Genomic DNA, 56,629 nt, shown 5'->3' on the forward strand with positions numbered 1-56,629 from the left:
CAGTTTCCCAGGCTTATCCCAGAGTCAAGGGCAGGTTACTCACGTGTTACTCACCCGTTCGCCACTAATCCCCCCAGCAAGCTGGAGATCATCGTTCGACTTGCATGTGTTAAGCACGCCGCCAGCGTTCATCCTGAGCCAGGATCAAACTCTCCGTAAAAAAATACGAACACAACACAAGCCCCCCGGAAAAAGAAGAACCCATGCTGCACAAAATTCGAAACCAGCCAAAAAACCAGCCACCCCACACGGGAGCGGAATGACCAGCAAATCAACCAATCAAAAAACAATCGGTATCAACAAACATGGCACACTATTGAGTTCTCAAACAACAGAAGCAATTCACATACTTTGTAAATCTTTATTTACATTTCCGTGCTGCGTTGTTACTAAATCTAATTCATTCGAATTGTTTCTGTCAAATCGGCTTATTTGCCGGAATTCGACTTCGATAATTCGAATCCGCCCACCAGAAAATGCCTGGCATTGGACTTCTGCGCTCAGCGCACGTCCGAACCATTTGGTTTTAGGAGGGGGTTTGTCACCACTCAGCGGCGGCGACTCAGAAAACATTACACGGCCTTCCGGCACTGTGCAAATCTGTTCCTGCCCAGCCGGCAGCTAGCCGATTTCGACGGTCGCGAGCGTCCGCTTCCCACGCCGAAGGAGCAGGAAACGCCCGTGCAGAAGCTGCTCCGAACCGACGATCGTGTCCGGGTCGGCCACCTTCTGGTTGTTCACATAGGCACCTCCTTCGGCGACCGTCCGGCGCGCTGCCGAATTGCTGGGAGAAAGCCCACTCGCCACCAGAAGATCGATGATGCCGAGGGCACCGGCGTCGACCTTCGCCGTCGGCAGTTCAGCGGTCGCGGCAAGGAGCGTGTTTTCATCCAGTTCAGCGAGGTCGCCCTGGCCGAACAGCGCAGCCGAGGCAGCGATCACCTTTTCCGTGGCGTCAACGCCGTGAACCAGGGAAGTCACATCGAAGGCCAGCGCGCGCTGCGCCTCTCGCAGATGCGGCCGGCTCTCGACCGACTCCGCCAGCCGGTCGATGTCGACGCGGTTCCGGAAGGTGAAGACCTTGAGCCGGTCGACAACATCCGCATCAGTGGTGTTCAACCAGAACTGGTACATGGCGTACGGGGTGGTCATGGCCGGATCCAGCCAGACAGCATTGCCCTCGCTCTTGCCGAACTTGGTGCCGTCCGCATTGGTGATCAGCGGAGTTCCGATGGCGTGGACACTCTTGCCCTCGACCTTGCGGATGAGTTCGGTGCCGCTGGTGAGGTTGCCCCACTGATCCGAACCGCCGGTCTGCAGAACACACTGGTGGTCCCGGAAGAGCTGTAGGTAATCCATGCCCTGCAGCACCTGGTAGCTGAACTCGGCGTAGCTGATGCCTTCATCGGAGTTCAGCCGGGAGGCGACAACGTCCTTTTTCATCATGGTGCCGACACGGAAATGCTTTCCGACATCGCGCAGGAAATCGATGGCGCTCATCGGTGCGGTCCAGTCGAGGTTGTTGACCATCCGGGCAGCGTTGTCGCCCTCGAAACTCAGGAACCGCTCCACCTGACCCTGCAGGTACCCGACCCACTCAGCGACGGTTTCCTTGGTGTTCATGGTGCGCTCCGCTGAAGGCCGAGGGTCGCCCACCAGCCCGGTGGACCCGCCCACGAGGCCGATCGGCCTGTGCCCGGCGAGCTGGAGGCGCCGCATTGTCAGCAACTGGACCAGGTTTCCCAGGTGAAGGCTCGGTGCAGTGGGGTCGAAGCCGCAGTAGTACGTGATCGGTGCACCGGCGAGCAGCTTCTCCAGTTCCGCCTCGTCCGTGGACACGTGAATCAATCCGCGCCACTTCAGCTCCTGCCAGAGGTTCTCGAAGGAGCTGTCGTTCTGCTGTTCGGTCACGGGCGAGTGCGCCGTATCGGTAGGTTGTTGCACCGCTTCAAAATATCAGTCCTCAATGCCCTCAGGAATTTCACCCGTCGAGATGAGGCGAAGGCGCTGTGTGGGGCGCGTCATGGCGACATACAGGTCACCGACACGCACAGCCTCCTGCTTCAGCATCTCGGCCGGCTCAAGGACGACCACGCCGTCAAACTCAAGGCCCTTCACCTCGCGCGGAGTGGTGACGACAATGTCCTGTCCGGGCCCGCCCGCACCCTGTCCGACCCGGCTGCCGTAGACCGAGGTGACGGCAGCCCGGACCTGGTCGATGATCCGGGCCGGTGCGATGACCGCGAGGAGACCGTCGGCGATAGCCTCCAGTTCCTCCGGCAGTGCCGCGAGGAGCGCCGGTTCCAGATCCGGCACCCGGTCGATCACCGGGTCCCAGCGTCCGTCCCGGACCGCCTTGGGAGCTGAGACCACGAGCCCGGCCGCGTTGGCCATCCGCACGGCTGCCTCGGCAATCTGCGCCGGGGTCCGGTAGTTCACGGTCAGCTCCTCAAGCTGCCAGCGCTCCCCCACGAACGGCTCGAGCGCCTGCTGCCACGAGTGTGAACCGGCGATCGAGCTGGTCTGGGCGATGTCCCCGACGATGGTGAAGGACTTCAGGGGACACTTGCGCATCAGCAGCCGCCACTGCATCGGCGACAGTTCCTGTGCCTCATCCACCACCACGTGGCCGTACGCCCAGGTGCGGTCACCCGATGCACGCTCCGCCGCGGTGAGCCGGGTTTCCGTCACCACGTTGTGGTCCGCCAGGGCCTCGGCACTCAATACTCCGTCAACGCCCGCATCTTCAAGGGTGGCGCTCACGTTCTCCAGTGTGCGTTCAGCGTTCGCGATATCCCGGCGTCGTTCCTGTTCCTTTTCCGCCGCGTTCCGCCCGGCCGATGCATCAAGCTCACCCAGCAGTTCCGCTGCCTCGTCCAGCAAGGGGACGTCAGCCTCAGTCCAGGGTGCGTCCTCGGTACGGTGGAGAAGCTGCCGCTCGGCGTCGCTGAGGTGCGGTGCCGCCGCTTCAAGCTGCGCGGGCTTGGCGAACAGGTCCCGCAGGAGCTTTTCCGGAGTCATCGGCATCCAGGCGAGGTTCAGCGCGATCCGCACGTCCCGGGAGGTGCGGACGTCTTCGGTGAGGTAGGAGCGGTCGGCGGTGTTTCCGGCACCCGACGATTCTTCCAGCTGTTCGGTCAGCTGCTCCGTGAGTTCGCGCAGCATGATCTTCACGAAGGTTGTCCGTGCCTCGTTGTGCGGTTTGCCGGTAGCGCGGGCGCGGTCCCGGGCCCGGCGGACCTGCCGCGGCGTCAAGGTGAGAATGCTGCCTTCAACGTTGAGCTTCCGGTTCTCGGCCGGGATGCGCTGGCGGTTGGCGACGGCCTGCTTGACGACACCGGCCATGTCCAGGCGGCCCTTGAGTGCCGCGACCTCTTCCGAGGGCTCCTGGACGGTCTGGATGCCCGGCATCAGGCTGCCGATGCTTGCCATCACAACACCCGTTTCGCCCAGGGAGGGCAACACCCGCTCGATGTACTTCATGAATGCGTTGGTTGGGCCGACCAGCAGAACACCCGCTGACTTCAAGCGGTCCCGGTGCGTGTAGAGCAGGTAGGCGGCGCGGTGGAGCGCGACGGCGGTCTTGCCTGTACCCGGACCGCCCTGAACGACGACGACGCCGGGCAACGGCGCTCGGATGATGCGGTCCTGCTCGGACTGGATGGTTCCCACGATGTCCGACATCTGGCCGGTTCGCCGGGAGTTGAGGGCTGCCAGCAGCGCCCCCTCGCCCTGGAGAGAGTCAGCATCCGTGAGCATGGAGGCGTCGAGCACATCGTCTTCAACGGCAACGACGTCCCGCCTCGACAGAATGAGGTGGCGCCGGCGCCGGACGCCCATCCGCTCGAAGGCGGTCGCCTGGTAGAAGGTGCCTGCCTCCGGTGCCCGCCAGTCGACCATGAGCTGCTGCAGGTCCTCGGTGGAAAGACCGATCCGGCCGATGTAGCGCTCCTCTCCGCTGTCCAGGTCCAGGCGCCCGAACACCAGCCGGTCATCCACCGCGTTCAGCTGCGCGAGCCGGTCCTCATACATGGTCGCGAACGCGTCGCGTTCGGACCGGTTCTGGTGCGACCCGGATGAAGTGGTCCGGCGAACCTGATCGAGCTGGCGCTGCTTTTCGGCGCGCAGTTCATCAAGCCGCTGGTACAGACCGGCCACGTAGCGGCGCTCGTGCTCCAGCTCGTTCCGGGCTACTGACATTTCAGGCATTGCGCGTTTCCCTCTCGCCAAGGCGGACCGTCAATTCTATCCCGCTCAGTGCGAATTTCCATGAGCCTGCGCCGCGAACACGGCTAGATAGTTGCCAGCGCGTGAACAGAAGCCGGCACGGCAGCCCTGCCGCCGAGGCCGGCCAGTTCCAGGACGACGCCGGCTCCCACCACTTCGGCGCCGGCCCGCTCAAGGAGGCGGACTGCTGCCGCGAGGGTTCCTCCGGTGGCGAGGACGTCGTCCAGCAGAAGCACGCGGGTACCGGGTGGGAACTCGTCCCGGTGGATCTCCACCGCCGCAGTGCCGTACTCCAGGACGTAGCTTTCGCTGAGGACCTCCCGGGGAAGCTTGCCCGGCTTACGCACCGCCGTCATGCCCGTGCCGGAAGCGTAGGCTGCCGCCGCTGCAAGGATGAAGCCACGGGCTTCAATACCGGCTACGCGATCGAACCCACCCCTGAACGGCTCGATCAGTGCGGAAGTGACCGCCGCAAATGCGGTGGGGTCCGCGAACACCGGCGTGAGATCGCGGAAGGTCACCCCCGGTTTGGGGAAATCGGGCACGCTCGCGCAGGAGGACAGGATGAGGTCGCGGGTATTTGAGGGTGTCATGGCTTCCTGGTGTCTGAGGTCCTGGGGGTACCTGCGCTGCCCGGTGTGTCCCGGGCGAGCCGCGCGGTCCGCGGCCTGGCTGCCGGCCGGTACACCGAAACGCTGGCTTCCCCGGACAGCCAGTAACGCCAGGGATAGGCGGGTGACCCACCGGGACCGCTGACCCCGACGCGTGGTCCGGTCTGCAGGCGCAGCGGGTCCGCAGGGTGCTCGGGAAGTACGAGCTGGAGGCGGTCCGAGAATACGTCTGCGCCGTCCAGGTTCCGGTCGATTCCAAGCGCCTGGGCAAGACGGGCCGGTCCCCGTGCAAGGTCCCGGTCCGAGCGGGGATTACCGCGCCGGCGCCGCGCTGTCTCCAGTCCCCCAACAACCTCGCCGGCGCGCAGCAGCAGACCCGTTGCATGTCCGGGAACCCCGCAGACCACGTTGGCGCAGTAATGCATCCCGTACGTGAAGTACACGTAGAGGTGACCGGCCTCGCCGAACATCGTGGCATTGCGGGCGGTCTGCCCGCGGAAGGCGTGCGACCCTGGATCCTCCGATCCCATGTACGCCTCCACCTCCGTGATACGCACGGTGACCGGCTCCGATCCGTCGTCGTGCGTGAGGTGTGCACCAAGCAGCAGCGGCGCAACCTCGACGGCCGGATGCGCAAGGCGGGTGCGTTGCAGGGCTGGATCCACCAAAAGACCGTATCAATACCGCCGTGCATGCTGCGCACGGCCATGTCCGATTTCCGCTAGCAGCGCACCTTCCGGCCTGCGAGGATGGAGCAATGGACTTCTGGCAGCGGTACCGCGCGATCGAATCGCGGGACATCCGCTTCGATGGGCAGTTCGTCACTGCGGTGGCCACCACGAAGATCTACTGCCGCCCATCGTGCCCCGCCCGTACACCGAAACCGTCCAATGTCACCTTCTATCCCACCTCGGCGGCGGCACATCAAGCGGGCTACCGCGCCTGCAAACGGTGCCTTCCCGAGGCGGTCCCCGGCACACCCGCCTGGAATCTGCGCTCTGACACCGCTGCGCGGGCAATGCGGCTGATCTCCGACGGCGAGATCGACCGCACCGGCGTTCCGGGACTTGCGCTTCGCCTGGGCTACTCAACCAGGCAGCTTGGCCGCATCCTCTCCTCGGAACTGGGAGCCGGGCCGCTTGCCCTGGCGCGCGCCTCCCGTGCACAGACGGCGCGGACCCTGCTGACGGCAACAGACATGCCGCTCTCCGATGTGGCGTTCGCCTCCGGGTTCGCGAGCATCCGGCAGTTCAACCAAACGGTGCAGGAGGTTTACAGCCTCTCCCCCTCGCAGCTGCGGCATCGGAGCCGCGCACTGTCGCATTCCCCGGCGGCCGCGGGTGCCCCCACCTCACTCGGCCTGACGCTGCCGCTGCGGGAACCGTACGACGACGGCATTTTTGCCTTCCTGTCCGCGCGCGCAGTCGACGGGGTCGAGCGGGCAGACGAAGGCGGGTATGCCCGGCTCGTTCGCCTTCCCGGCGGTGAAGGCTGGTTCAGGGCCGCGCGGGGACGCGGCGGACTGGACGTTTCGGTGAGGGTGGAGCACCTGAAGGATCTGCCCGTCCTGCTGTCCCGTATCCGCAGGCTGTTCGACCTTGACGCGGACCCGACAGCCATCGACGGCGCACTGTCGGCAGAACCGGCAATGTCTGCGCGGGTGCAGCGGCATCCGGGTATCCGGCTGCCCGGGGCGGTGGACCCGCAGGAGATCCTCATCCGCGCCATGGTGGGTCAGCAGATCACCGTCGCCGCTGCGACCGGTGTCCTGAAGACCCTCAGCGTGCTCGGGGCTGCCTCCATGCTCGGCTGTCCCGGCCACAGCCGGCTTTTCCCCACGGCCGCCGAGATTGCCGAGGGAGCAGGGCCGCTGCTGAAGGGGCCCGCGCGCCGTCGGGCGGCCCTGCTCGGCGCCGCTGCGGCACTCGCCGACGGAAGCGTATCCATCGGCGTCGGAGACAGCCCGGCTGAACTTGAGGGGAAACTCCTTCCGCTGCCAGGGGTAGGGCCGTGGACGGTACGCTACGCTGCGATGCGGGTCCTCGGTGCCACGGACGTTTCGCTCGACGGCGACGCCGCGGTCCGAACCGGCCTGTCGAAGCTGTCCGGCCGGCCAGTCGACGCCCGCTCGGCCGCCGCCTGGCTGGAACAGTTCAGTCCCTGGCGTTCCTACGCCACCATGCATCTCTGGCGCGTGGCCGCTGACAAACATCCCGGAAGCCAGTCCATCCCGCCGGGCACCGTACGAAAGGCACTGTCATGACCACCCGCACCGCAACAATGTCCACACCGGACGGGCCGTTCACCGTCGTCGAACGGGACGGTGTGGTCCTCGCCTCCGGCTGGACGGCGGACCTGGCGGAAGTGACCGGCCAGATTCATCCCTCGCTGAGGGCGGAGAGCGTGCAGCAGGTGGCCGGACTTGGCGCGATCACCGACGCCGTCTGCGCATATTACGACGGCGACCTCGCCGCGATTGAGTCGGTGCCCGTGCGTCAGCTCTCGGGTCCCTTCCGCAACCATGCCTGGGAGGTGCTGCGGACGGTGGCTCCCGGCAGGCCGGTCACCTACTTGGAGTACGCACGGCTGGCCGGCCATCCCGCGGCGGTCCGTGCGGCTGCCGGCGCGTGCGCCTTTAACGCTGCAGCGCTCTTTGTACCCTGCCACCGGGTGATCCGGACAGACGGCAGCCTGGGTGGTTTCCGTTGGGGTCTGGAGGTCAAAACCAACCTCCTGGCACGGGAAAAAGCGGCGGCCAGTCCGGACGGTCAGTCCGAGAGAGTAGCCCGGTAGAAATCCTCGAGCGCATGAAGTTTGCGCATGCTCATGTGGGGTTGGTCCCCCTCCACCGATACCGCCACGGCATCCAGATGGGCGTGCCACTGGGCCAGCAGTGCCGGCGCGTCGGCCTGGTCATCCACGACGTGCCGGACGGTAAGCCGGGTCGCGCCCCCGTCTGCGGTCAGGTCGACTTCCGCCTGCTCCACCCTGGGCTGCTGTTCCGGATCGGCGGTGAGAGCGTCCCTGACCAGCGGGAGGGTGGAATTGAAGCGACGGTCGAAATGGACCATGGTGACGCCGTCGGACGTTTCCAACCAACCCATGGTGTTGGAGATGCTGAACTCCGCGGCGTAGGCATCCCGGAGCGACGCCCAGTCGCCGGACGGCGCAGGCTCCCTGCCGGCAGCGACATCGGCAAGGGCGGCGAGGATCTGCTGCCAGCCCGCGGCACCCTCGGTCAGGAAATCGGCCGTCTCCGAACGTGCGCGCAGCTGCAGGAGGGTGCCGCCGTCGCTGGACAGGACGCGCCATTCAAGGATTGATTCAAGACCGAGGGGATCCTCCCAGATGATCTGGAGGCTGGTGGGCGGGTTGAGTTGCAGGACGGTGCCTTCAACCGCTCCTCCCCCCATGTCAAGGGAGTATTCCTTTCCGAGCTCCCAGCCGCCGGCGAGTTCGCCCAACCAGAGGCGCACCTTGGCGGGATCGGTCAACAGGTCCCAGATATAGGCGCGGGGATAATCCAGCTGCCGGTCGAAGGCAAGGACATAGCCGTCGCTCAGCCGCTCAATGCGGCCAAGCGGCACCGCGGAATGAACTGCTGTGGAATCAACATCCGACGTCATCGCGTGTGCCTCTGCCCTGGCTGGTGCCTCGGTTCTCCTGCTCCGTGACTCCCAACTTAGCGCAGGAGCGGACCCCTGATAAGGGCGCGGACGGATGAGTCACCCGGTCACGGGCGCGGTGCCACCGCCGCCGGCCACGGCAGGAGCTCGGGCAGGGCCACCCCGTCGGCTGCCGCTGTCGCGTTCAGGCCGCCCAGCGGCTTGCGGCCTGCCAGCCACGCGGCGATGTCCTGCAGCAGCCCGGTGACCACGATGGTGCGCGCCGGGGTCCCCGGCCCATTGGAAAGCGTCCTCGGCTGTTCACCCAGCGGCTGGAGCTTGAGGGCGACGCCGTCCGGAACGCGGGCGGCGAGAAAACCGAAAAGGTAATGGCAGAAGGTGGTGTCCCAGTCGAGGGGGGTGCGTCCGAGGTCCAGGTCGGACGCATGGATGACCAGCTCCCGCCAGAGGGCGAGGGCGCCGTCGCGGACCGTTCCGTCACGGTACGCGATGCGCGCGTCCCACTCGCTGCCCGTGACTCCGGCGAAGACCGCCACTGCCCCGGTGACGGCGTCAGTCAGTCCCTCGAGCTGCTCCGCGGCGGGACGCTGTGCCCGCCGTTCGATGTCCCGGTTGCGGCCGTCGAAACCATCGTCATAGAACTCGATTTTTTCACCACGGGCGGCGTACTCGACCTGCCGTGTCATTGCCCGGGCCACACCCTCGACATGGGCGATCACGAAGGCGCGGTTCCAGCCCGGGAGGACCGACGGCGCCGCGTGGGTAGCCTCGTCGAGCGCTGCTGCCGCAGCCAACAGCTCCCGGCCGGCGTCGGCGAGCCGCTCCGGCAGGTTGTCGGGAAGGTTCTCGGGTGCTGCGGGCTGCGACGTGTTCACGGACATCCTCGGGGTAGGTAGCGGTTGACTTGTCCCGAGGATACCCGTAACACGGCTCTAGCTCTGTGCCGGTACCAGCGCTGACCGTGCTTCCTCCAGCTGCGCCGCGAGGGCGGTGAGCTGTCGGCGCACCGCGGCCGGCGCGGTGCCGCCCTGGGAGTCGCGGCTGTTGAGTGAACCTTCGACCGTGAGCACCTCGCGGACACCCGGGGTCAGATGCTCCGAAATCCCGGCGTAGTCCTCATCGGTGAGGTCCCATAGCTCGACGCCGCGGCTCTCGGCCAGCTTGACCGCGGCACCGGAGAGCTCATGGGCCTCACGGAACGGCACACCCTGGCGGACCAGCCATTCGGCAACGTCCGTGGCCAGCGCAAAACCGAGCGGCGCCAGGGAAGCCATGCGTTCCGTGTTGAACGTCAGCGTCGCGATCATGCCCGACACCGCCGGAAGGAGCACCTCGAGGGTGTCGACGGCGTCGAACACGGGTTCCTTGTCTTCCTGAAGGTCCCGGTTGTAGGCCAGCGGGAGGCCCTTGAGCGTCGCGAGCAGTCCGGTCAGGTTCCCGATGAGCCGTCCGGCCTTGCCGCGCGCAAGCTCGGCCACGTCCGGGTTCTTCTTCTGCGGCATGATCGAGGATCCCGTGGAGAAGGAATCATGGAGCGTGACGAAGGAGAACTCCTTCGTTGCCCAGATAATGACCTCTTCACTGATGCGCGACAGGTCGACGCCGATCATCGAAGTCACCCAGGCAAACTCCGCGTACACATCGCGCCCGGCGGTTCCGTCGATCGAGTTGTGCGTCGCCGAGTCGAATCCCAGCTCCGCCGCAACCGCCTCGGGGTCCAGCCCCAGTGACGAGCCGGCCAGCGCGCCGGAGCCGTACGGAGACACAGCAGCGCGGCGGTCCCAGTCCTGCAGGCGCTGGACATCACGCAGCAGCGCCCACGCGTGGGCCAGCAGGTGATGGCTCAACAGCACCGGCTGCGCGTGCTGCAGGTGGGTCCTGCCCGGCATCGGCACCTCAAGGTGCTGCTGTGCCTGCTCCACGAGGGCGTCAATGGTTGCCAGGACACCACCGGCGATGATCCGCGCGTGCTCGCGCAGGTACATCCGCCCGAGGGTTGCCACCTGGTCATTGCGTGACCGGCCGGCCCGGAGCTTTCCGCCAAGGGCAGGCCCCGCCCGCTCAATCAGGCCGCGCTCGAGGGATCCGTGCACGTCCTCGTCGGACTCAGCCGGCAGGTACGCGCCGGTCCGGACGTCGTCGTCGAGCGCGTCCAGGGCGGCCAGCATCCCGGCCAGCTCACCGTCGTCGAGCAGGCCGGCGCGGTGCAGGACGCGGGCGTGCGCCCGGGACCCGGCGATGTCATGACGGGCCAGCCGCCAGTCAAAATGCGTCGACTTGCTCAGCGCCGCGAGGGCATCCGCGGGGCCGCCGGAAAACCGGCCGCCCCACAGTGAGCCCTCATTGGTGCCGTGTGCCGCTGTGCTGTGTGCCTCGGTCACGGATTAGCTTCCCGCGCGCTGATCGCGGCCGGAGGCCACCTTGGAGGACAGGCCGAAGATTTCGATGAACCCGCGCGCCATGGACTGGTCGAAGGTGTCACCGGTGTCGTAGGTGGCCAGGTTGAAGTCATACAGCCCGACGTCGGAGCGGCGGCCTGTGACGGTGGCGCGTCCGCCGTGGAGTTCCATGCGGACCTCCCCGGTGACGTACCGCTGGGTGTCGTCGATGAAGGTTTCCAGTGAACGCTTCAGCGGCGAGAACCACTGGCCGTCATACACCAGCTCGGTCCAGCGCTGGTCCACGGTCTTCTTGAACCGGGCCTGCTCGCGCTCCACGGTGACGTTCTCCAGCTCGCGGTGGGCGGTGATCAGCGCCATGGCACCCGGTGCCTCGTAGATTTCGCGGCTCTTGATGCCCACCAGGCGGTCCTCGACGATGTCGATGCGGCCCACACCCTGTGCGCCGGCGCGGCGGTTCAGTTCCTCGATGGCCTGCAGCGGGGTGACGGCGTGCCCGTCGATGGCCACCGGGATGCCCTGCTTGAAGGTGATGACAACTTCATCGGGTGCCGGGGAGAATTCAGGGGAATCGGTGTAGTCGTAGACGTCCTTGGTGGGGCCGTTCCAGATGTCCTCGAGGAACCCGGTCTCGACGGCGCGTCCCCACACGTTCTGGTCGATGGAGAACGGGTTCTTCTTGGTGGTCTCGATAGGCAGTCCCTTTTCCTCGGCGAAGGCAATGGCCTTGTCGCGGGTGAGGGCCAGGTCGCGGACCGGGGCGATGCACTTCAGGTCCGGGCCGAGGGTCTGGATGCCGACCTCGAACCGGACCTGGTCGTTGCCCTTGCCGGTGCAGCCGTGGGCCACGGTGGTGGCGTTGAACTCGCGGGCCGCGGCGACGAGGTGCTTGACGATGACGGGGCGGGAGATCGCCGAGACCAGGGGGTAGGCGTCCATGTACAGCGCGTTGGCCCGCAGCGTGGGCATGCAGTATTCATTGGCGAACTCATCGCGGGCGTCAGCCACGTAGGCCTCGACGGCACCGCAGCCCAGTGCGCGCTGGCGGATGGTTTCGAGGGATTCACCGCCCTGTCCGACGTCGACGGCGACAGCCACCACTTCAGCTCCGGTTGCTTCGGCGATCCAGCCGATGGCCACCGACGTATCCAGTCCGCCTGAGTAGGCAAGGACAATGCGTTCAGTCACTTCTGTAGCTCCTCTGTGTTGTGGGATGTTCGGTGGTTGTGTGGAAGTTGTTTTTCTAGGTTGCTTCATGGGCGAACTGCAGGAACCGGGCGGCGACGTCCGCGCCGCCGGCCGGATCCCGGGTGACCAGCAGGATGGTGTCGTCACCGGCGATCGTACCGAGGACCGACGGCATGACCGAATGGTCGATTGCCAGGGCCAGGAAGTTCGCTGCTCCCGGCGGTGTCCGGAGCACCACCAGGTTGCCCGAGGCCTCCGCGGTGACCAGGAGCTCCCCGCACAGCCGGGACAGCCTGCTGTCGAGAATTTCCTGGGTGACGCCGCTCTGTGGAGCGCGCCCGCCGCCCTCGCCGGGCACCGCGTACACCAGCGCCCCGTCCTTGCCGCGGACGCGCACCGCCCCCAGTTCCACCAGGTCGCGGGAGAGCGTGGCCTGGGTGACCTGCAGCCCGTCGTCGGCCAGGAGATCAGCCAGTTCGGACTGCGACCGCACCGACTGCGCGGTGAGCAGTGCCGTGATCCGCGCCTGGCGTGCGGTCTTCGTGGTGGGCTGGCCGGTGGGCAGGACGGAAGGCTGGGGTGCGCCCTGCCCCGGAACGGACGGTGAGGTCACGAGCGCTCCATGAGCCACACCATGAGGGCCTTCTGGGCATGCAGCCGGTTTTCCGCCTCATCCCACACCACGGATTGGGGCCCGTCGATGACACCGGCCGAAATCTCATAGCCGCGGTAGGCGGGCAGGCAATGAAGGACGACGGCGCCGGCCGCCGCCTGCGCCAGCAGCGCCTCATCCACCGCGTACGGACGGAACAGCTCGAACCGGGCGCTCTTGGCCGCCTCGTCCTCGATTTCCTGTCCCATGGAGACCCACGTGTCCGTCGCGACGACGTCGGCACCGGCGGCTGCCTCCGCGGGGTCGGTGGTGATGAGGACCGAGCCGCCGGTCTCCACGGCACGCTTGTTCGCGGCGTCCACGATGCGCTGCTCGGGGAGGTAGCCTTCCGGACCGGCGATACGCACGTGCATCCCCGCGGTGACGCCCGCCAGGAGGTACGAGTTGGCCATGTTGTTGGCAGCGTCGCCGAAGTACGCCATGGTGAGCCCGGCGAGCTTGCCCTTGTGCTCCCGGATGGTGAGGAGATCGGCGAGCAGCTGGCACGGATGGTAATCGTCGGACAGCGCGTTGATCACCGGAACGGAGGACGCCGCCGCCATTTCTTCCAGGCCTGCCTGTGCGTAGGTGCGCCAGACGATGGTGGAGACCATCCGTTCGAGGACCCTGGCGGTGTCGGTGATGGATTCCTTGTGGCCGAGCTGCGACTCTCCCGAGCCGATGATGAGCGGCACCCCGCCCAGGTCCGCGATACCGGTGGCGAAGGACACGCGGGTGCGGGTGGAGGTCTTGTCAAAGATCACCGCGACGGTCCTGCGTCCGGCGCCTTCTCCGGCGTAGGTGGAGTCCGAGTAGGGCGCCTTCTTCAGCTGGAGCGCCAGGTCGAGGACCTCGTTCTGTTCTGACTGGCTCAGGTCCGTGTCGACCAGGAAGTGGCGGGTCATGCGGGGGCCTCCGTGCTCTGGGCAGCGTGTGTGCGTGCATTGGCGGTGCGTGCGGTGTCGAGGATTCCGGGCAAGGCGTCGAGAAACCCCTGTGCTTCGGCACGGGTCAGGATCAGCGGCGGCGCGAGCCTGAGGGTGTGCGGAGTCGGCGCGTTGATGATGAAGCCCTGCTCGAGCGCTTCCCTGACGGCTTCGGCTGCGAAGTCGCCGTCGAGGTCGAAGCCGATCAGTAGGCCCTCCCCGCGGACCTCGTCCACTCCGGGCACAGCGGTGAGGCTGCTGCGGAGGAAATTGCCGACGTCGTCCGCGTTCTGCAGCACCGCGCCCGCTTCCAGCGCGTGCAACGTGGCGAGCGCAGCAGCCGTTGCGACGGGGTTGCCGCCGAAGGTGCTTCCATGCTGGCCGGCCGTGAGCAGCGCGGAGGCCCTGGGCCCGAAGGTCACCAGCGCTCCGATCGGGAAACCGCCGCCGAGTCCCTTGGCGAGGGTCATGGCGTCGGGGGTGATGCCGCTGGACTGATGGGCAAACCAGCGCCCCGTCCTACCGACCCCGGTCTGCACCTCGTCCAGGATCAGCAGTGCTCCGGCTGCGCGGGTCAGTTCCCGGGCGCGCTGCAGGTAGCCGGTACTGAGCGGACGGACACCCGCCTCACCCTGGATGGGCTCCAGAACGACGGCGGCGACGGACTCATCCAGCGCGGCCTCCAGCGCCTGAAGGTCGTCAAACGGCAGGTGCTCGACGCCGCCTGGCAGCGGCTCGAACGGCTCGCGGTAGGCCTGCTTCGCGGTCAGCGCGAGCGCTCCCATGGTGCGGCCGTGGAAGCCGCCCTCAAGGGCAAGGATGCGGGTGCGGGGTTTCCCGTCCGGGGCAGCTGCGCTGTTCCGGCGGGCCAGTTTGAATGCCGCCTCGACGGCCTCCGTGCCGGAGTTGGCGAAGAATACCTTCGACTCCACGGGCGCTCCGGAGAGTGCCAGCAGCTTTTCGGCGAGCGCAACCTGGGTGGGGCTGGTGAAGAAGTTCGAGACATGGCCGAGCGTCGCCAGCTGCGAGGAGATCACCGAGGTGACGAAGGGGTGCGCGTGGCCCAGCGCGTTCACGGCAATGCCGCCGAGCAGGTCGAGGTACTGCTTGCCGTCGGCGTCCCAGACCAGGCAGCCGGCGCCGCGCACCAGGACCCGCTGCGGGGTGCCGAACACACCGAGCACTGAATCCGCGTACCGCTGCAGCCACTCCTGGCCCTTCGCCGGGTCAACCAGGGCTGACGCGGGAGCACTTTCGACTGACGATTCCTTGCCGTTCATGCCGCATCGTCCTCGTCCGGCACTACCTGCGTGCCTATTCCGGCTGTGGTGAAGATTTCGAGCAGCATCGAGTGCGGCAGCCGCCCGTCGACAATGTGGGCACGCTCCACTCCCCCGTCCACGGCCTTGAGGCAGGCGGTCATCTTCGGGATCATCCCCGATTCGAGGGCGGGCAGGAGTCCGCGCAGCTCGGTGGCCGTCAGCGAGGAGATGAGGCTCGTGCGGTCGGGCCAGTTCGAGTAGAGGCCTTCGACGTCGGTCAGGATGACGAGCTTCGATGCTCCGAGCGCCTCGGCAAGCGAGGCGGCGGCGGTGTCGGCGTTGACGTTGAGGACCTGCCCGGTGCCGTTGCCGGCGTCATCGATCTCGGGGGCGACCGTGGAAATGACGGGGATGCGTCCGGCTTCGAGGATGTCAAGGATGGCGGCCGGGTTCACGCCGACCACCTCACCGACCAGGCCGAGGTCCACTTCCTCGCCGTCCACGACGGTGCCTGTCCGGATAGCCCGGAGCAGCGCGCCGTCTTCACCGGAAAGACCGACGGCGTACGGACCGTGTGAATTGATCAGGCCGACGAGTTCCCTGCCCACCTGCCCGGTGAGGACCATCCGCACCACGTCCATCGCCTCCGGGGTGGTGACCCGCAGCCCGCCCTTGAACTCGGATGTGATCCCGAGCCGGTCAAGCATGCTATTGATCTGCGGACCGCCGCCGTGGACCACAACGGGATGGATTCCGGCGTGGTGGAGGAAGACGATGTCCTCGGCGAAGGCGCGGCGGAGGTCATCATTGACCATGGCGTTGCCGCCGTACTTGATCACCATGGTGGTGCCGGCGAACTGCTGGATCCAGGGCAGCGCCTCGATCAGGGTTGCCGCCTTGTCCTGCGCGGCGTTGAGAGTGTTCATGGTGTCCTTCGACGCGGTGTTCCGGGCAGGAGCGTCAGCTCGAGTAGGCCGAATTTTCGTGCACGTATTCGTGGGTGAGGTCATTGGTCCAGATGGTCGCTGCCTCGGACCCGGCGTTGAGGTTGATCTCGACGGTGACGAGCCGGCCTGTGAGGTCCACCAGTTCGCGGGGCTCCCCGATGCCGCCGTCGCGGCAGATCTGCACGCCGTTCATGGCCACGTCGAGGCGGTCGGGTTCGAAGGCAGCGCTGGTAGTGCCCACCGCCGCCAGCACCCGGCCCCAGTTGGGGTCGGCGCCGAAGATGGCGGCCTTGAAGAGGTTGGAGCGGGCCACCGCGCGTCCCACCATCTCGGCGTCATCCTCGGTGGCTGCGTTGAACGTCCGGATGGCGATGGTGTGGCTGGCGCCCTCGGCATCCTCGATGAGCTGGTGGGCCAGTGAGGCGCAGACGCCGGTGAGTGCCTCGGCGAACTGCACCGGATCCGGCCGGACGCCGCTCGCCCCCGAGGCGAGCAGCACCACGGTGTCATTGGTGGACATGCAGCCGTCCGAGTCCGCGCGGTCGAAGGTGACCCGGGTGGCGGCGCGCAGTGCCGTATCGAGCACGGCAGGGTCGAGGACGGCGTCAGTGGTGAGAACCACGAGCATGGTCGCGAGTCCGGGCGCGAGCATTCCCGCTCCCTTCGCCATGCCTCCGATGGTGTAGCCCTCGCTCGCATCATCCTGCGTGGCCGGATAGGACGCGGTCTTGGACACCGAGTCGGTGGTCATGATCGCTTCCGCCGCCGCCCGCCCACCGCCGTCCGAGAGGAGATCCACGGCGCGGCGTACACCGGGCAGCAGCTTGTCCATCGGCAGCTGCTCCCCGATGAGGCCGGTGGAACAGACAAAGACGTCCGTGGCGGACACGCCGAGCGCCTCCGCTGCGAACTCGGCGGTCTGATGCGTGTTCTGGAAACCCTGCGGCCCGGTGCAGGCATTCGCTCCGCCGGAATTGAGGACAACGGCGTCCACCCGCCCGTCGGACACCACCTGGCGTGACCAGTGAACCGGGGCGGCTGCCACCCGGTTGGAAGTGAAGACCGCTGCCGCGTGGCGGTGCGGGCCGTCATTGACGACGACGGCGACATCACGTGCGCCCGTCGACTTCAGTCCTGCGGCGACGCCTGCGGCGCGGAATCCCCTCGGTTCGGTAACGCTCACGGAGCAACTCCTGATCCGGTCAGGCCCGTGGTCTCCGGGAGACCGAGGGCGATATTCATGGACTGGACCGCTCCGCCTGCGGTTCCCTTGGTGAGGTTGTCTATTGCGCAGCTGATGATGACGCGGCCCGCGTGCTCGTCGAAGGCCAACTGGAGCTGCGCCGTGTTCGACCCGAGGACCGATTTGGTGGCGGGCCACTGGCCATCGGGCAGCAGCGTGACGAAGGGTTCGTCGTCGTACGCGGCTTCCCAGGCCTCACGCAGCTGCGCTGCGGTAGTGCCCGCAATAACGCGCGCCGTTGCCGTCGTGAGAATTCCGCGGGCCATGGGAGCGAGCGTGGGCGTGAAGGACACCGTGACCGGTGTTCCGGCTGCCCAGCCGAGCCCCTGCTCGATCTCCGGGGTATGCCGGTGCCCGCCGCCCACTCCGTACGGGCTCATGCCGCCCATCATCTCGGACCCGAGGAGATGGGTTTTCTGTGCCTTGCCCGCTCCGGAGGCACCGGACGCGGACACGATGACGACGTCGTCGGGCTGGAGCAGCCCGGCGGTGAATCCGGGGGTGAGTGCCAACAGAGCGCTGGTGGGGTAACAGCCCGGCACGGCGATGCGGCGTGCGCCGCGCAGCGCCTCGCGGGCGCCGGGAAGTTCGGGGAGCCCGTAGGGCCAGGTTCCGGCATGCGCCGAACCGTAGAAGCGCTGCCAGGTATCGGCGTCTTCGAGCCGGTGGTCGGCGCCGGCATCGATGACCAGCACATCGTCCGGCAGTTGCGCAGCCACCTCGGCGCTGGCCCCGTGCGGCAGCGCCAGGAAGACGACGTCATGTCCGGTGAGGTTGTCGGTGCTGGTTTCCTCAATGATGCGGTCGGCCAGCGAGTGGAGGTGCGGTTGGACCTCGCCCAACCGGCTGCCGGCGCTGCTGTGCGCGGCGATGGCGCCGATGGTCACGTCCGGATGGGTGGAGAGCAGGCGCAAAACCTCGCCGCCGGCGTAGCCGCTTGCTCCTGATACCGCCACGGAAATACTCATGCGTTCCATCGTACAGTAAACCTATTCATACCGACACATATTTATGCATCCATTTGCCGGGCGGGAATGAGTATCCTGCAGGTCCGGTTGGTTCGAGATACGAGCATACGCAACGAGAAGGAGCGCACACCATGCCCATTGCCATCGCCGCTGAACAGGCCGGAGGGCCGGAGGTCCTGAAACCCGTCACCCTGGACCGCCCCACACCGACCGGCACGCAGTTGCTCGTGAAGGTGGCGGCCGTGGGGGTGAACTTCATCGAAACCTACCAGCGGTCCGGGATCTACCAGGTCGAGTACCCGTTCATTCCGGGCGGGGAAGCCGCGGGCGAGGTTATTGAAGTGGGGAGCAAAGCGGAGGGGTTCGCCGTGGGGGACCGCGTTGCCTTCGCCGAAGGAGCGCGCTCCTATGCCGAATACACCCTCGTGGAGGCGGAGAAGGCCCTGCCGGTGCCCGACGGCGTGGATCTGGAGACGGCCGCGGCGGTTCCCCTTCAGGGTATGACGGCGCACTACCTCGTCAACTCCACCTACCCTGTCCAGGCCGGCGAGACGGTGCTCACGCACGCCGGCGCCGGGGGCACCGGGCTTCTGCTGACCCAACTGCTCAAGGCCAAGGGGGCCCGGGTCATCACCACCGTCTCCACGGATGAAAAGGAAGCGCTCGCGCGGGAGGCAGGAGCCGACGTCGTACTCCGCTATGAAGGCTTTCCGGAACGGGTGCGGGAACTGACCAACGGGGCCGGTGTGGACGTGGTCTATGACGGCGTCGGCAAGGCGACCTTCGACGGCTCGCTGGAGTCCCTGAAGGTGCGCGGCATGCTGGTGCTGTTCGGGGCGGCATCCGGTCCGGTGCCCGATTTCAACCTGCAGCGGCTGAACAGCTCCGGCGCCCTGTACGTGACCCGCCCCAGCCTGGCGTTCTACCTGCGGTCTGCCGAGGAACGCCGCTGGCGTTCAGGCGAGGTGTTCGGGGCGGTGGCGGACGGTTCCCTGAAGGTGCGGATCGGCGCCCGCTACGCTCTCAGCGAGGCGGCCCAGGCTCATGAGGACCTTCAGGCACGCAGGACCACCGGGAAGATCCTCCTCGTCCCCTGAGGCGCCTGGCCCTTCCGCCCGGCGTTGAGTTGTCAGGACACACCCCTTTTGAGGTTCCTTTAACGGCGTGTCCTGCCAACTCAACGCGGGGTGGGTCAGCGCTGGACGGCTCCGTGGCGTTCGGCCGCCAGGTGCACGGCCTGGTCGCGGGCAGCGCTGGCCTCATCGGCTGTCAGGGTGCGGTCGGTGGCCCGGAATCGCAGCCCGAACGCGAGCGACTTCTTCCCCTCGCCGATCCCCTGCCCGGAGTAGACGTCGAACAGGTGTACCTCTTCGAGCAGCTCGCCGGCGCCCTCGCGCAGGGTCGCGAGGACCGTGTCCGCGGGCAGTGCGGCGTCCACCACGAGGGCAACGTCCTGGGTGGTGGCCGGGAATGTTGACAGGTGCCGTGCCACGATCACATCGGGTGCGGCCTCGAACAGCAGGTCGGCGTTGATTTCCAGTGCGACGGTGCGCGGCGGGAGGTCCTGGGCCGCGAGGAGTTTAGGATGCAGTTCGCCCGCATAACCGAGCACCTCGCCGCTGCGCAGGCTGACGCGGGCCGTACGGCCGGGGTGGAACGCCCGGTGCTCACCCTGGTCAACCACGAGGTCCACACCGACCACGTCCGCCATGAGACGGATGGTGTCCAGCGCATCCGCCCAGTCCCAGGCGCGCGGGGTGTGGCCGGCGGCCGCCGGTGAGTCCTTGCCGAGGAACACCGCAGCGATGGTCAGCGGCTGCAGGGGCAGCCCGCCATACAGGTTCTCCAGCGTCTCCTCGTCAGGCAGCGCGCCGAGCGGCGGGATAGATTCGGTGCCGAGTCTCTCCTGCGGGAGGAAGACCAGCCCGGCCTCGAAGAGTGCCAGGTCCCGGAAACCACGGGAGGAGTTGCGCTTGGCCACCTCGATCAGGCCCGGGAGGATTGACCGCCGCAGGTAGCTGAACTCGGCGCTCAGCGGATTGGCCAGCTTCACAGCTGGCCCGGTTCCTTCGGCCGCGCCGAACGTGTCATTGGCGTCCTGCGACACGAAGGGGTAGGACAGCACCTCGGTGAGGCCGGAGTCCGCGAGCGCGGCGAGAACACGGCGCCGCTGCTGCTGGGTGCGGGTCAGGCCACGGCCGGGAGGCGCCACCGGAAGGCGCGACGGAATCTGGTCGTAGCCGACCAGCCGCGCGATTTCCTCGGCGAGGTCGTCCTTGATGGTGAGGTCCTGACGCCAGCTTGGCGCTGTGACCCGCCAACCGCCGTCGTACTTCATCACCTCGGCACCAAGGTCCGTAAGTGCACCTTCAACCTGCTCGGGCTCGAAGTCAATGCCGATGCGCTCGGAGGCGTAGCCGGCGGGCAGCTCGATCAGGACCGGTTCCGGCGCCGCACCGACGTCGGTGGCCGAGGCATCGGCCGTGCCGCCGGCGAGCTTCACCAGCAGGTCAACCACCCGCTGCGCCGCGACGTCCGCCACATGCCAGTCAACGCCGCGCTCAAAGCGCTTGGACGCCTCGGAGGGCAGCTTGTGGCGGCGGCGGGCCCGTGCGATGGATACCTCGTCGAAGTGCGCCGATTCCACCAGGACATCCGTGGTGGCATCCGAGACCTCGGTGGCGGCGCCGCCCATCACGCCCGCAATGCCTATGGCACCGGAGCCGTCGGTGATCAGGAGGTCTTCGGGATGCAGCTTGCGCTTGCGGTCATCGAGAGTCACGATCAGCTCGCCGGGGTTCGCCCGGCGCACCACGATGTCTCCGGTCAGCTTGGCGACGTCATAGCAGTGCGTGGGCTGCCCGAGCTCAAGCATGACGTAGTTGGAGATGTCCACCGGCAGGGAGATCGAACGGATTCCGGCCAGCCGCAGCCGGGACACCATCCACTGCGGCGTCGGCCGCGTGGCATCCACGCCGCGCACCACGCGCGCCACGAAACGGTCGCAGCCGTCATTTCCGTAGATAGGCGCCTGATCCTCCAGTCGCACCGGGTAGCCTGCGCCGTCTGCGGAATCAACGACGACGGCGGCAGCCGGGTCGGTGAATGCGGAACCGGTGGCGTGGGCATACTCGCGCGCGATCCCGCGAATGGAGAAGCAGTAGCTGCGGTCGGGAGTCACGTTGATCTCGGCGGCCTGATCATAGAGACCGAGCAGCTCCATGGCATCGGAACCCACCTCGGGATCCAGGCCCAGGGTGGACAGCACCAGGATCCCGTCGTGGTCGTCTCCGATACCGAGCTCACGGACGGAGGCGATCATGCCGGCGGAAACATGGCCATAGGTCTTGCGGGCCGCGATGCGGAAGTCTCCTGGAAGCACAGCTCCCGGAAGGGTGACCACCACCTTGTCCCCCTCGGCGAAGTTGTGCGCACCGCACACAATTCCCTGAACGCCCGAGGGGTCGATGCCGTCAGCGGTGAGGGTCTGCTCAGCGCCTTCGGGGACCACGCGGACCTGGCACCAGTTGATGGTCTTGCCGTTGCTCTGCGGTTCCTTCTCGATGGAGAGAACCTGGCCGACGACGATGGGCCCGGAGAGTGCGTCGGTGGGACGGTGGACGGCCTCTTCCTCCAGGCCCACCTTCACGAGTTCGGCCATGACGTCTTCGGCCGTCGATTCGGCAGGAACCTGGGCGTACTCACGCAGCCAGGACAGTGGAATTCGCATGGTCAGATCTCCATCCCGAAGTGCTCGCTGAAACGTACGTCGCCCTCGATCATGTCCCGCATATCCGAGACCTCGTTGCGGAACATGAGCGTGCGCTCAATGCCCATGCCGAAGGCGAATCCCGAGTACACCTCGGGGTCGATGCCGGCGGCGCGCAGCACATTGGGGTGCACCATGCCGCAGCCTCCCCACTCGATCCACTGCGGGCCGCCCTTGGCGCCGGGGTGCCAGATATCAAGCTCCGCGGAGGGCTCTGTGAAGGGGAAGTAGTTCGGGCGGAGGCGGATGCCGGCGTCGTCGCCGAACATGAGCCGGGCGAAGTGCTCAAGGGTCCCGCGCAGGTCGGCCATGCTCAGGCCCTTGTCGATGGCCAGGCCCTCGAACTGGTGGAACACGGGGGTGTGGGTGGCGTCCAGCTCGTCGGTGCGGAAAACCTTTCCGGGGCACAGGACGTAGATCGGGACCTCCCGCTCCAGCATGGCGCGAACCTGCACCGGCGAGGTGTGGGTCCTCATGAGCAGGTGAGCCTCGGGCGGCTCGATGAAGAAGGTGTCCTGCATTTCGCGTGCCGGGTGGTCCGGCTTGAAGTTCAGTGCGTCGAAGTTGAACCACTCGGACTCGACCTCGGGCCCCTCCGCAATCTCCCAGCCCATGCCGACGAAGATGTCGCTCACGCGCTCCTGCAGGATTGAGAGCGGGTGCCGTGCGCCGGCACGACGACGGCGCGGAGCCGCCGTGACGTCGACGGCCTCCTCGACGAGGATGCGGGCGTCGCGCTCAGCCTCGAGCTCCGTGGTGCGGGCGGCGAGCGCCTGGTTGATGCGCCCGCGGGCGGGGCCGATGTTCTTCCCCGCAGCTGCCTTCTGGTCCTTCGCCAGCGACCCGATCAGCCGGTTCGCGAGGCTCATCGGCGACTTCTCACCCGTGTGGGCGAGGCGCACCGACTTGAGCTGGTCGAGGTCGGCGGCGGCCGCGATGTCGCTCATGGCGCGGTCAACGGCGGCAGCGATCGCTTCGGCGTCCAGGGGATCCGGGGCAACAGCGGGAGTGGACACAGCCGGATAAGCCTCTGGGGCATCCGAGGGCTTGGTGGGTTCAGACATGAGTGTGCTTTTACCTTGGTGTCGTGAGCGCAGTGGGTGCCGGCAGCGGTGGTGCAACAGGTTTCCGGCGGCCCTGTAAGTCTAAGGGACCGCGGGCCGGTATTACTCATAGACTGGCGCCATGAACAGCCGCGACCGACTGCGCTCCGCACTCAACTGGGTGAACGGGTCAACGCTGCTCGGGCTGGCACTCGCGAAGCTGGCGGGCTGTGAGATCCGGCCGGCGCCCCGCGGCCTTCTCTTTGCACACGGCTACTCCCCCGGTCTTCCGAAGGCTTCCGCGTTCACGGTGGGTAACGTTGTGCTGTTCCGTGCGGGGCATGCCGAGGTTGCCCGGCGACCCAGCCTGGTGGCGCACGAGGCACGGCACAGCGCCCAGTACGCCCTGTGTTTCGGCGTGCCGTTCTTCCCCGCCTATTTCTTCTTCGCCGGGTTGTCCTGGCTCCTCACGGGCGACCCCGCTTCACGGAATCCCTTCGAGCGTGCCGCCGGGCTGCAGGCGGGCGGCTACACCGAACGCCCGGTGCGGCCGGCGCTCCGCCGGGTGCTACGGCGCAGGGTCCTGCGACGCGTTAGTGTTCCGCGCCGCATTAGTGTTCCGCACCGGCCGGCACCCGGGCGTCAGCCCCGGCCACCGCGCTTGCCCGGGCAATGATCACCAGCGCCGCGGCCATCTCCCCGACCGGCAGCCCGGGCGCCTGGTGGGCCTCAGCCTGCGGAGTCGAGAAGGGCACGTGGATGAACCCGCCGCGGGCCGCAGAGCCGGCGCGCGCCAACAGGTCCATCAGCCCGTAGAACACGTGATTGCACACGTAGGTCCCGGCGGTCTGGGAGACGGCAGCCGGCAGGCCCGCGTCGGCGAGCGCCTGGAGGCTCCGTTTGAGCGGAAGGGTGCTGAAGTACGCGGCGGGCCCGCCGGCGCGCACCGGTTCATCGACGGGCTGGTTCCCGGCGTTGTCCGGAATGCGGGCATCGTCAACGTTGATCGCGACCCGCTCCAGCGAGATCGCCGGGCGTCCGCCTGCCTGGCCGACGCAGAGCACCAGGGAAGGATTGTGGGCGCGGACCGCCTCGGCCAGGACCTGCAGGCTGTCGCCGAAGACGCAGGGCAGCTGGACGGCTGCCGCCGGTTCCCCGTCAGCCGTCAGCCGGGCTGCGGCCAGCTGCGCCGCCTCCCACGATGGATTGACGGTTTCGCCGCCGAAAGGCTCGAACCCGGTGAGCAGAATCATTCCCCCAGATTAGCGGTGCGCCGTCACGGACAGTGAATGGGAACACATGTTCTAATAAATACATGCGGTGGGACGGACAAAAGATGACGACGACGGCACGCACCCTGAGTGAACCGGAGCCGCTGGTACCCCTTGCCGGGCTGGTGCGGTCCGTCCAAACACCCGACTTCGCGGGGATCACATTCCACGAGGTACTGGCCAAGTCGGCGCTCAACCGGGTTCCGAAAACCTCCGGGATGCCGTTCTCCTGGACGGTGAATCCGTACCGGGGATGCTCACACGCGTGCGTGTACTGCTTCGCCCGGAAGACGCACAGCTACCTGAACCTCGACACCGGGCTGGACTTCGATTCGCAGGTGGTCGTGAAGACCAACGTCGGTGACGTACTCGGGCGTGAAGTGTCCAAGGCGTCCTGGGCCAGGGAACACGTGGCCATGGGCACCAACACCGACCCGTACCAGCGGGCCGAGGGCAGGTACCGGCTGATGCCGGACATCATCCGCGCACTGGCTGACAGCGGAACACCGTTTTCCATCCTCACCAAGGGAACGCTTCTCAGCCGGGACATTCCGCTGCTCAAGCGGGCAGGCACGCAGGTCAGTGTCGGCATGGGCATCTCGCTTGCCGTCCTGGACCCGGATCTGGCACACGCGGTGGAACCCGGCACACCGACTCCCCGTGCACGCGTGGACCTCATTACGCGGTTGCGGAACGCCGGGTTGCCCTGCGGGGTGATGGCAATGCCCATCCTGCCGTGGCTGACTGACAGTGATGAAGCGCTGGATGCGCTTTTCGGTGCTCTCGCCGCCGCCGGGGCAACGGGCGTGTCCGCCGGAGCGCTGCACCTGCGGCCCGGTGCCCGTGAGTGGTACCTGGAGTGGCTCGCGAAGACGCACCCCACGCTCATTGGCCGCTACCGGCGTCTCTATCGCGGCGGCACGTACGCCTCGTCCGAGTACCGCGCGTGGCTGTCGGAGCGTGTGCGGGTGCACCGGCGTCGTCATGGGTTGTCCGCAGGCGCACGCTTCTTCAGGGAGGATGCGGGCGCTCCCGGAACCGCACGCCCGGATCAGCGGACCGTTCCGGAAGCGGTCACCGAGCCCACACTCTTTTAGTCCCTCGCCTCGGAGAGGTCCCCGACCGGGACGATCATCTCGAGCAGCGCATCCACGATCGGGCGGTCCGCGGGAATCCAGGGCAGCTCCGTCAGCTCGCCGGTGTCCTTGAGATCCACCCAGCGAAGTTCATCATGATCCTGCAGCGCGGCAGGCACGCCCGCGGTGATGACGGCCAGCCAGACCCGCATGACGGCAGAATCATTGAGCGGCCAGCCCTCCGGGTCCGGCCCCTCAAGCTCAGCGCCTACCTGCACGTCCACGCCCAGTTCCTCGCGAACTTCACGCTGGAGCGCCTCGATGTCGTCCTCGTCGGGCTCCACCTTGCCGCCAGGAAACTCCCATTGCCCCGCGAACTGTTCGGGAGCGGTGCGCCGGGCAGCGAGCAGCCTGGCGGGTGCGGCGAGGGAATCCACAATGGCGGCGCCGACAATCTGTTTGCGCTGGGTATCGGTCATCCCGCCAGTCTAGGTGCCGCGCAGCGCCTGGTCAGAAGATCGCATTGATGCCGTTCCAGCCGGTGCCGAGCGGTGAACGCGGGAGCCAGCCCGAGCGGCCGTTGCCGGGATAAAGCCACAGTGCGCCGCCGGTGTCCCGCGCGGCGATATCGGGGATCCGGTCGCCATTGAGGTCCCCCGCGCCGACGATAGCCGTCATGGAGTTCCAGCCGTGTCCGGCACGGACCCTCGGCAGCCAGCCGCCCGTACCGTTGCCCGGGTACACCCACAGGATTCCTGCGGCGTCCCGGGCAAGAACGTCGCTCGTGCGGTCACCATTGAGGTCACCCGGAGCAACGATACGGCTGAACGCGTTCCAACCGCTCCCCACCCGGAGCCTCGGCAGCCAGCCGCCCGAACCGTTACCCCGGTACAGCCACAGAACCCCTGCGGCATCCCGCGCGAGCAGGTCCACCCGCTCATCACCGTTGAAGTCCCCCGGAGCGACGATGCTGGTGAAACCGCTCCAGCCGTGACCGACGCGGAGTGGTGACAGCCAGCCGCCGGTTCCGTTGCCCCGGTACAGCCAGAGCACACCGGCGCCGTCCCGGGCAATCACGTCGGACGGACCGTCACCGTTGAAGTCCCCGAGGGTCTCCAGGGCGTTGAAGATGCCCCAGCCGTTGCCGATCTGGACTCCCGGGTTCAATCCGCCGGCACCGTTGCCCGCATACAGCCGCAGCGCGCCGGTCGAGCCGACGCGCGCCAGGATGTCGTTGCGCCAGTCACCGTTGAATTCGGCGGTTGAACCGCTCAGCGTCGATGCGGGGATCGGCAGCGGTGTGAAGGCGTACGGTTCGCACGTGCGGTCGTAGTCCCGCACGTCGTCATACCACTGCGAGATGTAGACCCGCCCGGCGGAGAAACTGGGCGGGAAACACCGGTCCAGCGCCTCGGTCGGATAATCCAGCCGCCCCGCGGTTGCCCAGACGGGAACACCGGTCAACCGCCAGGGACCAACGATCTCCTGCCAGCCGGCCGCGTAGGAGTAGAACCCGTAGGAGAAGCCTGCGTCCCGGAGTCCGCGCATCAGACCCTCAATGACGTACCGGTTGTCCAGGCGTTGGGCCACGGTGGCAGACGGCCAGGGCTGGGCCGGGCGGGGTTCGACGTCGATCCACACCACCGGCGGACGGAAGCCGATCCGGCTCATGCTCTGGATGGCGAAGCGGGCCTCGGAGTAGCCGACGTTGGAAAGCCTGCCTGCGTGCGTGGTGGAGGACCAGGGTCCCTGGCCGCCGTAGGTGGCGAGCTGCGCCGCCGTCGGATAGGTTCCCATCGCGTAGCCATGCGCCGGCTTGCCGTTGGTGCGCGCCCAGGCTGCCTGGTCAGCGAGGCAGGGATTCTCGGTGAAGGCAAGACCGCGGGTCAGCCCGATGATCACGAACCGGGATTCCGGCGGAGGTAGCGGCAGCCCGAAGCCGCCCTGCGCCGTCGGGCATTGCGGCCACGAGATGTCGTGGCCGAACAGGGGTGCCGCGTGGGCAGCGGGCAGGGTGCCGCCCAGCATCCCCAGGATGAGGCTCACCGACAGCAGGCAGACAGCGGCGGCCCGGCGGAGGAAGGACGGCGGCGCGGGGGACATCCAATCGTGCCGTACCCTCGATGGTTCCCGGAACAATCCGGAGATATTCAACGACTGTGGGGATGTCTCATGCATGGCTCCGCGCTCCTCGTGCCGGTCCAATCTTAGAGCCGATGAATGCCCTGCAAAGGGTGCGGCTTGGGATCGTTTTGGCATCGATCCGGTCTCGGACCCGTAAACTGGTCAGATACCCAGGTCATCCAATCCCTGCTCAACGATGCGCGGCCAAGATACCGGCGCCGGCCAGGCGCTTTCCGTCGTCGAAACGAGCCCCGTGCCAGCACTGCCTGCCCAGAAATCAACCGCCAACCTTGTCCTGGCCATCCTCGCGCTGGCCGTCGGAGGGTTCGGAATCGGCACCACGGAGTTCGCCATCATGGGCCTGCTGCCGTTCATGGTGGCTGATCTGGGCGTTGACATCCCCGCCGGCGGGCACGTCATCTCCGCCTACGCCCTCGGTGTGGTGGTCGGCGCCCCGCTGCTGTCAACGCTCGGCGCACGGTTGCCGCACAAACGGGTCGCGCTGGCGCTGATGCTGCTGTTCACGCTGGGGAACCTCTCGTCCTACATCGCCACCGACTACGGCTGGCTCCTGCTTTCCCGCTTCATCTCCGGGCTTCCCCATGGCGCCTTTTTCGGGGTCGCAGCGGTGATCGCGGCTTCCCTGTCCGCGCCGACCAGACGTGCACGTGCGGTGGCGATGGTGATGATGGGGTTGAGCGTGGCCAACGTGGTCGGCGTGCCGTTTGCCACCTGGCTCGGGCAGCAGTTCGGCTGGCGGACAATGTTTCTCCTCGTGGGCCTCATCGGAATCCTGACGCTTGGGATGATCACGCGCTTTGTGCCCCACCAGGACGTGCGTGACGGCGCGAGCATCACCGGCGAGCTCGGCGCCCTGAAGCGCGGGCAGGTCTGGATGACGCTGCTCATCGGCACTGTGGGTTTCGGCGGCTTCTTCGCGGTGTACACCTACATTGCGCCGACCATGACAGAGGTAGCCGGTGTCTCCGAGAACCTGCTCCCGGTCGTCGTCGCGCTCTATGGGCTGGGCATGGTGGCAGGCAACATCGTGGGCGGGCGTCTGGCGGATATCTCGGTACTGGGAACCATCTACTGGGTGATGGGCAGCATCTCGGTGTGTTTGCTGGTTTTCGCCTTCGCCGTGCAGTGGGCGCCCACGGCGCTGCTTTTCGTCTTCCTCGTCGGCGCGATCGGATCATCGTTGATTCCCTCACTGCAGGTACGCCTGATGGACGTCTCCCCCGATGCGCCGTCACTCGCGTCCTCCATGAATCATGCGGCGCTCAACACGGCCAATGCGCTGGGCGCCTTCCTGGGCGGTGCCGTGATCGCCTTCGGCTGGGGTTACACGGCCCCTGCGCTGGTGGGTGCCGTCCTGGCGGCTTTCGGTCTCGGCGTGGCGCTGCTCAGCGGCCGGATGGACCGGAACCGGCCGTCCGTGGACCCGGTTCCGGTCCCCGCAGCCCGCTGACCCTCCGGCCAGCTGAGCTAGCGTCCTTCGAGGCGCTGGGCGCGGGCGGACGCGTACAGGCAGACCGTCGCTGCCGTTCCCACGTTCAGGCTCTCGGCGCTTCCGTAGATTGGCACCGAGACCCTGTAGTCGGCCGCCTGCAGCACGTCCTGGCCCAGCCCCTGCGCCTCGTTTCCGAAGAGCCACGCGGTGGGAGCTTCCAGGAATGGGCCGCCCGCATCGGGGCTGTCCGTGCTGCCGATTGACGGGGCGAGGCGCCGGGCGGCGCTGGCGTCCTGGAGTCGGTCCAGGTTCCACGTTCCGTACCCGTCGGCAGCGAGCAGGGTGACCGCACGATCCGACAGCTCCCTGAGCAGCGTGCCGGGGTCGATGCCGACGACGACGGGCAGGTGAAAGAGGGAACCGACGGTGGAACGCACTGCCTTGGGATTGTAGATGTCCACGCTTCCACTGGTGAGGACCACGGCGTCGGCGCCTGCCGAGTCAGCAGCACGCAGGATGGTTCCCGCGTTTCCCGGATCCCGTACCTCCACGAGGACGGCGATCAGCCGGGGACGCCGCTGAAGAACCACCGTTAGCGGGGAATCAATGAACCGGCACACGGCCACAGCCCCCTGCGGCGTGACGGTCGAGCTCATCTCCGCGAGGACTTCCGGGGTCACCATGCGCGGCGGCACTACAGAACCGAACTCCGGATAACGCTCCAGGGTTTCGGCCGTCAGGTACACCTCGTCGACGACGGCGGCCTCACCCGCCGTGCGCCGCGTCTGGTGGAGACGCAGAGCCTCCCTCACCGCCTGCGGGCCCTCGGCAAGAAATCGCTTCTGCCTTAAACGCGCCGAACGCCCCGCAAGCTTCGCTACTTCCCTCACCCGATCGGCTCGGGGATTTGTCAGTAGCGGCGCCTGGGGGCGTTCGGAAGCATTCATGAATTAATCAACCGGTTCGCAGGAGCCGGCTGGGTGTGCAGGTTAGGCCCGCACCGGTGCCGAGGTGTCAGCCGGCAGCGAATCCTTGGCGATCTGCACCAGAGCCGCGAACGCGTTGGCGTCAGTCACGGCGAGGTCGGCCAGCATACGGCGGTCCACCTCAACGCCGGCGGCCTTCAGGCCTTGGATCAGGCGGTTGTAGGTCAGGCCGTTGGCGCGGGATGCAGCGTTGATGCGCTGGATCCAGAGACGGCGGAAATCGCCCTTGCGCTTGCGGCGGTCGCCGTAGCTGTAGACGAACGAGTGGAGCAGCTGCTCCTTTGCCTTGCGGTACAGGCGCGAACGCTGACCGCGGTAGCCTTTGGCGCGCTCAAGAATAACCCGACGCTTTTTGTGGGCATTGACCGCCCGCTTCACACGTGCCACGTGCGTACTCCTTCGATTGATCGTCCGGGCGTTCCATCCCTGCGGCGTGAGTGCCGTATTCAGGGTGCCCGGAAGTGGTGGGTGTGCTTGTTAGACGCCGAGCATCTTCTTGATGACCTTGGTGTCAGCCTTGGACACGATCTGGTCACTGGCCAGACGGCGCGTCAGCGTGGAGGGCTTGTGCTCCAGGTAGTGGCGGCGGTTGGCCTGCTGGCGCTTGAGCTTGCCGCTGCCGGTCAGCTTGAAGCGCTTCTTGGCGCCACTGTGGGTCTTCATCTTCGGCATGGAAACCGATCTCCTTTGGTTTCCGCCGGCACTTTGCCGGCGGCTCTTGCGGTATCCGCAGCGGACTGCGGTGCTTACGTGTTGCCTCGCTGCCTGGACGGCAGCCGGCTCCTAGTTGGAACCCGAGGGCTTCGGACGGTTCGGCGAGCCCTTGGCTGGGGCTGCCTTTCCGGTTGGTTTGGGTGCAGCGGCGGGCCTTGGCTTCGGCGTTGCGGGCTTCGGAGTTGCCGTCGGCTTTGCAGGGGCAGCCGAGGCGGGCTTCGGTGCAGCTGCCGCGGGCTTGGGTGCAGCGGCTTCCTTGGGCGCGGCAGCCTTCGGCGCAGCGGCCTTGGGAGCAGCTTCTTCCTTGGGCGCCGCAGCCTTCGGCGCAGCGGCCTTGGGAGCAGCTTCTTCCTTCGGAGCAGCAGCCTTCGGAGCAGCTTCTTCCTTCGGAGCAGCAGCCTTGGGAGCAGCTTCTTCCTTCGGAGCAGCAGCCTTCGGAGCAGCTTCTTCCTTCGCAGCGGCAGGCGCCTCGGTAACCGGCGTTTCCACGGAGGGAGCCTCAGCCCCCGGCGCGGATGCGCTGCCGGCTGAACGAACCTCCTCGGGCAACAGGTCCCCGATGCTCTGGGTCATCGGCGCGGAGGAAGAGGTGTCCACCTTGTCCTTCGGGGACTGGTTGGAGGCCTTCGACTCGGCACGCTGTGCAGCGCGGCGCGCCTCGGCCTTCGCCTCCGCCTTGTTCTTGACCGGTCCGATCACCATGACCATGTTTCGGCCGTCGATCCGCGGCGTCGATTCGACAACCCCGACCTCGGCCACATCTTCAGCGAAGCGCTGCAGGAGACGGATTCCCATCTCGGGGCGCTGCTGCTCGCGGCCGCGGAACTGGATCATCGCCTTGACCTTGTCTCCCGCTCCGAGGAAGCGGATGGCGTGGCCGCGCTTGGTCTCGTAGTCGTGGGTATCGATCTTCAGCCGGAAACGAATTTCCTTCAGCACGGTGTTGGTCTGGTTCTTGCGCGCCTCACGCGCCTTCACCGCCGCCTCGTACTTGTACTTACCAAAATCCATGAGCTTGGCTACCGGGGGCTTCGCCTGCGGTGCAACCTCAACAAGATCAAGGTCGGACTCAGCGGCGAGTCGGAGGGCGTCTTCAATGCGGACGATTCCAACCTGTTCACCCGCAGGCCCTACCAACCGCACCTCTGGGACGCGGATACGATCATTGATTCTTGGCTCGCTAATGTGCTGCTCCTGATGTCCGTCGAAAACTGTGACCACATACAAAGGAGAAGGCCCCCAACTGCATGCGCAATCGAAGGCCTCGGATATCAGTGCGTCCGCGGCAAACCCTCCAGGGGCTGCCCGAGCACCGACCTGAACCCGGCTGCCTGTAGTTGCCTCGGGGGCAACGGCGGCAATCGCGGGTGGGAGAGGACTCCGCTTGCATATTGGTGATCTTTTTCATGCCGTTCCAGGCCACAAAAAATAACGACCCCCAATCGGTCTGTGACAAGCTTACCAGCATGAGCACAGCAGACAGTAATTCCGATGCCACCCGCCACACCTTCGAGTCGGCGGAGGAGACTCGCGCAGCCTCCGGCGCCGCGTCGGATCACGTTCGAGACATCGCCGAGGTTCCGGCCGTGGAGGTCATTACGACGTCGGCAGTCCACCTGATGAGCGCTGCAGCCGTCAAGTGCGGCCTCGCCGAAGGAACCGACGCCGAGACGTACAAGGACCTCGACGAGGCCCGGAAGCTGATCACAGCGCTGGCGGGATTCATCACTGCGGCCGCTCCGGAGATCGGCAGCCAGCACGCCGGCCCCCTGCGCGACGGGCTGCGGTCGCTGCAGCTCGCCTTCCGCGAGGCCTCGCTCATCCCGGATGCACCGGGCCAGGGGCCCGGCGAGAAGTTCACCGGACCGGTCAACTAGCGGCCCAGCGTTACAGGGAGCGCCGTCGTCGTGCCTGCTGCGCTCCCAGGCCCAGCAGGCTCAGGGCGGCGGTAGCTGCTCCCACCGCAACGAAACCGCCCCACGGTCCCACCGAATCGATCATCAGGCCGGCCGCCGGCGCTCCGAGCGCCACGCCGGAGGTCAGCGCCGAGCCGTACCAGCCCATGGCCTCTCCCCTGCGTTCCTCCGCAACGAGGTGCGCAATCCTCTCCGAGGCGGCGGAGAGGACGGGGGCGCAGAGCAGACCCGGCGCGATGGACAGCAAGGCCAGCACGAAAGTGCTGTCGGCGAAGCCCATGGGGATGGTGAGCACGCTCATCAGCAGGAGCAGAACCAGCGGCGAGATGGGCCGGTGCATCGCGCCGTAGACCAGGCCGCCCACCACGGAAGCCGAACACCAGGCGAGGAAGACCCACCCGAGCTCGAAGGCGCGGCCGTCGTCCTCGAGCACGGCGATGATCCCGACGTCGGTGCCAGCAAGAACCATTCCCGCGCCCGCAGCGACTACCAGCACCACTGCCACCGGCAGGGTGAGCCACGCGAAGCTGTGCGCCACCCGCGCCCGGGCACGGGTAGCCCGTGCCGGCCGGGCTCCGGGCACCAGCTCGGCCGATGCCTCCCACACATGCGCCGGCGCGGCCGCAACCATCACCTCGACAGCTGCGGCATCATCCTGCGCCGCCGTCGGCGCAGCGGCAACGGCTCCCGGCTGGGCGCTTCGCGTAGGCGGGTTGAACCACATGAGGAACAGCCCGGCCACGGCGGTGGAAAGCCCGACGACGGTCAGGCCCAGCACGGTCGAGACCTGGGTGGCCAGTACGGCTCCCAGCGCCGGCCCGCCCATGAAGATCACTTCGGTTGCGACGGCGTCGAGGGTAAAAGCGGTACGCCGAGAGTCACCGCTGACGAGGACGCCGAGTGACTGGCGGACCACTGAAAACACGGGAAGGGTGAAGACCCCGCCGACGAGGGCAGCGAGGAGCAGCCATTCGTAGGTCAGGTGGGGTGCCACCGACCAGATCACGGCCTCTGCGATCACTGACGGGATCAGCGCGACCCTCAGCCCGGCCAGGTCCACGCGCCGGCCACGCCAGGGGGCGCCGACGGCGATTCCGATGGTCATCACAGCCGCCACGGCTCCGGCCTCGGCGTAGCCCCGGTCAAGCGTCTGGACAACGTGCAGGGTCAGCAGCACCCCTGCGGCGGAGTGCGGGAAACGCGCGATCATGCCCACCAGCAGAAGACGGCGGACAGGGACAATCCTCAGGAGTTCCCGGTAGACAGCAAAGTTCAACGTTCATCATCTTTCACGCGGGCTCGGCCGCGGAAAGGATCAGCGGGTGAGCCGGATTTCGAGCGAGTCCACCCGCTCGACAAAGTCCTGCAGATTCTGGAGACGGTCCTGGAGTTCGCGAGTCAATGAGCGGACGTCTTCCTGCGCGAGGCCTGCCTCCAGCACGAGCGTCAGGCACAATTCCGGGCCGGGGCCACCGCCTCCGATTACTTTACCGGCAGCCGTGCGGCTTGGAACGCCGCTGCCGGGGGTCAGCTCCACCCTGCGGATACGGCCGTCTTCAGGGACTGCCCCGCCGACAAGCTGTGCCAGTTCCGGATCCGCGTACGACGGCGTCCACTCCTTTTGCTGTGCTAGCGCCCAGAGCGCCGGACGGCGGACCACGAAGGTCGCTTCCCCGCCGGGATCGACGACCATGAGTTCCGCGTTCTCTGCAGCTGCGGCCAGTGCCGCCCGGGCGGCAAACACCGCAACGGGCCGCGCATCGGAATGCCACCGCTCCAGCCCCGCGGTGGATGTGAAGACGGGCAGGGCGCTGCGTCCGTCCGGGGCCTTGATGGTGACAAGGGCCATGTCGGCCTCCTTGTCCCCCTCGGCGTGCCTTTCCCCTTGGGAATGCGGGGAATGCGCCTGCGCGCCGGCCTGCTCCTCATCACCGAGTTGGGCGATGACGGGCACAAAGACCCGGACCCCGGCCAGCGCGCGCACGACCGCCGCTTCACCGTCGGCACCGTTGAGCAACGCCTCGAGCGCGGCCGCGTACGGCGCAGGCACCGCGCCGTCGTCCTTGTCGAACGTGTGCAGCGGATTGCCGTCGCCGGAGAGGTCCCTGCCCTGCCAGGGGCGGCCGGCGGAGTCGGCGACATTGCCCTGGAGCGGCGCCGTCCCGTTGAGCGCCGCCTCGATATGGGCGGGGAGCCTACGCTCGGGCATGCCTAGCGTTCCGGATGTCCTGCAACATCCAGCGCCTGGGGAAGCGTGAAGGCACCCGCGTAGAGCGCCTTGCCCACAATGGCGCCTTCCAGTCCGTCGGGAACGAGCTGGCGCAGGGCGGCGAGGTCCTCAAGGCTGGAGATGCCCCCTGACGCCACGACGGGACGCGCGGTCTTTTCCAGGACGTCCCGCAGGAGCTGCAGGTTCGGCCCGCGCAGGGTCCCGTCCTTCGTCACATCGGTGACGACGTACCGGGCACAGCCGGCCTCGTCCAGGCGTGCAAGAACCTCCCAGAGGTCGCCGCCCTCCTCGGTCCAGCCGCGGGCTGCCAGCGTGGTGCCACGGACGTCAAGGCCGACGGCGATGGCGTCCCCGTAGCGCGCAATGGCGCTGGCCGTCCACACCGGGTTCTCCAGCGCCGCGGTACCGAGGTTGACGCGCTCCGCACCGAGCTCAAGTGCGCGGTCCAGTGAGGCATCGTCGCGGATGCCGCCGGAGAGCTCCACCTTGATGTCGAGCTCCTTGACCACCCTGGCCAGCAGGTCGCTGTTGGATCCGCGTCCGAAGGCGGCGTCGAGGTCCACCAGATGGACCCATTCAGCGCCGTCATTCTGCCACTGCAGTGCTGCATCCAGCGGGTCGCCGTAGCTTGTCTCGCTCCCGGCAGCGCCCTGGACCAGCCGGACTGCCTGCCCGTCGGCGACGTCCACGGCAGGGAGCAGTTCAAGGATGGGCGATTCAGTGAAGGGGCTCATGCACTTCCTTTGTTCAGGGTTTCGCGCCGCCGCAGGTGGACGGCTGGCAGTGTCAGCAGCGTGTTGGGGCTCAGCGAAGGCTGCTGATCCAGTTGCGGAGCAGTTGGGCTCCGGCGTCGCCGGACTTTTCGGGGTGGAACTGGGTGGCGGAGAGCGGGCCGTTTTCGACCGCGGCGATGAAGGGGCCGCCGTGCGTGGACCAGGTGACCAGCGGCGGACGCATGGCCGGCTGGGTCACGTCGAAGTTCCACTCCTGCACCCCGTATGAATGCACAAAGTAAAAACGCTCGTCGGCAATGCCTTCAAAAAGCACCGATCCCTCCGGCGGGTCAACCGTGTTCCAGCCCATGTGCGGCACCACGTCGGCTTTGAGCCTCTCGACCGTGCCGGGCCACTCACCCATGCCCTGAGTGCGGACGCCGTGTTCCACGCCCTCCTCGAACAGGACCTGGAGCCCGACACAGATCCCCAGGACCGGACGTCCACCGGCAACCCGGCGTCCGATCATACGGAGTGCATCCACGTCCTTCAGGCCCTGCATGACGGCGGCGAAGGCACCGACGCCGGGGACCACGAGGCCGTCAGCGTTGAGTACATCGTCGGCAGCGGCGCTCAGGGTGACTTCGGCGCCTACGTGCTCAAGCGCGCGCACCGCTGACCGGATGTTCCCCGATCCATAGTCGAGAACCGTGACCCGGGGGGCGTTCACAGTGCGCCCTTGGTCGATGGGATGCCGGTCACGCGAGGGTCCGGTTCCACCGCGGCGCGGAGGGCGCGTGCGAACGCCTTGAACTGCGCCTCGACAATGTGGTGGGGATCCCTGCCGCCCAGGACTTTCATGTGCAGGCAGATCTGGGCGTGAAGGGTGATGGCCTCAAAGACGTGCCGGGTGAGGGAACCCGTGAAGTGCCCGCCGATCAGGTGGTATTCCTGGCCTGCAGGCTCACCGGCGTGAACCAGGTACGGACGGCCCGAAATGTCGACGACGGCGTTCGCCAGAGCCTCATCAAGCGGCACTGTCGCTTCACCGAACCGGCGGATACCCGCTTTGTCGCCGAGGGCCTCCCGCAGCACCTCACCGAGCGTGATTGCGACATCTTCCACGGTGTGGTGGACATCGATGTGGGTGTCTCCGGTGGCCCGGACCGTGAGGTCGATCAGCGAGTGCTTGGCCAGCGCCGTCAACATGTGGTCATAGAAGGGTACGGACGTGCTGATCTCGGAGCGCCCGGTGCCGTCGAGGTCGAGTTCGACGAAAACTGACGATTCACTCGTGGTTCGCTCACGTCGCGCAGCGCGTCGGGCAGTGGCTTCCGCGGTCATGGGGAGAGTCCTAACAGTTGTAACAGCGACAGGCGGGCGAAACGCCCGTACATGCATCCGGCGTCCAGTTTATGAGACGGAGGGCCGGATCAGAGATTCGAGGGTTTCGAGGAAGATCCTGGTTTCCTCTTCCGTTCCGGCGGTGACCCGTAGATGGCCTGGTATACCGACGTCCCGGATAAGCACTCCTGCGTCCAGCAGTCCCTGCCATACGGCCCGCGGATCCTCGAGCCCGCCGAAGAGGACGAAGTTGGAATCCGACGGCGCTACGGGAAGCCCGAGGCCGGTGAGCGCGGACACGATGCGGTCCCTCTGCCTTTTGATCTCGTCAACGTTGGCGAGCAGTTTCGCTGAGTGGGTCAGCGCCGCTATTGCAGTGGCCTGGGTGATTGCTGAGAGGTGGTACGGAAGACGAACGAGTCGGAGGGCGTCGGAAATCTCCGGCGCCGCGGCCAGGTATCCAACCCGGGCCCCGGCGAGGGCGAAAGCCTTGCTCATGGTGCGCGAGACGATGAGCCGTTCCCGTCCCGGCAGCAGTTCCAGGGCACTCGGAGTGCCGGTGTGGGAGAACTCGGCGTAGGCCTCGTCGACGATGATGATCGCCCTGGCCGCTTCTCCTGCCTCGTACGCCGCGGCGACAACGTCCAGGGACAAGGCCGTGCCCGTTGGGTTGTTCGGGCTGCACAGGAACACGATGTTGGCACCTGTTTCCGCGACCTGCTCGGCCGTCGCTCCGGCATCGAGGTCGAAGTTGTCCGCTCTCGTGCCGGCCAGGTAGGAGGTCCCGGTGGACCCTGCAAGGAGGGGGTACATCGAATAGGTGGGCGGGAATCCAAGGGCGGTGCGGCCGGGCCCGCCGAAGGCGAGGAGAATATGCTGCAGCACCTCGTTTGACCCGTTGGCGGCCCAGATGTTGTCTGCGGTGAGACCGTGGCCGAGATAACCGGCGAGGTGCTCACGAAGCAGGGTGAACTCCCGGTCAGGGTAGCGGTTGAGCCCGGCCACTGCGTCCTGCACCGCTTCGACAATCGCCCTGCGCACGTCCCCGGGGACGCCGTGGGTGTTCTCATTGACATTCAGCAGGATGGGAACATCGATCTGGGGAGCTCCGTAGGGGCGCAGGCCCCTGAGGTTGTCCCTGATCGGCAGACGGCTGAGGCGTTCAAGCTGATCGGTCACCACCAGAGTTTAAGGCCGCGGGATCCACAATGCAGAATCGCATTGCGCCCAGGGACACTGTGACACCGATTCTGTAGAGCCCTGTTATGGGTTGCCGACGGGGATATGAAGCGACTGCCCGGCCTGCACCGTTGAGGAGGCCAGCGCATTCAGTTCCACGATTTCCTCAACGACGGCGCGTGGGTCCCGTTCCGGGGCGTACTCGGCCGCGAGTGCCCACAGCGTTTCTCCTGACGTCACGCTTACGCGCACCGTCTCCGTAACGGCAGTCCCGCTTGCCGCAGCCTGTGCCTGCGAGGAGAAGAACGCACTGACGATGAGCAGAGCGGCTGCGAGCAGGGCAAGGGGTGCCGCTACCAGCACGATCCAGCCCCGCCGCGTCAGATGCAGGCGAGGGGCCCGCCCGGCCGCACGGCTTCCCCGGATGTCCAGCTGGAATGAGGGTGCGGTTCCTGCGATATGGAGCGTCGACATGGCGTCACCTTTCTTGATGATGTGGATGTCCGACAGCTTTATTCGAAGCTGTGTTCTATTCCTCTGTGTTTATTCTTAGCACCTGTGAACTAATATTGTCGAGACTCGCTCGAACAAATGTTTGAAAAGGCGTTCGCTGTCCCCTAGCGTTGCTGGTGAGGGTGACGGTCCGGCCGCTTCGAAAACCAGCTCATCACCCACCACTGACAAAACAGGTTGGAGGGCCGGCTGGCCCGGGTCCGGCCCAGGGAAAGGGATGCATACTGGTGGCAGATCTCAGTGCGGCAGGGGACATGGCAGAGGCGTCGGCTTCCGGTGGAAAGCGGGGGCGCGGGCGTCCGCGTGGCCGGGCTATTCCCAAGGGGATGACGCCCCGGCAGAAGAAAATCCTCGAAACCATCCAGCGCAGTGTGGCAGCGCACGGCTATCCGCCGTCCATGCGTGAGATCGGTGACACGGTGGGACTGGCCAGCCTGTCTAGCGTGACGCACCAGCTCGCCCAGCTGGAGCGGATGGGTTACATCCGCCGCGATCCCAAGCGTCCGCGGGCAATGGAGATCCTGCTTCCCCTCACCTTCGGTGAGGAGGCGCCGCGGGCCCTACCGTCCTCCGAGGAGGAGCCTGCTCCGGTGTCAGCGGTCGATGCGGCGATGGTTCCGCTCGTGGGCCGCATTGCGGCGGGCGGTCCTATCCTGGCGGATCAGGTCGTGGAGGATGTCATGCCGCTTCCGCGCCAGCTTGTCGGCCATGGGGACCTCTTCATGCTGCGGGTATCCGGTGACTCGATGATCGACGCAGCTATCTGCGACGGTGACTGGGTGGTGGTCCGCCAGCAGAGCACGGCGGAAAACGGCGATGTTGTGGCTGCCCTGCTTGACGACGAGGCCACCGTGAAGACATTGCGGCAGCGGGACGGCCACACCTGGCTCCTGCCGCAGAACACCAGTTATGAACCCATCCTCGGCGACCATGCCACGATCATGGGCAAGGTTGTATCGGTGATGCGCGCCCTCTGAGGTCGCTGCGGCGCCCGAGGGCAGCATCTGTCCCGGTTGCGGAAGCGTCGGTTACGCCGGCTGCGCGGCGGCCAGCCGTGACAGGATGCCCAGAGCGGTAGCCCGGTCGGTGGTCGGCCAGAACGGGGGCAGCGCTGCCCGGAGGAAACCGCCGTAGCCGGCGGTAGCCAGCCGCGAATCCAGGATGGCCACCATCCCCTTGTCGTCCTGGGCGCGGATGAGGCGCCCCGCTCCCTGCGCAAGCCGGACGGCGGCGTGGGTGGCCGAGACACTGATGAAGCCGTTTCCACCGGCCTTCGCCACAGCGCGGGTGCGCGCGGTCATCAGCGGGTCGTCGGGGCGCGGAAAGGGTATCCGGTCGATGGTCACGAGCCGGCAGGCGTTCCCCGGCACATCGACGCCCTGCCAGAGTGACATGGTGCCGAACAGGCAGGTGTCGGGCTCCTCCGCGAACTGTTTGACCAACGCGGACATGGAGGACTCGCCCTGGCAGAGGATTTCGACGTCGACCCTCTGCCGCAGGGCGTCAGCGGCCTCTTCAGCGGCGCGCCGCGAGGAGAACAGGCCCAGCGCTCCTCCGCGGGAGGCCTTGATGAGGGCCTCCAGCTCGTCCAGCTGTTCCTCCGACGTTCCCCTGCCGGGTTTCGGCAGGTCCTTGGCGACATACAGCACGCCTTGCCGCGGGTAGTCGAACGGGCTTCCGACGTCGACTCCTGTCCAGGACGGTGCGCCCTCCCCTGTCAGTCCGAGCGAACCCGCGACTGGTCCGAACTCCGACCCGATCGCCAGGGTTGCCGACGTAAGCACAACAGTATGGTCCTCGAACAGTCCGCGCCTGAGCCGTCCCGCCACCGACAGGGGCGCAATGCTGATCGTTGCCGGCGAGGATTCGTCTGCAGCCGAGTATCCGGAACCGGGGGTGAACGTGCTCGGCCGGCTGGACCACAGCACTTCCCCGGCGCCACCGGCCGCGACCATCCGTTCAGCGAATTCGAGCAGCACCAGCAGGCGTGAGCGGGCCATCTGGCGGCCGCCGTCCACCGACTGGGCGGAACCGTCCGAACTCGACTCGGACAGCGCCAGGCGGCAGGCTTCGCGCAACTGCACCAAGGCAAGCTCCTGCTGCTCGCTCAGTCCCGCTGCCATCAGGCCGGAGGGCTGGGCGTCGAAAGCGTGCTCAAAGGCGGTCTGGGCCGCCTGGAGTGTATCGGTGTTGGCGCCCAGATGACGTCTCGCTGCAGCTGCCGCGGCTCCGATCAACGCTCCGGACAGCTGTCCCGATACGGCGGAGGTAACGCGGTCGTGAAGTTCATGCGCCTCATCGATCACCACCACGTCGTGTTCGGGCAGCACCGCGAGCCCCTCGAAAGCGTTGATGGCCAGCAGCGCGTGATTGGTGATCACGATGTCCGCCTGGCCTGCCTTTTCACGTGCGCGTTCGCTGAAGCACTCGTCGGCCACGGGGCACCTCTGCGCACCGAGGCATTCCATGCTGGACACCGAGACCTGCCGCCAGGCCCTGTCACTGACCCCGGGCAGCAGCTCATCCCGGTCGCCGGTTTCTGTTTCCTCGGCCCACTCCCGCAGGCGGACGATCTCCCGTCCGAGCGGAGTGGACGGTCCCGCAGACGGATGCGGGGTTGCCGGCTCGCCGTCCAGCGCGAACAGGGCTCCGGAGTCATCCTCGTCCGGGAACCCGCCGCCTGTCTTGTGCCTGCAGACGTAATTCCCGCGGCCCTTGAGCAGCGCGACATTCACGGGCCGCGGCAGCGAACCCTTCAGGGTCTCGAGCAGCCGGGGCAGGTCGCGGTTGACGATCTGCGCCTGCAGCGCAAGCGTGGCGGTGGAGACAACGGAGGTCGTGTCGCTCTTCACCGCGTGGGTGATCAGGGGCAGCAGGTACGCCAGGGACTTTCCGGTGCCGGTTCCGGCCTGCACCAGCAGGTGGGTGCCGCTGTCGATCGCTTCCTCGACCTGGCGCACCATTTCATGCTGCCCGCTGCGCTGCTGACCACCCATCGCTTCCACGACGTCGTCGAGCAGTTGGAGGGGACTTACCTTCCCCTCAGCCATGCCTGACGAACGGCTCCAGTTCCGCGGCCAGGCCTTCCCGGACCATTACCTCGACTTCGGTACCCTTTTCGACGTGTTCGAGCCGAAGGATCTCCGCGTCCGGCTGGTGCAGGCGCGATACGACGTCCCCGCGCTGGTAGGGCACCAACAGCGTCAGCCTGACGCTCGGCCGTGGAATGGCCTGGCTGATCAGTTCAAGCAGCTCCGGAATCCCCTGGCCGGTGCGGGCGGAGACGATTGCGTGGCGCGGTTCCTTCTGCCGGAGCCGTTCGAGGACAAAGGGATCTGCCGCATCCGCCTTGTTCAGGACGATGATCTCGGGCACCTTGCGCGCGTCCACCTCCGTCAGGACATCCCGTACGGCGGCGATCTGTCCCTCAGGGTCAGGGTGCGAGGCATCCACGACGTGCAGGATCAGGTCAGCGTCCGCTACTTCCTCAAGGGTGGACCGGAACGCTTCAACCAGCTGGGTGGGCAGGGACCGGACAAACCCGACGGTATCCGCGAGGGTGAACTCCAGCCCGTCCGGCGTCTGGGCCCGACGGATGGTCGGATCCAGCGTGGCGAACAGTGCGTTCTCCACCAGGACCCCGGCATCCGTCAGCCGGTTCAGGAGGGACGACTTCCCGGCGTTCGTGTAGCCGGCGATCGCTACGGACGGGACCTCATGACGACGGCGGTTGGCCCGCTTGGTTTCACGGGCGGGCTTCATTCCTGCGATCTCCCGGCGGAGCTTCGCCATCCGGGTGCGGATTTTCCGGCGGTCCAGTTCGATCTTGGTCTCGCCGGGGCCACGCGAACCCATGCCTGCACCGGCACCACCGACCTGGCCGCCGGCCTGGCGGGACATGGACTCGCCCCAGCCGCGCAGCCGCGGAAGCAGATATTCGAGCTGTGCCAGCTCGACCTGCGCCTTTCCTTCACGCGACTTGGCGTGCTGGGCGAAGATGTCGAGGATGAGAGCGGTTCGGTCAATGACCTTGACCTTGACGATGTCTTCAAGCCCGCGGCGCTGCGAGGGGGCAAGCTCGCTGTCGACGATGACCGTGTCCGCTCCCGTAGCCATCACGATGTTCTTCAGTTCCTCGGCTTTGCCGGCCCCCAGGAAGGTGCCCGGATCCGGCTTCAGGCGGCGCTGAATGATGCCGTCCAGGACTTCGGATCCGGCTGTTTCTGCGAGGGCGGCGAGTTCACGCAGCGAATTCTCCGCGTCCGCCACGGTTCCTTCGCCCCAGATGCCGGCCAGCACCACGCGTTCAAGGCGCAGCTGTCGGTATTCGACCTCGCTGACGTCCTCAAGCTCCGTCGAGAGCCCGGCCACACGCCGCAGTGCGCGCCGCTCTTCACGGTCCTGCTGGTCGCCGTCGTACTCCGATGGTTCCCCGTCGAGTTCCGACAAGGCCTGCGCTCGTTCGCGCTGCCCGTTGCCGAAACGGCGGGCGGCGCCGGCGGTTGTTGCGGGGTCTTTGGCAAGAATCCGGTCGATGACGGCCTGGATTTCATCGGGGCCCATTTCCGGCTCGGGCGTTGCCGACGCTCCGTGATGAGTGGTCATACTCTCCCTTGGTATCTGTCTTTCCATGGTAGTCCGTCGGCCCGGCGGCGTGGGCGGGATTCTCTCAGCGCGAAGCGCGGACCACTAGGCTGGAACATTATGGATTCGCAGCACTACTTCAGCACCGCTCCCTCCGGGCCGGACCGGCGCCGCCCACTCCGGGTGTCACTGGCAGGCAGGGAACGGGACCTCGTGACCTCCGGCGGCATTTTCAGCCCGGACGGTGTGGACAAAGGCACCGCGATCCTGCTGTCGGAGGTGCCGCCGCCCGGCGGGTCCAACCTGCTCGATATCGGCTGCGGATGGGGCCCGCTCGCCCTCACCATGGCGCTCCAGGCGCCCGGGGCCGCCGTCGTCGCCATCGACGTCAATGAGCGTTCGCTGGAACTGACCCGGGAAAATGCCCGGCGGCTGGATCTCGCCAACGTGACCGCAGTGCTGCCCGACGACGTCAGGAACGACATCCTGTTCGACACCATCTGGTCCAACCCCCCGATCCGCATCGGCAAGGAAGCCCTCCACGAGCTACTGCTGCGCTGGCTCCCCCGGCTTGCCCCGGGCGGGACAGCGTGGCTGGTGGTGCAGAAAAACCTGGGCGCCGATTCACTGCAGCGGTGGCTGGCAGCGGAACTTCCGGCCAATTACGACGTCGGCCGCGCTTCCACCGCAAAATCCTTCCGTATCCTGCGGGTGACCCGGCAGGGCTAGGCGAAGGTACCGCTGGCCACCAGGACGGCCGGACCGCTCAGATGGACGTGTTCGTCGCCCCCGGCGCCCAGCCGGAAGCGCACGCCGACAACACCGCCGGGCACGGTGACGCTCCAGACGTCAGGGGCGTCCTCCCCCGCCCAGAAGCGGGTGGCGACCGCCGCAGCGCAGGCGCCTGTCCCGCAGGAGAGGGTTTCTCCCACTCCACGTTCGTGGACACGCATGCTCACCTGGCCCACGCCGTCGTGCATCAGCGGATCGTGCGGCACAACAAACTCCACGTTGGTTCCGTTCGGCGGCAGCGGGTCCACGGACGGCGCATCGAACAGGCGTGTTGCACGCAGTTCCGCGATCTCTGCCAGGGCCACGACCGTGTGCGGATTGCCCATGCTGACCGAAAGTCCGGGCCGCGCGACCTGCAGCCCGTCTGCCTCCACCAGCGAATCCGTGGCGCGCGCGGCCGCGGCGTCCGGATAGATGAACTCCCACGGCCCCATGTCCACCGAGTAGCCGTCCGCGGAGCGCTCGACAATCTTGACTCCGCCGCGGGTACCGACGGCAACGGTGGCTCCCTCGGCGAGGTCGATCAGTCCGTGGCTGACCAGGAAGTGCACAAACACGCGGACCCCGTTGCCGCACATTTCCGACACCGAACCGTCGCCGTTCCGGTAGTCCATGAACCACTCGGCGTCCGGCGCCTGCTGCAGAAGTGCCCTGCCCTCCGGGAGGAACGACGACGGCACCGCACGGATCAATCCGTCCGCGCCGATACCCCGGTGGCGGTCGCAGGCGGCCGCGACATCGGCTGCCGTCAGGTCCACCGTGCCGTCCCGGTCGGCGACCAGGATGAAGTCATTACCGGTGCCGTGCCCTTTGGTGAAGGACAGGCCGGACAGTCGCGTGCGGGCAGCCGCTGCCGCCTGGGTATGTGTGCTCACCCTATCTAGGATAGGGGTCCCTCTTTCTGCGCGGCTCTTACTGCTTTCCCGAGCAGTTCGGGGTCATGCCAGTGCAGCCAGCGGATCCGGTCGTCCGCCCGGAACCACGTCAGCTGCCTCCGTGCGAAGCGCCGGGTGGCGGCGATGGTGTCCTCGGCTGCCTCGGCCGGTGACCATTCGCCGTCGAGCACGCGCAGGAACTGGCTGTAGCCCAAGGCACGGGCAGCGGTGCGGCCCTCCCGCAACCCCTGCCCGTCAAGGACGCGGACCTCGTCCTGCAGTCCACGCCCGATCATGGCGTGCACGCGTTCGGCCAGTCTGTCCCGAAGGATGTCGCGATCCACGCCCAGCCCGATCTGCACCGCAGGCTGGTGGTACACCCGCCGGGGCATGAAGGAACTGAAGGGCCGGCCGGTGATTTCATACACTTCAAGGGCCCGAATGACCCTACGTTCATCCCCCAGCCGCCCGGCGGATACGGGATCGACGGCGGCCAGCCGCTCACGCAGGGCGGCAATTCCGTGTGCAGCGTTCTCGTCTTCGAGCCGTGCGCGGACGGCGGTATCGGTGGGCGGGAACTCAAGCTCATCCAGCGCCGCCCGAAGGTACAGGCCCGATCCACCCACCAGGATGGGCACCCTGCCCCGCGCGCGGATTTCCGCCATCGCTTCCCGGCTCCGCTGCTGGTAGGCGGCGACACTGGCCTCCTCGCGGACGTCCAGGATGTCCAGAAGGTGGTGCGGCACACCGCAGCGTTCCTCGAGGGACAGCTTGGCCGTGCCGATATCCATGCCCCGGTAGAACTGCATGGCGTCGGCGTTGATCACCTCGCCGCCGAGGGCGTCGGCCAGTGCGATGCCCAGCTCCGACTTCCCAGAACCTGTGGGCCCGACGACGGCGATCACCGGGAGCGATGCGGGCTGATCCGTTGGAGGCACCCTAGTCGCGGCGTACCGGGAGCGCTGGCATCCCGAGGGAGACGCCCTTGCCGGGGGCGCCGGCGCCAGGTACCGGTGCGCCACAGGATTCTGCCTGCGACCGGTCCCAGGCGTCGCCTGCGCGGGACCGCCGGAGGTGATACTCCCCCGCCGGTGGATCTGCGACCAGGTGGAAGGCCGCCGCCTCAGTGATGGTCACCGTGACCAGGTCTCCGGGCCGCGGTGCCTCGGCCCCTTCGGGGACCGAGAAGTGGACGAGCCTCTGATCCCGTGATCGTCCGCTCAGGCGGTGGGTTTCGTGGGCCTTGCGGCCCTGCTGCGCGGTGACGAGCACCTCCACCCGACGGCCTACCTGCGCGGCGTTTTCCTCTGCCGCGATGCGGTCCTGCAGGGCGGTGAGGCGCTCATACCGCTCCTGGACCACCGCCTTCGGAAGCTGGTCGGGAAGTTCCGCGGCAGGAGTCCCGGGCCGCTTGGAGTACTGGAAGGTGAAAGCGGTGGCGAACCGGGCCTGCTCAACAACGCGCAGCGTTTCCAGGAAATCCTCTTCGGTCTCCCCAGGGAAACCGACGATGATGTCCGTCGAGATGGATGCATGCGGCATCCGTGCGCGAACCCGGTCCAGGATGCCGAGGAACTTCTCCGACCGGTAGGAGCGGCGCATCGCCTTCAGGATGCGGTCGGATCCGGATTGCAGCGGCATGTGGAGCTGCGGGGCCACGTTCGGGGTCTCTGCCATGGCATCGATCACGTCATCGGTGAATGCCGCCGGGTGGGGACTGGTGAAGCGTACGCGCTCCAGTCCCTCGATAGTCCCGCATGATCGCAGGAGCTTCGCGAATGCGCCCCTATCGCCGAATTCCACGCCGTACGAGTTGACGTTCTGGCCGAGGAGCGTGACCTCGATGGCTCCGTCAGCCACGAGCGCTTCGATCTCGGCGAGGATGTCCCCGGGCCGCCGGTCCTTTTCCTTCCCGCGCAGGGAAGGCACGATGCAGAAGGTGCAGGTGTTGTTGCAGCCCACCGAGATAGAGACCCAGCCCGAGTACACCGCATCGCGCTTGGTGGGCAGGGTGGAGGGAAAGACGTCCAACGATTCGAGGATTTCGAGCTGCGCCTCATCGTTGTGGCGGGCGCGCTCCAGCAGGGCCGGTAGTGCCCCGATGTTGTGGGTCCCGAAGACGGCGTCCACCCACGGCGCCTTGCGGAGGATGGTTTCCCGGTCTTTCTGGGCGAGGCAGCCACCGACGGCGATCTGCATTCCCGGCCGTGACTGCTTCACCGGCGCAAGCTGCCCCAGATTCCCGTACAGCTTGTTGTCCGCGTTCTCGCGGACGGCACAGGTATTAAAGACAACGACGTCGGCCTGCCCGCCCACCGCAGTCACATATCCGGCGTCCTCCAGGAGCCCTGAGATGCGTTCGGAGTCGTGGACGTTCATCTGGCACCCGAAGGTGCGCACCTCATAGGTGCGTGGAACGGAGCCGTGCTCTGACGGCGCCGGTGAAGGGGTAGGTGATACAACTGTGGAACTCACCCATTAAGGGTACGGCCCAGCGTGCCCAGCCCCAATCCGGGCGGCAGCACCGGTAGCGTGCACCGCGTGTACCACCCGGGCCCGTCCACTAGTCCAGCCCGTCCAGCTAGTCCAGCCCGTCCAGCTCTTCCAGCCCGTCCAGCTCCTCCCGGACGATGGAGAAGGCAAGGGACGGCGAATAGCCCTTGCGGGCAAGCATGGCCACGAGCCGGCGTGTCTGCTTCTCGCGGGCTGCCCGGTCCGCCGGGTCGGCAAGCGGTCTCAACTTCCGCCGCACCAGATCGACGGCGGCGGAATGCTCGTCCTCGTCGGACCGCTGCGCCAGCGCGTCCTCGGCCAGCTCGCCGGTGATGCCTTTGTCCGCCAGCTCGCGCTTGATGGCCGATCGGGCCAGGGATCGGGTGGCGGCACGGCTGCGCACCCACATGCGGGCGAACTCCGCGTCATCAATCAGCTGGACCTCTTCGTAGCGGTCCAGGATTTCTTCCGCTACCTGATCGGAAATTCCGCGCTCACGCAGTTTCGTGAGGAGCTGGTGACGGCTGCGCGGAGCCATCGAGAGCTGACGCAGCACGATGGACCGCGCCGCTTCATGCGGGTCCGGCTCCGCTACCGGATCAACGTCGGAGCCCTTCCCTGAACCCCCGCGGTCCTCTCCGGCTGGGCGCTTCCTGCTTGAACTCTTCCTGCCTGAGCTCTTCCTGCTTGAACCCATGCTGCCTGAACCTGTGCTGGCTGAACGCCGGGCGCCCCGCTCTGTTGCGGCGCCCGGCATCCCGGGGAAGTCATTCATGCGGCCTTAGCGGCCCTCGCCGCCGACTGCCTTCAGTTTGGGACCACCCGGCTCCGGGGCGGCCGGCTCAACCGCGCCGCCGACGCCGAGCTTTTGCCGGATCTTTTGCTCCAGCTCATCTGCCAGGTCCGGATTGTCGATCAGGAACTTCCGCGCGTTCTCCTTGCCCTGACCCAGTTGGTCTCCGTCATAGGTGAACCAGGCGCCGGATTTCTTCACGAGACCGTTTTCCACGCCGACATCGATCAACCCGCCCTCGCGGGAGATTCCGAAGCCATAGAGGATGTCGAATTCCGCCTGCTTGAAGGGCGGGGCCATCTTGTTCTTGACGATTTTGGCCCGTGTCCGGTTACCCACCGGGTTGGTGCCTTCCTTGAGCGTTTCAATGCGACGCACATCGATGCGCACGGAAGCGTAGAACTTCAGTGCCTTACCGCCCGTGGTGGTTTCCGGGCTGCCGAAGAACACGCCGATCTTCTCGCGGAGCTGGTTGATGAAGATGGCGGTTGTCTTGGTCTGGCTCAGGCGTCCGGTGATCTTTCGCAGGGCCTGGCTCATCAGCCGCGCCTGCAGACCGACGTGGCTGTCGCCCATTTCGCCCTCGATCTCGGCGCGCGGAACCAGCGCCGCCACGGAGTCGATCACCACGATGTCGATGGAACCGGAGCCCACCAGCATGTCCATGATCTCCAGGGCCTGCTCGCCCGTGTCCGGCTGCGAGACCAGCAGTGCGTCGGTATCCACCCCGAGCTTCTTGGCGTATTCCGGATCCAGCGCATGCTCAGCGTCGATGAACGCAGCGATGCCGCCGTTGCGCTGGGCGTTGGCGACCGCGTGCAGAGCCACCGTTGTTTTACCCGACGATTCCGGGCCATAGATTTCCACGACCCTGCCGCGCGGCAGTCCGCCGATCCCAAGGGCGGCGTCGAGCGCGATGGAACTGGTGGAAATGGTTTCGATGGGGGCGCGGACCTCATCACCCAGACGCATGACGGAGCCCTTGCCGTACTGCTTGTCTATCTGGGCCAGGGCGGCCTCGAGAGCCTTTTCGCGATCGGCTGGTACGGCCATAATTCACCTCGGTTTACTCATGGCCACTTAAGGCCCGTTGACTGTTCTTCCCGACCGTAACGTTCCCCTCCGACACTTTGCCCGGCAGGACGAACCATGTGGATATTGCGCCGGGTTTCGGGGAGCTGTGGAGGACGTGTGGAGAGAAGGATTTCTGGCTCCAGCATAACCCCGGTCCGAACACATATTCGATTGATTCCGTGGCGTGTTTCGCTTCGGTCACCGTGGTTTTACATCGCGCCCGAGGCGCCGGTATTCCGGTACGTCCTGCATGGTGCAGACCGCTTGCCAGACTGCCCTGGGATCGATTCCTGCCCGTAGCGCCTCCATGGGTGTCCGGTCGCCCAGACCTGACAGATGCAGGGTATCCGCCAGTGTGCGCGAGTAGGCGGGACCGAATTCATCGTCCATCAATCGCCAGAAGTCACTTGTGCGCAATGCTGCGTCCTCCCTCTTGTCGATAACCCTAGAATGAATCGCATGACTGTAGACCGCCAGGAACCTGATGCCTCCGTTGATGCTGCCGTCCAGGCGTTGGAGCAGCAGCTCAGTATGCTGTGGCGGCGTGCACGGTCCAACTCCTACAAGGTTGCGCGGCGCGTCCATCCCGACATGGAGCCTGCAGCCTACGGGCTGCTGGTCATCCTACAGCGGGAGGGTTCCATGCGCCTGACCGATCTGGCAGCCAGCATCGGGGTCGGCAAACCCTCTGTCAGCCGGCAGATCGCCATGTTGGAACAGCTCGGCCTGGTCCAGAAGACAGCCGATCCGCTGGACGGCCGCGCGCAGGCGATCAGCCTGACCGAGGACGGCCTGAGGCAGCTTTCCACTGCGCAGGCCGCCCGCAAGGAAGCATTCCACCAGCTGATGGAAGACTGGAGCCTCTCGGATCTCCGGACGCTCGGGAACCTGATTTCCCAGCTGAACCAGACCTACACCAAGGACAACTGGTAGGACACACAAGAGGAGGCCCGCCGGATGGCGAACCTCCTCTTTACGCACACCGGGGTGCGGTGGAACATCAGTTCTTGGTAGCTGCGAGTCCCCTGCTGAAACCGCCGGTGAAATCCTCCGGCAGTTCGCCGCCGAACTGCTGGGCGAATTCCTGCGGGACGGTGTCGGGAACAGCGACTCCCTCTGCTTCTGCAAGGCGGTCACTGACCTCCCGCAGCATCAGGGACAACGGCACATCCAGTGCGGAGCAGATTGAGGACAGCAGTTCCGAAGACGCTTCCTTCTGCCCCCGCTCCACCTCGCTGAGGTAGCCGAGGGAGACCCGGGCGCTGTGCGACACTTCCCTGAGTGTACGGCCCTGGCGCTGGCGGACGTCCCGCAGGACGTCTCCGATCTCGTGGCGTAAAACGACCATCTTGCGCTCCTTCGGCTTACGTTGCGGATCTTCTGCCAACCCCACATCCCGCCAACGGATAACACCGTTCACGGACACGGGTTGCTTTACCATGTGGATCGCCTAACTCCCTTGTGCTGGCCTGAGCAGCTGTCTGTTTTTAAGCCTAGCCCGTCTTGCGTCGACGTGCTGGACACTATTGATAACTATTGCGGATCTCTGTTTGTTCCCACCGGCCGGCGCTGGAGCACTTCCGTGAGGAGCTTCACTGCCGCATCGCAGGAGGCTTCCCGGATCTGTGCGCGGGTTCCCGCGAACCGGTATTCCCGAACGAGGCAGTCATCAGTTCCGGAAACAGCAACGACGACGGTGCCCACATCCTTCCCCTCGTGCGGTTCCGGACCTGCCACGCCGGTGGTCGCTATACCGATGTCGGCATTGCAGGACTTCCTCGCACCGCGCGCCATCTGCTCGGCTACCTGCACATCGACGGCACCGACACTGCGCAGCAGTTCAGGATCCACACCGAGAAGCGACACCTTCAGATCCCGGTGGTAGGAAACCACGCCTCCGCGCAGCACGGCTGAGGCACCCGGAACGTCAGCGAGCGACGCCGCAACCAATCCTGCCGTCAGGGACTCACCCGTGGCCACGGTAAGGCGGCGTTCGCTTGCCAGAGCCACGGCGTGTTGGAGTGCGGCGGCGCGGATCTCGGCCGGCGTCACAGGATGGGAGCCCCGGTACCGGTCATCGGGCGGAGTTCCGGGCCGAACGGCGGAGGCGCACGGCCTGCACCACGTAGTCGATGCCGGTGACGACGGTGATAGCCAGGGCTGCCATCATCACCACAAGTGCGGGCCACTGCGCCCAGGATCCCAGCGCGGGCACCAGCAGGTAGAGGAAGATCGCGAGGGTCTGGACAACGGTCTTCAGCTTCCCGCCACGGGAGGCCGGCATCACTCCGTAGCGGATGACGGCAAATCTCAGCAGCGTGATGCCGAGCTCACGCACCAGGATCACGATGGTGATCCACCACTGCAGTTCACCGAGCGCGGACAGCAGAATCAGAGCCGACCCGATCAGCAGTTTGTCGGCAATGGGATCGGCGATTTTTCCGAAATTGGTGATCAGTCCGCGGCTGCGGGCAATGTCGCCGTCGAGCTTGTCGGTGTAGATGGCCACCGCGAAAGTGACCACCGCAAGCCAGCGGAAAACCCCGCCGTTGCCGGCGTCGGCGAGGAGGAACCAGACGAAGAACGGCACCAGCACAATCCGCACGACCGTCAGGACGTTCGCTACGTTCAGGACGGGCACCGCTCCGGCATCAGGATTGCTCACGGGTCAAGGCTACCTGCCTGTCAATGACCAGGCGTCTTCGGAGCCGTCGTCGTCGTCCTCATCACCGTAGTCCACCGCCTGCCGGCGGGCATCAAGATCGTCGGCAACCAGATCCGTGACCCCGCCGGGCGGGTAGTCCGACGGCTCGGGCGCCGGCGCTGCGGCCGGAGCCGCGGGTTCATCGCCGCGCATCGCCGCGAGCACGGGGGCGAGGTCATCGGGCTTCACCAGCACATCCCGAGCCTTGGAACCCTCCGAGGGGCCAACCACTCCCCGCGATTCCAGCAGGTCCATCAGGCGCCCTGCCTTGGCGAAGCCCACGCGGAGCTTGCGCTGAAGCATCGAGGTGGAGCCGAACTGAGTGGTGACCACCAGTTCAGTGGCCTGAAGCAGCACCTCGAGATCGTCTCCGATGTCATCGTCGATCTGCTTCTTCGGCGCTTCCACCGCAACGTCATCCCGGTAGACGGCCTTCAGCTGCTCCTTGACGTGTTCAACCACCCGGTGAATCTCGGATTCCGTCACCCAGGCACCCTGGACGCGCATGGGCTTCGAAGCACCCATGGGCAGGAAGAGCGCGTCTCCCTGTCCGATCAGCTTCTCGGCTCCCGGCTGGTCCAGCACCACCCGCGAGTCGGTGACCGAGGAGGTGGCGAAGGCCATCCGGGAGGGCACGTTGGCCTTGATCAGGCCCGTCACGACGTCCACTGACGGACGCTGTGTGGCCAGCACGAGGTGGATGCCCGCGGCCCTTGCCAGCTGGGTGATCCGGACGATCGAATCCTCGACATCGCGCGGAGCAACCATCATGAGGTCCGCGAGCTCGTCCACGATGACAAGCAGGTACGGGTACGGCCGCACCACGCGCTTGGAGTCCGGCGGCGGGACCACCTTGCCGTTGCGCACAGCCTTGTTGAAGTCGTCGATGTGCTTGTAGCCGTAGTTGGCGAGGTCGTCGTAGCGGGTATCCATTTCACGGACCACCCACTGGAGCGCTTCGGCCGCCTTCTTTGGGCTGGTGATGATCGGCGTGATCAGGTGCGGCACACCCTCGTAGGCGGTGAGCTCAACGCGCTTCGGATCAACCATGATCATCCGCACCTCATCGGGAGTGGACCGCATGAGGATGGAGGTGATCATCGAGTTGACGAAGGATGACTTGCCCGCGCCGGTGGCACCGGCCACGAGCAGGTGGGGCATCTTGGCAAGGTTTGCGACAACGAACCCGCCCTCGACGTCCTTGCCCACGCCCATGACCATGGGGTGGTCGGTCTTGCGTGCGTTGCCGGAGCGCAGTACGTCACCGAGCGACACTGTCTCGCGGTCGGTATTCGGGATCTCAATGCCGATCGCGGACTTACCCGGGATCGGTGAAAGGATCCGCACGTCCGAGCTGGCGACGGCGTAGGAGATGTTCTTGGAGAGGGCGGTGACCCGCTCGACCTTGGTGCCGGAGGCAAGCTCGATCTCGTACCGGGTGACCGTCGGACCCCGCGAGAAGCCGGTCACCTTGGCATCAACGTTGAACTGTTCCAGGGTGTGCGTGAGCGCCGCGACCACGGCGTCATTCGCCTCGGAACGCTCCTTGGGGGGCGTGCCGGCGGGAAGGTAGTCGGAAGGAGGCAGTGTGTAGGTGACGTCCCCAGCAAGGGACAGCTGCTCGGTCCGCTGGGGAATCGGCGTCGCAGGAGCCTGCGGCTGGACCGGATTGGAGGGTACGTGGACAGGAGCCCCTTCCGGCGCATTTGCCACCGGCAGCACAGCCATGGCTTCCGTGGCGGGTTCGCCCTCTCCGAGCCCCTGGTTTCGCTTGATTTTTTCGGTGGCGAGTTCCTGCTGGGTCGGCCGGCGGACGCCGGGCGGGACGGTCGGGGACGGGGGCGCCGGATCGCCGTCGTCGTCGAGAACGGCGCGTTCAAACGCCTCATCACCGACATAGCCGTCCAGGTCTTCATCCTGGCGGGGCTTCTTCTTCCCTCCGAACAGGCGCGACTTCTTCTTCGGCCTGGCAGATGCGCGCGCACGGTCGGAGAGATAGCTCTGATCGTGCTCGTCCTCGTCCGTGGCGTCGCCGTTAGGGTCCTGGCCCATCAGGTGCTCATAGAACTTGCGCAGCCGGGACGGAATGTGGCGGAACGGGGTGGCGGTGACAATGAGGATGCTGACAAAGATCAGGAAGGCCAGCACGACGCCGACCGGCCACGCGGAGAGGACGGCTGCAGCCGGGCCCGCAATCAGGTACCCCACTACGCCGCCTGCCTGCCACAGCGCGTCGAGACCCGCCGAGAGCTCAGGCTGCCCGCCCACCAGGTGGGCGATGCCGGAACCGGCGAAGGTCAGGACGGTCAGGCCGATCCCGATCCGGTTGTTGGCACGTGGATCCTCCGGGTAGCGGAACAGGCGGACTGCCCCGATCAGAAGGATGAAGGGCAGCAGGAGCGCCATCCAGCCCACCGATCCCCCGGCGACTGCATGGACGCCGTCAGCCACGGGGCCGGTCAGCGCCCACCACTCGACGGTGGCTACGGCCGCCGCGCACAGGAAAAGGAAAAACCCTGTGCCGTCCCTGCGGAGACTCTTTTCCGGCTGGACGTCATGCCCGAACTTGCGGACGGCCCCGGCCACCAGGTGGGCGATCCCCATCCAGAAGCCGCGGATGGCGCGCAGCGGCAGGGGAAGTTTGTCTTCCACAGCGGGCAGTTGCTCGGTCTTGCTCGCGCCGCGCGCGGTTGAACCGCGCCCGGCGGTGGTGGTGCTGCGGGTGCGCGACTGTCCGGAACTCCGCGGCTGGGAGGCGCGCGCTTGCGAGGTTCGCGGCTGTTGACCCCGCGAAGAGGGAGGGGTGGTACGAGTCGCCATGCCTGCTACGCTACCGGACGGTACCCCCCGATCCGGGGATTAGCACGCCCGTCAGGCTTCCAGGACCACCGGGATGATCATGGGACGACGCCGGTAGCGGCGGTTGACCCAGGTCCCTACCACGCGCCGGACCACCTGCTGCAGCTGATGGTTTGTGTGATCCTTGTTGCTCATGACGGCTTCGGCCAGGGCGGTGCTGATTTTCGGTTTGATGTCGTCGAAGATCGAATCGTCCTCGGCGAAACCGCGGGCGTGAATATCCGGCCCCGAAACGATCGTGCCCGTGCTGCGGTTCACCACGGTGATGATGGAGATGAAGCCCTCCTCGCCGAGGATGCGGCGGTCCTTCAGATCGGCATCGGTGATCTCACCGATGCTGGAGCCGTCCACGTACACATACCCGCACTCCACCGCCCCGACAATTCTCGCGACGCCGTCCGACAGGTCAACCACGGAACCGTCGTCCGTCTGCAGGACGTTCTCGCTGGGAATCCCGGTCTGGATGGCAAGCTTGCCGTTGGCGATGAGGTGCCGTGTCTCCCCGTGGACGGGCATGACGTTCCGGGGCCTGAGGATGTTGTAGCAGTAGAGCAATTCACCGGCAGCCGCATGACCGGAAACATGCACCCGGGCGTTGCCCTTGTGGATGACGTCAGCGCCCAGTTTGAGGAGTCCGTTGATAACCCGGAAGACGGCGTTCTCGTTTCCCGGAATCAGGGAAGACGCAAGGATGACGGTGTCTCCCTTGCCCACCGTGATCGGGTGATCGCCATTCGCCATCCGGGACAGCGCAGCCATCGGCTCGCCCTGTGATCCGGTGGACATCAGCACTACCCGGTCATCCGGCAGGTTGTCCACGTTCTTGACGTCCACCAGGATTCCGTCCGGCACCCGCAGGTATCCCAGTTTCGCCGCTATGGACATGTTGCGCACCATGGAGCGCCCGGCGAAGCAGACAAATCGCCCGTGCGCCTCGGCAGCGTCGAGAACCTGCTGGACGCGATGGATATGGGAGGAGAAGGACGCAACGATCACCCGTTTCCTCACCTGACCGAAAAGCCGGTCCAGTTCGGGACCGATCTCGCGTTCGGCCGTGGTGAAGCCGGGGACGTCGGCATTGGTGGAATCGACCATGAACAGGTCGACTCCCTCTTCCCCCAGCCGGGAAAAGGCGCGCAGGTCGGTGATTCTGCCGTCGAGCGGCAACTGGTCCATCTTGAAGTCGCCCGTGTGGAGGACGGTTCCGGCCGCTGTCCGGATGAACACGGCAAGCGCATCGGGAATGGAGTGGTTGACGGCCACGAACTCGCACTCGAAGGGGCCGAACTGCTCGATCTGGCCTTCGGCTACCGTCAGGGTAAACGGCCGGATCCGGTGTTCCTGGAGTTTCGCCTCGATCAGCGCAAGGGTCAGCTGCGAGCCGATCAGCGGTATGTCATTCTTCAGCCGCAGCAGGTACGGGACTGCTCCGATATGGTCTTCATGCCCGTGGGTGAGCACCAGTCCCACCACGTCATCCAGCCGGTCCTCGATGTAGGAGAAATCAGGCAGGATCAGGTCGACACCGGGCTGCGTCTCCTCGGGAAACAGAACTCCGCAGTCCACGATCAGCAGCTTGCCGCCGATCTCGAAAACGGCCATATTGCGGCCGATTTCACCGAGGCCGCCGAGCGGAACAATCCTGAGCGTTCCTTCGGCGAGCGGCGGCGGCGGAATGAGTGCGGTCCCTGCGAGTTCTGTCATGCGTTGGCCCTTCGAAAACTAGCGGGTTGTGCCAGCGGAAAAGTCCCAGCCCGCTTCGGCGAGGTCGGTCAGCACCGGTTCCATTTCGACGGCGGTGGGTTCGACAAGCGGCAGCCGCACCACCGAGTTGGACAGTATGCCCTGCATCCGCAGGATCTGCTTTGCTGACACGGCGCCCGGAATGTGCGTCATGACGGCACGCACAACGGGATCAAGTTCAAAGTGGATCTTCCGCGCCGTGGCAAAGTCCCCTCCCGCCGCCGCATCGACGAGGGCGCGGAACTGTGCCGTGGCCACATGCGCGCTGACGCTGACCACTCCGACGGCTCCGGCTGCCATCCACGGCAGCGTCAGCCCGTCGTCGCCCGCGT

The 56,629-nt window shown here is 66.5% G+C and carries 55 protein-coding genes and 1 rRNA gene (1 of these 56 cut by a window edge); 10 read left to right on the plus strand and 46 right to left on the minus strand.

The window, feature by feature from the left end; translation table 11 throughout:
* The 6 genes from BLS52_RS06205 to BLS52_RS06225 form a co-directional block, all read right to left on the minus strand.
* Positions 1-160: ribosomal RNA gene (locus tag BLS52_RS06205) — 16S ribosomal RNA — on the minus strand; the annotation flags it as partial.
* A gap of 182 nt (positions 161-342) precedes the next feature.
* The gene (locus BLS52_RS18665; protein ID WP_217636725.1) at positions 343-573 is read right to left on the minus strand and encodes a hypothetical protein; all 231 of its coding nucleotides are present in this window, start codon (positions 571-573) and stop codon (positions 343-345) included.
* Between the two features lie 48 nt (positions 574-621).
* Entirely contained in the window at positions 622-1,944 is a 1,323-nt protein-coding gene (gene tyrS, locus BLS52_RS06210; RefSeq protein ID WP_245702723.1) for a tyrosine--tRNA ligase, read from the minus strand.
* Positions 1,945-1,956: 12 nt separating this feature from the next.
* Complete coding sequence (locus tag BLS52_RS06215; protein WP_245702724.1) at positions 1,957-4,209, minus strand: HelD family protein; 2,253 nt, start codon at positions 4,207-4,209, stop codon at positions 1,957-1,959.
* A gap of 83 nt (positions 4,210-4,292) precedes the next feature.
* Positions 4,293-4,820, minus strand: coding sequence for an adenine phosphoribosyltransferase (locus BLS52_RS06220; protein ID WP_090585224.1), 528 nt, complete (start codon positions 4,818-4,820; stop codon positions 4,293-4,295).
* On the minus strand, positions 4,817-5,503 hold the full coding sequence (locus BLS52_RS06225; protein WP_245702725.1) for a DNA-3-methyladenine glycosylase: 687 nt from the start codon (positions 5,501-5,503) through the stop codon (positions 4,817-4,819). Before BLS52_RS06225 ends, BLS52_RS06220 begins: the two co-directional genes overlap by 4 nt.
* A 92-nt stretch (positions 5,504-5,595) precedes the next feature.
* On the opposite strand from BLS52_RS06225, the gene BLS52_RS06230 reads away from it, so the two are divergent.
* Both BLS52_RS06230 and BLS52_RS06235 read left to right on the plus strand, forming a co-directional pair.
* Positions 5,596-7,101, plus strand: coding sequence for a DNA-3-methyladenine glycosylase 2 family protein (locus BLS52_RS06230; protein ID WP_090585228.1), 1,506 nt, complete (start codon positions 5,596-5,598; stop codon positions 7,099-7,101).
* Entirely contained in the window at positions 7,098-7,631 is a 534-nt protein-coding gene (locus BLS52_RS06235) for a methylated-DNA--[protein]-cysteine S-methyltransferase (protein WP_090585230.1), read from the plus strand. Before BLS52_RS06230 ends, BLS52_RS06235 begins: the two co-directional genes overlap by 4 nt.
* Here the strand turns inward: BLS52_RS06235 and BLS52_RS06240 are convergent.
* The 10 genes from BLS52_RS06240 to argC all read right to left on the minus strand — a co-directional run bounded on the left by BLS52_RS06240 (position 7,607) and on the right by argC (position 18,049).
* Positions 7,607-8,464 (minus strand): SRPBCC domain-containing protein, encoded by an 858-nt coding sequence (locus BLS52_RS06240; RefSeq protein ID WP_090585232.1) that lies wholly within the window; start codon positions 8,462-8,464, stop codon positions 7,607-7,609. The genes BLS52_RS06235 and BLS52_RS06240 overlap by 25 nt on opposite strands.
* A 107-nt stretch (positions 8,465-8,571) precedes the next feature.
* Positions 8,572-9,339, minus strand: coding sequence for a maleylpyruvate isomerase family mycothiol-dependent enzyme (locus BLS52_RS06245; RefSeq protein WP_245702726.1), 768 nt, complete (start codon positions 9,337-9,339; stop codon positions 8,572-8,574).
* Between the two features lie 57 nt (positions 9,340-9,396).
* Positions 9,397-10,845: an argininosuccinate lyase gene (argH, locus tag BLS52_RS06250; RefSeq protein WP_090585236.1), complete on the minus strand. Its 1,449-nt coding sequence runs from the start codon at positions 10,843-10,845 to the stop codon at positions 9,397-9,399.
* A 3-nt stretch (positions 10,846-10,848) separates the two neighbouring features.
* A complete protein-coding gene (locus tag BLS52_RS06255) occupies positions 10,849-12,051 on the minus strand; it encodes an argininosuccinate synthase (protein ID WP_026545505.1) in 1,203 nt (400 codons plus the stop codon).
* Between the two features lie 55 nt (positions 12,052-12,106).
* Positions 12,107-12,664 carry an arginine repressor gene (locus BLS52_RS06260; protein ID WP_084033755.1) on the minus strand — a complete coding sequence of 186 codons (558 nt, stop codon included), beginning with the start codon at positions 12,662-12,664 and terminating at the stop codon, positions 12,107-12,109.
* Complete coding sequence (gene argF, locus BLS52_RS06265; protein WP_090585238.1) at positions 12,661-13,608, minus strand: ornithine carbamoyltransferase; 948 nt, start codon at positions 13,606-13,608, stop codon at positions 12,661-12,663. The genes BLS52_RS06260 and argF overlap by 4 nt, the downstream gene beginning before the upstream one ends.
* Positions 13,605-14,909, minus strand: a complete 1,305-nt coding sequence (locus BLS52_RS06270; RefSeq protein WP_090585240.1) for an acetylornithine transaminase — start codon at positions 14,907-14,909, stop codon at positions 13,605-13,607. Before BLS52_RS06270 ends, argF begins: the two co-directional genes overlap by 4 nt.
* The gene (argB, locus tag BLS52_RS06275; RefSeq protein ID WP_090585242.1) at positions 14,906-15,817 is read right to left on the minus strand and encodes an acetylglutamate kinase; all 912 of its coding nucleotides are present in this window, start codon (positions 15,815-15,817) and stop codon (positions 14,906-14,908) included. The genes BLS52_RS06270 and argB overlap by 4 nt, the downstream gene beginning before the upstream one ends.
* 34 nt (positions 15,818-15,851) lie before the next feature.
* A complete protein-coding gene (gene argJ / locus BLS52_RS06280; RefSeq protein ID WP_090585244.1) occupies positions 15,852-17,021 on the minus strand; it encodes a bifunctional glutamate N-acetyltransferase/amino-acid acetyltransferase ArgJ in 1,170 nt (389 codons plus the stop codon).
* Positions 17,018-18,049 carry an N-acetyl-gamma-glutamyl-phosphate reductase gene (gene argC, locus BLS52_RS06285; RefSeq protein WP_090585247.1) on the minus strand — a complete coding sequence of 344 codons (1,032 nt, stop codon included), beginning with the start codon at positions 18,047-18,049 and terminating at the stop codon, positions 17,018-17,020. Before argC ends, argJ begins: the two co-directional genes overlap by 4 nt.
* Before the next feature lie 131 nt (positions 18,050-18,180).
* Between argC and BLS52_RS06290 the strand changes: the two genes are divergently transcribed.
* The gene (locus BLS52_RS06290; protein ID WP_090585249.1) at positions 18,181-19,146 is read left to right on the plus strand and encodes a quinone oxidoreductase family protein; all 966 of its coding nucleotides are present in this window, start codon (positions 18,181-18,183) and stop codon (positions 19,144-19,146) included.
* A 95-nt stretch (positions 19,147-19,241) separates the two neighbouring features.
* Here BLS52_RS06290 and pheT read toward each other — a convergent pair whose 3' ends face one another.
* Together pheT and pheS are read right to left on the minus strand one after the other, a co-directional pair.
* Positions 19,242-21,779, minus strand: a complete 2,538-nt coding sequence (gene pheT, locus BLS52_RS06295) for a phenylalanine--tRNA ligase subunit beta (protein WP_090585251.1) — start codon at positions 21,777-21,779, stop codon at positions 19,242-19,244.
* A gap of 2 nt (positions 21,780-21,781) precedes the next feature.
* Positions 21,782-22,882, minus strand: a complete 1,101-nt coding sequence (gene pheS / locus BLS52_RS06300) for a phenylalanine--tRNA ligase subunit alpha (protein WP_090585253.1) — start codon at positions 22,880-22,882, stop codon at positions 21,782-21,784.
* Between the two features lie 121 nt (positions 22,883-23,003).
* Here pheS and BLS52_RS06305 point away from each other — a divergent pair, with 121 nt between their 5' ends.
* The gene (locus BLS52_RS06305; protein ID WP_139186228.1) at positions 23,004-23,537 is read left to right on the plus strand and encodes an eCIS core domain-containing protein; all 534 of its coding nucleotides are present in this window, start codon (positions 23,004-23,006) and stop codon (positions 23,535-23,537) included.
* Here BLS52_RS06305 and pcp read toward each other — a convergent pair.
* A complete protein-coding gene (gene pcp, locus BLS52_RS06310) occupies positions 23,473-24,114 on the minus strand; it encodes a pyroglutamyl-peptidase I (protein ID WP_090585255.1) in 642 nt (213 codons plus the stop codon). The genes BLS52_RS06305 and pcp overlap by 65 nt on opposite strands.
* Positions 24,115-24,176: 62 nt before the next feature.
* On the opposite strand from pcp, the gene BLS52_RS06315 reads away from it, so the two are divergent.
* Positions 24,177-25,229 (plus strand): Rv2578c family radical SAM protein, encoded by a 1,053-nt coding sequence (locus BLS52_RS06315; protein ID WP_090585257.1) that lies wholly within the window; start codon positions 24,177-24,179, stop codon positions 25,227-25,229.
* On the opposite strand, the gene BLS52_RS06320 is transcribed toward BLS52_RS06315, so the two are convergent.
* Positions 25,226-25,687: a (deoxy)nucleoside triphosphate pyrophosphohydrolase gene (locus BLS52_RS06320; protein ID WP_090585259.1), complete on the minus strand. Its 462-nt coding sequence runs from the start codon at positions 25,685-25,687 to the stop codon at positions 25,226-25,228. The two genes, BLS52_RS06315 and BLS52_RS06320, sit on opposite strands and share 4 nt — an antisense overlap.
* Before the next feature lie 31 nt (positions 25,688-25,718).
* Complete coding sequence (locus BLS52_RS06325; RefSeq protein ID WP_245702727.1) at positions 25,719-27,386, minus strand: FG-GAP-like repeat-containing protein; 1,668 nt, start codon at positions 27,384-27,386, stop codon at positions 25,719-25,721.
* A gap of 142 nt (positions 27,387-27,528) precedes the next feature.
* Between BLS52_RS06325 and BLS52_RS06330 the strand changes: the two genes are divergently transcribed.
* A complete protein-coding gene (locus tag BLS52_RS06330) occupies positions 27,529-28,803 on the plus strand; it encodes an MFS transporter (protein WP_090585263.1) in 1,275 nt (424 codons plus the stop codon).
* Positions 28,804-28,820: 17 nt separating this feature from the next.
* Here the strand turns inward: BLS52_RS06330 and BLS52_RS06335 are convergent, their stop codons facing one another.
* The 4 genes from BLS52_RS06335 to infC form a co-directional block, all read right to left on the minus strand.
* Positions 28,821-29,732 (minus strand): TrmH family RNA methyltransferase, encoded by a 912-nt coding sequence (locus BLS52_RS06335; protein WP_090585265.1) that lies wholly within the window; start codon positions 29,730-29,732, stop codon positions 28,821-28,823.
* A 42-nt stretch (positions 29,733-29,774) separates the two neighbouring features.
* Positions 29,775-30,158 (minus strand): 50S ribosomal protein L20, encoded by a 384-nt coding sequence (gene rplT, locus BLS52_RS06340; protein WP_026545493.1) that lies wholly within the window; start codon positions 30,156-30,158, stop codon positions 29,775-29,777.
* Between the two features lie 90 nt (positions 30,159-30,248).
* On the minus strand, positions 30,249-30,443 hold the full coding sequence (rpmI, locus tag BLS52_RS06345; RefSeq protein WP_026545492.1) for a 50S ribosomal protein L35: 195 nt from the start codon (positions 30,441-30,443) through the stop codon (positions 30,249-30,251).
* 111 nt (positions 30,444-30,554) lie between these two features.
* Positions 30,555-31,628, minus strand: a complete 1,074-nt coding sequence (gene infC, locus BLS52_RS06350) for a translation initiation factor IF-3 (RefSeq protein ID WP_245702728.1) — start codon at positions 31,626-31,628, stop codon at positions 30,555-30,557.
* A gap of 323 nt (positions 31,629-31,951) precedes the next feature.
* Between infC and BLS52_RS06355 the strand changes: the two genes are divergently transcribed.
* Positions 31,952-32,362, plus strand: coding sequence for a DUF1844 domain-containing protein (locus BLS52_RS06355; RefSeq protein ID WP_026545491.1), 411 nt, complete (start codon positions 31,952-31,954; stop codon positions 32,360-32,362).
* Between the two features lie 10 nt (positions 32,363-32,372).
* Here BLS52_RS06355 and BLS52_RS06360 read toward each other — a convergent pair whose 3' ends face one another.
* From BLS52_RS06360 to BLS52_RS06390, 7 genes are all read right to left on the minus strand, one after another.
* Positions 32,373-33,677: an MFS transporter gene (locus BLS52_RS06360; RefSeq protein WP_090585267.1), complete on the minus strand. Its 1,305-nt coding sequence runs from the start codon at positions 33,675-33,677 to the stop codon at positions 32,373-32,375.
* Positions 33,678-33,716: 39 nt separating this feature from the next.
* A complete protein-coding gene (locus BLS52_RS06365; protein WP_090585268.1) occupies positions 33,717-34,610 on the minus strand; it encodes an SseB family protein in 894 nt (297 codons plus the stop codon).
* A 2-nt stretch (positions 34,611-34,612) separates the two neighbouring features.
* Positions 34,613-35,365 carry a bifunctional 1-(5-phosphoribosyl)-5-((5-phosphoribosylamino)methylideneamino)imidazole-4-carboxamide isomerase/phosphoribosylanthranilate isomerase PriA gene (gene priA / locus BLS52_RS06370; RefSeq protein ID WP_090585270.1) on the minus strand — a complete coding sequence of 251 codons (753 nt, stop codon included), beginning with the start codon at positions 35,363-35,365 and terminating at the stop codon, positions 34,613-34,615.
* A 70-nt stretch (positions 35,366-35,435) separates the two neighbouring features.
* The gene (hisH, locus tag BLS52_RS06375; RefSeq protein ID WP_090585272.1) at positions 35,436-36,074 is read right to left on the minus strand and encodes an imidazole glycerol phosphate synthase subunit HisH; all 639 of its coding nucleotides are present in this window, start codon (positions 36,072-36,074) and stop codon (positions 35,436-35,438) included.
* Complete coding sequence (gene hisB, locus BLS52_RS06380) at positions 36,071-36,688, minus strand: imidazoleglycerol-phosphate dehydratase HisB (RefSeq protein WP_090585274.1); 618 nt, start codon at positions 36,686-36,688, stop codon at positions 36,071-36,073. The genes hisH and hisB overlap by 4 nt, the downstream gene beginning before the upstream one ends.
* A 69-nt stretch (positions 36,689-36,757) precedes the next feature.
* Positions 36,758-37,867 (minus strand): histidinol-phosphate transaminase, encoded by a 1,110-nt coding sequence (locus tag BLS52_RS06385; protein ID WP_026545485.1) that lies wholly within the window; start codon positions 37,865-37,867, stop codon positions 36,758-36,760.
* 84 nt (positions 37,868-37,951) lie between these two features.
* A complete protein-coding gene (locus BLS52_RS06390; RefSeq protein WP_084033749.1) occupies positions 37,952-38,341 on the minus strand; it encodes a LysM peptidoglycan-binding domain-containing protein in 390 nt (129 codons plus the stop codon).
* Positions 38,342-38,634: 293 nt separating this feature from the next.
* On the opposite strand from BLS52_RS06390, the gene lexA reads away from it, so the two are divergent.
* The gene (lexA, locus tag BLS52_RS06395; RefSeq protein WP_090585503.1) at positions 38,635-39,357 is read left to right on the plus strand and encodes a transcriptional repressor LexA; all 723 of its coding nucleotides are present in this window, start codon (positions 38,635-38,637) and stop codon (positions 39,355-39,357) included.
* A gap of 51 nt (positions 39,358-39,408) precedes the next feature.
* Here the strand turns inward: lexA and BLS52_RS06400 are convergent, their stop codons facing one another.
* Both BLS52_RS06400 and hflX read right to left on the minus strand, forming a co-directional pair.
* A complete protein-coding gene (locus BLS52_RS06400; protein WP_090585276.1) occupies positions 39,409-41,430 on the minus strand; it encodes an ATP-dependent DNA helicase in 2,022 nt (673 codons plus the stop codon).
* On the minus strand, positions 41,423-42,985 hold the full coding sequence (gene hflX, locus BLS52_RS06405) for a GTPase HflX (RefSeq protein WP_090585278.1): 1,563 nt from the start codon (positions 42,983-42,985) through the stop codon (positions 41,423-41,425). The genes BLS52_RS06400 and hflX overlap by 8 nt, the downstream gene beginning before the upstream one ends.
* A gap of 99 nt (positions 42,986-43,084) precedes the next feature.
* Between hflX and BLS52_RS06410 the strand changes: the two genes are divergently transcribed.
* The gene (locus BLS52_RS06410; protein ID WP_090585280.1) at positions 43,085-43,693 is read left to right on the plus strand and encodes a class I SAM-dependent methyltransferase; all 609 of its coding nucleotides are present in this window, start codon (positions 43,085-43,087) and stop codon (positions 43,691-43,693) included.
* Here BLS52_RS06410 and dapF read toward each other — a convergent pair.
* The 6 genes from dapF to BLS52_RS06440 all read right to left on the minus strand — a co-directional run bounded on the left by dapF (position 43,690) and on the right by BLS52_RS06440 (position 49,408).
* Complete coding sequence (gene dapF / locus BLS52_RS06415) at positions 43,690-44,631, minus strand: diaminopimelate epimerase (RefSeq protein ID WP_026545480.1); 942 nt, start codon at positions 44,629-44,631, stop codon at positions 43,690-43,692. The two genes, BLS52_RS06410 and dapF, sit on opposite strands and share 4 nt — an antisense overlap.
* Positions 44,632-44,636: 5 nt before the next feature.
* Complete coding sequence (gene miaA, locus BLS52_RS06420; RefSeq protein WP_090585281.1) at positions 44,637-45,569, minus strand: tRNA (adenosine(37)-N6)-dimethylallyltransferase MiaA; 933 nt, start codon at positions 45,567-45,569, stop codon at positions 44,637-44,639.
* 1 nt (position 45,570) lies between these two features.
* Entirely contained in the window at positions 45,571-47,106 is a 1,536-nt protein-coding gene (gene miaB / locus BLS52_RS06425; protein WP_090585283.1) for a tRNA (N6-isopentenyl adenosine(37)-C2)-methylthiotransferase MiaB, read from the minus strand.
* A 106-nt stretch (positions 47,107-47,212) separates the two neighbouring features.
* Positions 47,213-47,899, minus strand: a complete 687-nt coding sequence (locus BLS52_RS06430; RefSeq protein ID WP_245702729.1) for a regulatory protein RecX — start codon at positions 47,897-47,899, stop codon at positions 47,213-47,215.
* 6 nt (positions 47,900-47,905) lie between these two features.
* A complete protein-coding gene (recA, locus tag BLS52_RS06435; protein WP_026545477.1) occupies positions 47,906-48,970 on the minus strand; it encodes a recombinase RecA in 1,065 nt (354 codons plus the stop codon).
* A gap of 219 nt (positions 48,971-49,189) precedes the next feature.
* Positions 49,190-49,408 carry a DUF3046 domain-containing protein gene (locus BLS52_RS06440; protein WP_084033745.1) on the minus strand — a complete coding sequence of 73 codons (219 nt, stop codon included), beginning with the start codon at positions 49,406-49,408 and terminating at the stop codon, positions 49,190-49,192.
* Positions 49,409-49,450: 42 nt separating this feature from the next.
* Between BLS52_RS06440 and BLS52_RS06445 the strand changes: the two genes are divergently transcribed.
* Entirely contained in the window at positions 49,451-49,924 is a 474-nt protein-coding gene (locus tag BLS52_RS06445; RefSeq protein ID WP_026545476.1) for a MarR family winged helix-turn-helix transcriptional regulator, read from the plus strand.
* A gap of 67 nt (positions 49,925-49,991) precedes the next feature.
* Here BLS52_RS06445 and BLS52_RS06450 read toward each other — a convergent pair whose 3' ends face one another.
* The 6 genes from BLS52_RS06450 to dapA all read right to left on the minus strand — a co-directional run.
* Positions 49,992-50,432, minus strand: a complete 441-nt coding sequence (locus BLS52_RS06450; protein ID WP_026545475.1) for a helix-turn-helix domain-containing protein — start codon at positions 50,430-50,432, stop codon at positions 49,992-49,994.
* A gap of 92 nt (positions 50,433-50,524) precedes the next feature.
* Positions 50,525-51,043: a CinA family protein gene (locus tag BLS52_RS06455; protein ID WP_090585285.1), complete on the minus strand. Its 519-nt coding sequence runs from the start codon at positions 51,041-51,043 to the stop codon at positions 50,525-50,527.
* A 22-nt stretch (positions 51,044-51,065) separates the two neighbouring features.
* A complete protein-coding gene (gene pgsA, locus BLS52_RS06460) occupies positions 51,066-51,656 on the minus strand; it encodes a CDP-diacylglycerol--glycerol-3-phosphate 3-phosphatidyltransferase (protein ID WP_090585287.1) in 591 nt (196 codons plus the stop codon).
* A 9-nt stretch (positions 51,657-51,665) separates the two neighbouring features.
* Positions 51,666-54,515 (minus strand): FtsK/SpoIIIE family DNA translocase, encoded by a 2,850-nt coding sequence (locus tag BLS52_RS06465; RefSeq protein WP_090585289.1) that lies wholly within the window; start codon positions 54,513-54,515, stop codon positions 51,666-51,668.
* 51 nt (positions 54,516-54,566) lie between these two features.
* Complete coding sequence (locus tag BLS52_RS06470) at positions 54,567-56,258, minus strand: ribonuclease J (RefSeq protein ID WP_026545472.1); 1,692 nt, start codon at positions 56,256-56,258, stop codon at positions 54,567-54,569.
* An 18-nt stretch (positions 56,259-56,276) separates the two neighbouring features.
* On the minus strand, positions 56,277-56,629 hold the 3' end of the coding sequence (gene dapA, locus BLS52_RS06475; RefSeq protein ID WP_090585291.1) for a 4-hydroxy-tetrahydrodipicolinate synthase. The gene runs 571 nt beyond the window's last position; 353 of the gene's 924 nt are visible here — the last part of the coding sequence; the start codon falls outside the window, past its right edge; the stop codon is at positions 56,277-56,279.

Source organism: Arthrobacter subterraneus (genome assembly GCF_900099735.1).
GTDB classification, from domain to species: Bacteria; Actinomycetota; Actinomycetes; order Actinomycetales; family Micrococcaceae; genus Arthrobacter_D; species Arthrobacter_D subterraneus.

Excerpts from the sequence above, each read along its gene's own strand:
- BLS52_RS06465 (WP_090585289.1), bottom strand. The coding sequence starts at position 54,515 with ATGGCGACTCGTACCACCCCTCCCTCTTCGCGGGGTCAACAGCCGCGA.
- BLS52_RS18665 (WP_217636725.1), bottom strand. The coding sequence starts at position 573 with ATGTTTTCTGAGTCGCCGCCGCTGAGTGGTGACAAACCCCCTCCTAAA.
- BLS52_RS06305 (WP_139186228.1), top strand. The coding sequence starts at position 23,004 with ATGAACAGCCGCGACCGACTGCGCTCCGCACTCAACTGGGTGAACGGG.
- BLS52_RS06365 (WP_090585268.1), bottom strand. The coding sequence starts at position 34,610 with ATGCCCGAGCGTAGGCTCCCCGCCCATATCGAGGCGGCGCTCAACGGG.
- BLS52_RS06430 (WP_245702729.1), bottom strand. The coding sequence starts at position 47,899 with ATGAATGACTTCCCCGGGATGCCGGGCGCCGCAACAGAGCGGGGCGCC.
- BLS52_RS06315 (WP_090585257.1), top strand. The coding sequence starts at position 24,177 with ATGCGGTGGGACGGACAAAAGATGACGACGACGGCACGCACCCTGAGT.
- BLS52_RS06400 (WP_090585276.1), bottom strand. The coding sequence starts at position 41,430 with ATGGCTGAGGGGAAGGTAAGTCCCCTCCAACTGCTCGACGACGTCGTG.
- argB (WP_090585242.1), bottom strand. The coding sequence starts at position 15,817 with ATGAACACTCTCAACGCCGCGCAGGACAAGGCGGCAACCCTGATCGAG.
- argF (WP_090585238.1), bottom strand. The coding sequence starts at position 13,608 with ATGACCCGCCACTTCCTGGTCGACACGGACCTGAGCCAGTCAGAACAG.
- pcp (WP_090585255.1), bottom strand. The coding sequence starts at position 24,114 with ATGATTCTGCTCACCGGGTTCGAGCCTTTCGGCGGCGAAACCGTCAAT.
- BLS52_RS06220 (WP_090585224.1), bottom strand. The coding sequence starts at position 4,820 with ATGACACCCTCAAATACCCGCGACCTCATCCTGTCCTCCTGCGCGAGC.
- BLS52_RS06270 (WP_090585240.1), bottom strand. The coding sequence starts at position 14,909 with ATGAACGGCAAGGAATCGTCAGTCGAAAGTGCTCCCGCGTCAGCCCTG.
- BLS52_RS06355 (WP_026545491.1), top strand. The coding sequence starts at position 31,952 with ATGAGCACAGCAGACAGTAATTCCGATGCCACCCGCCACACCTTCGAG.
- BLS52_RS06410 (WP_090585280.1), top strand. The coding sequence starts at position 43,085 with ATGGATTCGCAGCACTACTTCAGCACCGCTCCCTCCGGGCCGGACCGG.
- BLS52_RS06335 (WP_090585265.1), bottom strand. The coding sequence starts at position 29,732 with ATGAATGCTTCCGAACGCCCCCAGGCGCCGCTACTGACAAATCCCCGA.
- argC (WP_090585247.1), bottom strand. The coding sequence starts at position 18,049 with ATGAGTATTTCCGTGGCGGTATCAGGAGCAAGCGGCTACGCCGGCGGC.
- hflX (WP_090585278.1), bottom strand. The coding sequence starts at position 42,985 with ATGACCACTCATCACGGAGCGTCGGCAACGCCCGAGCCGGAAATGGGC.
- recA (WP_026545477.1), bottom strand. The coding sequence starts at position 48,970 with ATGGCCGTACCAGCCGATCGCGAAAAGGCTCTCGAGGCCGCCCTGGCC.
- BLS52_RS06235 (WP_090585230.1), top strand. The coding sequence starts at position 7,098 with ATGACCACCCGCACCGCAACAATGTCCACACCGGACGGGCCGTTCACC.
- pheT (WP_090585251.1), bottom strand. The coding sequence starts at position 21,779 with ATGCGAATTCCACTGTCCTGGCTGCGTGAGTACGCCCAGGTTCCTGCC.
- BLS52_RS06320 (WP_090585259.1), bottom strand. The coding sequence starts at position 25,687 with ATGACCGATACCCAGCGCAAACAGATTGTCGGCGCCGCCATTGTGGAT.
- BLS52_RS06470 (WP_026545472.1), bottom strand. The coding sequence starts at position 56,258 with ATGACAGAACTCGCAGGGACCGCACTCATTCCGCCGCCGCCGCTCGCC.
- BLS52_RS06445 (WP_026545476.1), top strand. The coding sequence starts at position 49,451 with ATGACTGTAGACCGCCAGGAACCTGATGCCTCCGTTGATGCTGCCGTC.
- BLS52_RS06290 (WP_090585249.1), top strand. The coding sequence starts at position 18,181 with ATGCCCATTGCCATCGCCGCTGAACAGGCCGGAGGGCCGGAGGTCCTG.
- BLS52_RS06390 (WP_084033749.1), bottom strand. The coding sequence starts at position 38,341 with ATGTCGACGCTCCATATCGCAGGAACCGCACCCTCATTCCAGCTGGAC.
- rpmI (WP_026545492.1), bottom strand. The coding sequence starts at position 30,443 with ATGCCGAAGATGAAGACCCACAGTGGCGCCAAGAAGCGCTTCAAGCTG.
- pheS (WP_090585253.1), bottom strand. The coding sequence starts at position 22,882 with ATGTCTGAACCCACCAAGCCCTCGGATGCCCCAGAGGCTTATCCGGCT.
- BLS52_RS06240 (WP_090585232.1), bottom strand. The coding sequence starts at position 8,464 with ATGACGTCGGATGTTGATTCCACAGCAGTTCATTCCGCGGTGCCGCTT.
- BLS52_RS06330 (WP_090585263.1), top strand. The coding sequence starts at position 27,529 with ATGCGCGGCCAAGATACCGGCGCCGGCCAGGCGCTTTCCGTCGTCGAA.
- BLS52_RS06215 (WP_245702724.1), bottom strand. The coding sequence starts at position 4,209 with ATGCCTGAAATGTCAGTAGCCCGGAACGAGCTGGAGCACGAGCGCCGC.
- BLS52_RS06325 (WP_245702727.1), bottom strand. The coding sequence starts at position 27,386 with ATGCATGAGACATCCCCACAGTCGTTGAATATCTCCGGATTGTTCCGG.
- hisB (WP_090585274.1), bottom strand. The coding sequence starts at position 36,688 with ATGACCGCGGAAGCCACTGCCCGACGCGCTGCGCGACGTGAGCGAACC.
- lexA (WP_090585503.1), top strand. The coding sequence starts at position 38,635 with ATGGCAGAGGCGTCGGCTTCCGGTGGAAAGCGGGGGCGCGGGCGTCCG.
- priA (WP_090585270.1), bottom strand. The coding sequence starts at position 35,365 with ATGAGCCCCTTCACTGAATCGCCCATCCTTGAACTGCTCCCTGCCGTG.
- BLS52_RS06450 (WP_026545475.1), bottom strand. The coding sequence starts at position 50,432 with ATGGTAAAGCAACCCGTGTCCGTGAACGGTGTTATCCGTTGGCGGGAT.
- BLS52_RS06230 (WP_090585228.1), top strand. The coding sequence starts at position 5,596 with ATGGACTTCTGGCAGCGGTACCGCGCGATCGAATCGCGGGACATCCGC.